This is a genomic window from Vibrio sp. Y51_MX_L26, from assembly GCF_024181935.1.
In the GTDB taxonomy this organism is placed as follows: Bacteria; Pseudomonadota; Gammaproteobacteria; order Enterobacterales; family Vibrionaceae; genus Vibrio; species Vibrio diabolicus.
In genome coordinates, this window is the sequence record NZ_JAMZAS010000001.1 from 1,341,826 (window position 1) to 1,399,496 (window position 57,671).

52 protein-coding genes, 1 tRNA gene and 1 pseudogene (2 of these 54 only partly in view) are annotated in these 57,671 nt (G+C 45.4%); 24 read left to right on the top strand and 30 right to left on the bottom strand.

Annotation, left to right across the window (positions count from 1 at the left end):
* On the bottom strand, positions 1–1,249 hold the 5' portion of the coding sequence (locus tag NL645_RS05875) for a diguanylate cyclase (RefSeq protein WP_006741266.1). Its footprint begins 107 nt before the window's first position; only the first 1,249 of its 1,356 coding nucleotides appear in the window; the start codon lies at positions 1,247–1,249; its stop codon lies beyond the left edge, outside the window.
* A 131-nt stretch (positions 1,250–1,380) separates the two neighbouring features.
* On the opposite strand from NL645_RS05875, the gene NL645_RS05880 reads away from it, so the two are divergent.
* Together NL645_RS05880 and NL645_RS05885 are read left to right on the top strand one after the other, a co-directional pair.
* A complete protein-coding gene (locus NL645_RS05880; protein WP_253651430.1) occupies positions 1,381–1,986 on the top strand; it encodes an alpha-ketoglutarate-dependent dioxygenase AlkB in 606 nt (201 codons plus the stop codon).
* Between the two features lie 69 nt (positions 1,987–2,055).
* On the top strand, positions 2,056–3,144 hold the full coding sequence (locus NL645_RS05885) for a DUF3541 domain-containing protein (RefSeq protein WP_253651387.1): 1,089 nt from the start codon (positions 2,056–2,058) through the stop codon (positions 3,142–3,144).
* Positions 3,145–3,198: 54 nt separating this feature from the next.
* Here the strand turns inward: NL645_RS05885 and NL645_RS05890 are convergent, their stop codons facing one another.
* The gene (locus tag NL645_RS05890; protein ID WP_005393641.1) at positions 3,199–4,407 is read right to left on the bottom strand and encodes a NupC/NupG family nucleoside CNT transporter; all 1,209 of its coding nucleotides are present in this window, start codon (positions 4,405–4,407) and stop codon (positions 3,199–3,201) included.
* Positions 4,408–4,819: 412 nt separating this feature from the next.
* Here NL645_RS05890 and NL645_RS05895 point away from each other — a divergent pair, with 412 nt between their 5' ends.
* From NL645_RS05895 to NL645_RS05905, 3 genes are all read left to right on the top strand, one after another.
* Positions 4,820–5,005: a hypothetical protein gene (locus NL645_RS05895; protein ID WP_203347698.1), complete on the top strand. Its 186-nt coding sequence runs from the start codon at positions 4,820–4,822 to the stop codon at positions 5,003–5,005.
* Positions 4,970–5,053: transfer RNA gene (locus NL645_RS05900), tRNA-Leu, on the top strand. Before NL645_RS05895 ends, NL645_RS05900 begins: the two co-directional genes overlap by 36 nt.
* Before the next feature lie 32 nt (positions 5,054–5,085).
* Entirely contained in the window at positions 5,086–5,697 is a 612-nt protein-coding gene (locus NL645_RS05905) for a DUF2913 family protein (RefSeq protein WP_005374167.1), read from the top strand.
* A gap of 74 nt (positions 5,698–5,771) precedes the next feature.
* On the opposite strand, the gene NL645_RS05910 is transcribed toward NL645_RS05905, so the two are convergent.
* Together NL645_RS05910 and NL645_RS05915 are read right to left on the bottom strand one after the other, a co-directional pair.
* Positions 5,772–7,172 (bottom strand): tryptophanase, encoded by a 1,401-nt coding sequence (locus NL645_RS05910; protein WP_253651388.1) that lies wholly within the window; start codon positions 7,170–7,172, stop codon positions 5,772–5,774.
* Between the two features lie 298 nt (positions 7,173–7,470).
* Positions 7,471–8,715: an NADH:ubiquinone reductase (Na(+)-transporting) subunit B gene (locus NL645_RS05915; protein ID WP_253651389.1), complete on the bottom strand. Its 1,245-nt coding sequence runs from the start codon at positions 8,713–8,715 to the stop codon at positions 7,471–7,473.
* 162 nt (positions 8,716–8,877) lie between these two features.
* Between NL645_RS05915 and NL645_RS05920 the strand changes: the two genes are divergently transcribed.
* From NL645_RS05920 to NL645_RS05930, 4 genes are all read left to right on the top strand, one after another.
* Positions 8,878–10,266, top strand: a complete 1,389-nt coding sequence (locus tag NL645_RS05920; RefSeq protein WP_253651390.1) for a cytochrome ubiquinol oxidase subunit I — start codon at positions 8,878–8,880, stop codon at positions 10,264–10,266.
* Positions 10,267–10,276: 10 nt separating this feature from the next.
* Positions 10,277–11,275, top strand: a complete 999-nt coding sequence (gene cydB, locus NL645_RS05925) for a cytochrome d ubiquinol oxidase subunit II (RefSeq protein WP_253651391.1) — start codon at positions 10,277–10,279, stop codon at positions 11,273–11,275.
* Positions 11,275–11,373, top strand: coding sequence for a DUF2474 family protein (locus tag NL645_RS23185; protein WP_074189740.1), 99 nt, complete (start codon positions 11,275–11,277; stop codon positions 11,371–11,373). Before cydB ends, NL645_RS23185 begins: the two co-directional genes overlap by 1 nt.
* A gap of 76 nt (positions 11,374–11,449) precedes the next feature.
* Positions 11,450–11,848 (top strand): hypothetical protein, encoded by a 399-nt coding sequence (locus NL645_RS05930; protein WP_046873883.1) that lies wholly within the window; start codon positions 11,450–11,452, stop codon positions 11,846–11,848.
* A gap of 40 nt (positions 11,849–11,888) precedes the next feature.
* Here the strand turns inward: NL645_RS05930 and NL645_RS05935 are convergent, their stop codons facing one another.
* The 5 genes from NL645_RS05935 to NL645_RS05955 form a co-directional block, all read right to left on the bottom strand.
* Positions 11,889–12,371, bottom strand: a complete 483-nt coding sequence (locus NL645_RS05935; protein ID WP_005393627.1) for a hypothetical protein — start codon at positions 12,369–12,371, stop codon at positions 11,889–11,891.
* The gene (locus NL645_RS05940) at positions 12,368–12,685 is read right to left on the bottom strand and encodes a GrpB family protein (RefSeq protein ID WP_253651392.1); all 318 of its coding nucleotides are present in this window, start codon (positions 12,683–12,685) and stop codon (positions 12,368–12,370) included. Before NL645_RS05940 ends, NL645_RS05935 begins: the two co-directional genes overlap by 4 nt.
* A gap of 144 nt (positions 12,686–12,829) precedes the next feature.
* Positions 12,830–14,062 (bottom strand): L-2-hydroxyglutarate oxidase, encoded by a 1,233-nt coding sequence (lhgO, locus tag NL645_RS05945; protein ID WP_253651393.1) that lies wholly within the window; start codon positions 14,060–14,062, stop codon positions 12,830–12,832.
* Positions 14,063–14,070: 8 nt separating this feature from the next.
* Positions 14,071–16,194 (bottom strand): TRAP transporter permease, encoded by a 2,124-nt coding sequence (locus tag NL645_RS05950; RefSeq protein WP_009705104.1) that lies wholly within the window; start codon positions 16,192–16,194, stop codon positions 14,071–14,073.
* Positions 16,195–16,282: 88 nt separating this feature from the next.
* The gene (locus tag NL645_RS05955; protein WP_005374185.1) at positions 16,283–17,293 is read right to left on the bottom strand and encodes a TAXI family TRAP transporter solute-binding subunit; all 1,011 of its coding nucleotides are present in this window, start codon (positions 17,291–17,293) and stop codon (positions 16,283–16,285) included.
* An 836-nt stretch (positions 17,294–18,129) separates the two neighbouring features.
* Between NL645_RS05955 and brnQ the strand changes: the two genes are divergently transcribed.
* Both brnQ and NL645_RS05965 read left to right on the top strand, forming a co-directional pair.
* A complete protein-coding gene (gene brnQ / locus NL645_RS05960) occupies positions 18,130–19,440 on the top strand; it encodes a branched-chain amino acid transport system II carrier protein (RefSeq protein ID WP_253651394.1) in 1,311 nt (436 codons plus the stop codon).
* Between the two features lie 103 nt (positions 19,441–19,543).
* A complete protein-coding gene (locus tag NL645_RS05965; protein WP_253651395.1) occupies positions 19,544–20,752 on the top strand; it encodes a diguanylate cyclase in 1,209 nt (402 codons plus the stop codon).
* A gap of 45 nt (positions 20,753–20,797) precedes the next feature.
* Here the strand turns inward: NL645_RS05965 and NL645_RS05970 are convergent, their stop codons facing one another.
* Complete coding sequence (locus tag NL645_RS05970) at positions 20,798–22,147, bottom strand: sigma-54 dependent transcriptional regulator (RefSeq protein ID WP_048624672.1); 1,350 nt, start codon at positions 22,145–22,147, stop codon at positions 20,798–20,800.
* A 169-nt stretch (positions 22,148–22,316) separates the two neighbouring features.
* Between NL645_RS05970 and NL645_RS05975 the strand changes: the two genes are divergently transcribed.
* From NL645_RS05975 to NL645_RS05985, 3 genes are all read left to right on the top strand, one after another.
* Positions 22,317–24,389, top strand: coding sequence for an ATP-binding protein (locus NL645_RS05975; protein ID WP_253651396.1), 2,073 nt, complete (start codon positions 22,317–22,319; stop codon positions 24,387–24,389).
* Positions 24,390–24,602: 213 nt separating this feature from the next.
* Positions 24,603–25,730 carry a conjugal transfer protein TraF gene (locus NL645_RS05980; protein WP_253651397.1) on the top strand — a complete coding sequence of 376 codons (1,128 nt, stop codon included), beginning with the start codon at positions 24,603–24,605 and terminating at the stop codon, positions 25,728–25,730.
* Between the two features lie 191 nt (positions 25,731–25,921).
* Positions 25,922–27,313 carry a glycoside hydrolase family 1 protein gene (locus NL645_RS05985; protein WP_253651398.1) on the top strand — a complete coding sequence of 464 codons (1,392 nt, stop codon included), beginning with the start codon at positions 25,922–25,924 and terminating at the stop codon, positions 27,311–27,313.
* 99 nt (positions 27,314–27,412) lie between these two features.
* Here the strand turns inward: NL645_RS05985 and NL645_RS05990 are convergent, their stop codons facing one another.
* Complete coding sequence (locus tag NL645_RS05990; protein WP_253651399.1) at positions 27,413–29,449, bottom strand: PhoX family phosphatase; 2,037 nt, start codon at positions 29,447–29,449, stop codon at positions 27,413–27,415.
* A gap of 266 nt (positions 29,450–29,715) precedes the next feature.
* On the opposite strand from NL645_RS05990, the gene NL645_RS05995 reads away from it, so the two are divergent.
* A complete protein-coding gene (locus NL645_RS05995) occupies positions 29,716–30,054 on the top strand; it encodes a YggL family protein (protein WP_005393599.1) in 339 nt (112 codons plus the stop codon).
* 631 nt (positions 30,055–30,685) lie between these two features.
* Here the strand turns inward: NL645_RS05995 and NL645_RS06000 are convergent.
* Entirely contained in the window at positions 30,686–31,552 is an 867-nt protein-coding gene (locus NL645_RS06000; RefSeq protein ID WP_253651400.1) for a helix-turn-helix domain-containing protein, read from the bottom strand.
* A 167-nt stretch (positions 31,553–31,719) separates the two neighbouring features.
* On the opposite strand from NL645_RS06000, the gene NL645_RS06005 reads away from it, so the two are divergent.
* The 4 genes from NL645_RS06005 to NL645_RS06020 all read left to right on the top strand — a co-directional run bounded on the left by NL645_RS06005 (position 31,720) and on the right by NL645_RS06020 (position 35,101).
* On the top strand, positions 31,720–31,965 hold the full coding sequence (locus NL645_RS06005; RefSeq protein WP_253651401.1) for a hypothetical protein: 246 nt from the start codon (positions 31,720–31,722) through the stop codon (positions 31,963–31,965).
* Positions 31,966–32,494: 529 nt separating this feature from the next.
* Entirely contained in the window at positions 32,495–33,403 is a 909-nt protein-coding gene (locus NL645_RS06010) for a LysR family transcriptional regulator (RefSeq protein ID WP_253651402.1), read from the top strand.
* 301 nt (positions 33,404–33,704) lie between these two features.
* Positions 33,705–34,610 carry a 30S ribosomal protein S6--L-glutamate ligase gene (gene rimK / locus NL645_RS06015; protein ID WP_005393586.1) on the top strand — a complete coding sequence of 302 codons (906 nt, stop codon included), beginning with the start codon at positions 33,705–33,707 and terminating at the stop codon, positions 34,608–34,610.
* 62 nt (positions 34,611–34,672) lie between these two features.
* A complete protein-coding gene (locus NL645_RS06020) occupies positions 34,673–35,101 on the top strand; it encodes a RimK/LysX family protein (protein WP_005393584.1) in 429 nt (142 codons plus the stop codon).
* 66 nt (positions 35,102–35,167) lie between these two features.
* Here the strand turns inward: NL645_RS06020 and NL645_RS06025 are convergent, their stop codons facing one another.
* Positions 35,168–35,893: an MBL fold metallo-hydrolase gene (locus NL645_RS06025; protein ID WP_046873896.1), complete on the bottom strand. Its 726-nt coding sequence runs from the start codon at positions 35,891–35,893 to the stop codon at positions 35,168–35,170.
* Between the two features lie 319 nt (positions 35,894–36,212).
* Here NL645_RS06025 and speA point away from each other — a divergent pair, with 319 nt between their 5' ends.
* The 4 genes from speA to NL645_RS06045 all read left to right on the top strand — a co-directional run bounded on the left by speA (position 36,213) and on the right by NL645_RS06045 (position 43,139).
* Positions 36,213–38,123 carry an arginine decarboxylase gene (gene speA / locus NL645_RS06030; protein ID WP_253651403.1) on the top strand — a complete coding sequence of 637 codons (1,911 nt, stop codon included), beginning with the start codon at positions 36,213–36,215 and terminating at the stop codon, positions 38,121–38,123.
* A 1-nt stretch (position 38,124) separates the two neighbouring features.
* A complete protein-coding gene (speB, locus tag NL645_RS06035) occupies positions 38,125–39,045 on the top strand; it encodes an agmatinase (RefSeq protein WP_005393578.1) in 921 nt (306 codons plus the stop codon).
* Positions 39,046–39,456: 411 nt separating this feature from the next.
* Entirely contained in the window at positions 39,457–40,662 is a 1,206-nt protein-coding gene (gene emrD / locus NL645_RS06040) for a multidrug efflux MFS transporter EmrD (protein WP_005393574.1), read from the top strand.
* Between the two features lie 311 nt (positions 40,663–40,973).
* Entirely contained in the window at positions 40,974–43,139 is a 2,166-nt protein-coding gene (locus tag NL645_RS06045; protein WP_253651404.1) for a S9 family peptidase, read from the top strand.
* Positions 43,140–43,354: 215 nt separating this feature from the next.
* Here the strand turns inward: NL645_RS06045 and NL645_RS06050 are convergent, their stop codons facing one another.
* The 9 genes and pseudogenes from NL645_RS06050 to NL645_RS06090 form a co-directional block, all read right to left on the bottom strand.
* Complete coding sequence (locus tag NL645_RS06050) at positions 43,355–44,251, bottom strand: porin (RefSeq protein ID WP_253651405.1); 897 nt, start codon at positions 44,249–44,251, stop codon at positions 43,355–43,357.
* Positions 44,241–44,426 (bottom strand): annotated as a pseudogene (locus NL645_RS06055) (metal ABC transporter permease); the annotation flags it as partial. The pseudogene NL645_RS06055 and the gene NL645_RS06050, both read right to left, overlap by 11 nt.
* Positions 44,426–45,154: a metal ABC transporter ATP-binding protein gene (locus NL645_RS06060; RefSeq protein ID WP_053807975.1), complete on the bottom strand. Its 729-nt coding sequence runs from the start codon at positions 45,152–45,154 to the stop codon at positions 44,426–44,428. The gene NL645_RS06060 and the pseudogene NL645_RS06055, both read right to left, overlap by 1 nt.
* Positions 45,154–46,080 (bottom strand): zinc ABC transporter substrate-binding protein, encoded by a 927-nt coding sequence (locus NL645_RS06065; RefSeq protein WP_006741228.1) that lies wholly within the window; start codon positions 46,078–46,080, stop codon positions 45,154–45,156. Before NL645_RS06065 ends, NL645_RS06060 begins: the two co-directional genes overlap by 1 nt.
* A gap of 22 nt (positions 46,081–46,102) precedes the next feature.
* The gene (locus NL645_RS06070; RefSeq protein ID WP_047007956.1) at positions 46,103–46,657 is read right to left on the bottom strand and encodes a DUF6162 family protein; all 555 of its coding nucleotides are present in this window, start codon (positions 46,655–46,657) and stop codon (positions 46,103–46,105) included.
* Entirely contained in the window at positions 46,654–46,974 is a 321-nt protein-coding gene (locus tag NL645_RS06075; protein ID WP_046873904.1) for a hypothetical protein, read from the bottom strand. The genes NL645_RS06070 and NL645_RS06075 overlap by 4 nt, the downstream gene beginning before the upstream one ends.
* 42 nt (positions 46,975–47,016) lie before the next feature.
* Positions 47,017–47,847, bottom strand: coding sequence for a DUF4198 domain-containing protein (locus NL645_RS06080; RefSeq protein ID WP_253651406.1), 831 nt, complete (start codon positions 47,845–47,847; stop codon positions 47,017–47,019).
* A 15-nt stretch (positions 47,848–47,862) separates the two neighbouring features.
* On the bottom strand, positions 47,863–48,402 hold the full coding sequence (locus NL645_RS06085; RefSeq protein ID WP_006741224.1) for a DUF2271 domain-containing protein: 540 nt from the start codon (positions 48,400–48,402) through the stop codon (positions 47,863–47,865).
* Positions 48,403–48,423: 21 nt separating this feature from the next.
* The gene (locus NL645_RS06090) at positions 48,424–49,053 is read right to left on the bottom strand and encodes a PepSY-associated TM helix domain-containing protein (RefSeq protein ID WP_046873933.1); all 630 of its coding nucleotides are present in this window, start codon (positions 49,051–49,053) and stop codon (positions 48,424–48,426) included.
* A 379-nt stretch (positions 49,054–49,432) separates the two neighbouring features.
* Between NL645_RS06090 and NL645_RS06095 the strand changes: the two genes are divergently transcribed.
* A complete protein-coding gene (locus NL645_RS06095) occupies positions 49,433–49,921 on the top strand; it encodes a hypothetical protein (RefSeq protein ID WP_065645578.1) in 489 nt (162 codons plus the stop codon).
* 66 nt (positions 49,922–49,987) lie between these two features.
* On the opposite strand, the gene NL645_RS06100 is transcribed toward NL645_RS06095, so the two are convergent.
* The 8 genes from NL645_RS06100 to NL645_RS06135 all read right to left on the bottom strand — a co-directional run.
* A complete protein-coding gene (locus tag NL645_RS06100; RefSeq protein WP_046873906.1) occupies positions 49,988–51,160 on the bottom strand; it encodes a hypothetical protein in 1,173 nt (390 codons plus the stop codon).
* Positions 51,157–51,777 (bottom strand): energy transducer TonB, encoded by a 621-nt coding sequence (locus NL645_RS06105; protein ID WP_253651407.1) that lies wholly within the window; start codon positions 51,775–51,777, stop codon positions 51,157–51,159. Before NL645_RS06105 ends, NL645_RS06100 begins: the two co-directional genes overlap by 4 nt.
* Positions 51,777–52,181: a biopolymer transporter ExbD gene (locus NL645_RS06110; protein WP_005374257.1), complete on the bottom strand. Its 405-nt coding sequence runs from the start codon at positions 52,179–52,181 to the stop codon at positions 51,777–51,779. The genes NL645_RS06105 and NL645_RS06110 overlap by 1 nt, the downstream gene beginning before the upstream one ends.
* Positions 52,178–52,732, bottom strand: coding sequence for a MotA/TolQ/ExbB proton channel family protein (locus NL645_RS06115; RefSeq protein WP_006741219.1), 555 nt, complete (start codon positions 52,730–52,732; stop codon positions 52,178–52,180). The genes NL645_RS06110 and NL645_RS06115 overlap by 4 nt, the downstream gene beginning before the upstream one ends.
* Complete coding sequence (locus tag NL645_RS06120) at positions 52,732–54,099, bottom strand: MotA/TolQ/ExbB proton channel family protein (protein ID WP_048624654.1); 1,368 nt, start codon at positions 54,097–54,099, stop codon at positions 52,732–52,734. The genes NL645_RS06115 and NL645_RS06120 overlap by 1 nt, the downstream gene beginning before the upstream one ends.
* The gene (locus NL645_RS06125) at positions 54,100–54,867 is read right to left on the bottom strand and encodes a DUF3450 domain-containing protein (RefSeq protein ID WP_053807981.1); all 768 of its coding nucleotides are present in this window, start codon (positions 54,865–54,867) and stop codon (positions 54,100–54,102) included.
* Between the two features lie 74 nt (positions 54,868–54,941).
* Positions 54,942–57,041 (bottom strand): TonB-dependent siderophore receptor, encoded by a 2,100-nt coding sequence (locus NL645_RS06130; protein WP_253651408.1) that lies wholly within the window; start codon positions 57,039–57,041, stop codon positions 54,942–54,944.
* Between the two features lie 207 nt (positions 57,042–57,248).
* Positions 57,249–57,671: the final stretch of a sensor histidine kinase gene (locus tag NL645_RS06135; RefSeq protein WP_253651409.1), read on the bottom strand. 951 nt of this gene lie beyond the right edge of the window; 423 of the gene's 1,374 nt are visible here — the last part of the coding sequence; its start codon lies off the right edge, out of view; the stop codon is at positions 57,249–57,251.

Genomic DNA, 57,671 nt, shown 5'->3' on the forward strand with positions numbered 1-57,671 from the left:
GGTAGATGAGCGCTTCATCGTAAATCACGGGCGTCGAACATAAAGCTAACCTGAGCTTTTGTAGCAGAGACTGAACATTTTCTTCCGTCCCAGGGTTATGAACGACAACTAAAAACTCATCCCCTCCCATTCGGGCCACAATATCTGATTTACGCAGAGAGCTTTTCACTCTTTCAGCCGTAGCGACTAAGACCTTGTCGCCTGCGTCATGACCATAGGTATCGTTAATATGTTTAAACCTATCCAGATCTATATTGATTAAGGCGAAGCTGTAACGCTTTTTGTAACGTTTCGCTATTTCAAACTGCTGCTTGTAAAACTTCATAAAATAGCGACGGTTTGGTAAGTGCGTCAGTTCATCATGCAGTGCTCTATCATCCGCAATGGTGTACAAGCGATAAATCGCAATAAGCGCGAGGCTCAGTGCAAAAACAATGGGATAACCGATAAGCCTTGCTAAATAAAGCTGATGCCAAGGAATTTGACGGTCGAGTTTGTCTCCGGAGAAAACCACCATACTCCATCCACCATAAGGAAAATGAACCATTTCTTTCGCGTATGGCTTTTTGGTTTCACTCAGTGCGCCAAAGAAAACGTCACCAAAAGCACCGCCACTGTCGTAACCACGAATCATCAAAGGATAGCGATAAGAGAAATCGATCACGCCAGTTTCTCGCATCAGAGCATCAAAATTAATCACCGCACTGATCACACCCCAATAATCTTGGTTCAACGGTGGATCAAGAAAAACCGGAACCCGCACGATCAAGCCTTTGCCGCCTTGAATCAAGTTGACAGGCCCTGCTATAAATATTTCTTGTATATCCTTAGCTTTTTGTACCTGTACCCACTGCTGTGGCACCGTTCGGTAATCGAGGCCGATTAAACGCTCATTACCTTGGCGGGGAAATATATGACTGATAACATCATTCTTCGCAATGCCAATGATCGTAATATGTTTGCTTTTGCTCAGAATGCGGTGAGCCGCAATGTTCAATTCGTCTTCTTGGTTTTTAGGCAGTAAAGTAATAAGTGTCGCCAAGGTACTGGCTTTATAGATATCCGCCATAAGTACCGCTTCCAAATTGGAACGGAGGGTGGAAAGTTGCTCTTTGGCCTCAACTTGAACTCGCTCTTGGTGAAGCTCTTGCTGATTTCGATGCAACAGCTCAATAACCCCAACGCATAAAGCGAAAAAACAGAGGAAGAACAATGCAAAATAGCATCGCTTTCTGGGTAAATAACGCATTTTCTCCCCACAACTCGTATATCGTTACGAGATTTTTATTTATTGTTAAAATTCTTATTATCACAAGAATAACCAATCCCAATCGGAAAGGTAACAGTGATTAAAATTTTTTATGTTTTAGGTATGAGATGATGCATCAACAAGGCGATTTATTTGGCGGTACTCAGTGGCAAGAAGTAGAAAGGGGTAAACTCTATTACGATCCTTACTTTCTTAGCAATCTAGAAGCGGATCACTACTTTGACCAACTTCTGGAAACACTGCCATGGCATCAAGAGCGCATTACCATGTTCGGCAAGTCAGTACTTCAACCTCGTTTACAAGCGTGGCACGGTGATGCAGCATATACTTACTCAGGCTTAACCATGCAGCCTCACCCTTGGACTCCTGAGTTAACTCAGCTCAAAGTGCGCTGCGAGTCGATTGCGGATGTAGCCTTCAACTCTGTACTTGCCAACCTATACCGACACGGCCAAGATTCGATGGGCTGGCACCAAGACAATGAACCAGAGCTAGGTAGAAATCCGGTTATCGCCTCTTTGAATTTAGGTGAAACACGTCGATTTTTGCTCAGAAATTTACATTGTAAAACTGAGATTGAATATGAGCTTTCTCACGGCTCCTTACTGGTTATGGCTGGCGAGCTCCAACATCACTGGAAACACTGTGTACCAAAAACCGCGAAAACCAAAGGTGAACGTATCAATCTGACTTTCGACAGATTTTTTAACTATTGACTCAGCTTTTACATTCTTAATTAATATTGATGATAGGTTTAGATTCAGGACTTCATAGGGAATGGATTTATGCGTATCAAACCTCTTAGCTTAGCGGTCTTACTCTCTTGCTCACTTACCTTTGCTGTTCAGGCATCACAGGAAGAGATACCGCTCCTAGATAATGCTCAATCAGCACAGTTGATTCGTAGTACCTACGAGCAGGAACTGTTCACTTTACCTGCGTTTAAAGAGGGGCACTTTGGCTTACGCATGTACCGCCAGACGTTAGATGAGAAATATCACGCTGCCGTTTGGACCGACATGGCACAAGTAGCTAGCCGATTAAACCGATTTGCTAATGAAGTCGTTGAACCTGAAGATATTATTCTTTATTCATCACAAAGATTGACTGCGTATCAAGAGAAAGAAAGTGAGCGAGGGCAACGACGCTATACCGTCACTAAACACCATCCTGAATATCTTTATCTTGGCGTGGATTTGCTTGGCGCAATGGCAAGAGCAAACGAATATGGTCTGAAACATAAGCAAGACAAAACGCTGAGAAAGATCCTGAGGCGCTACGATTTCTCGCGTTACGTTACGGACAAAGAGATGATAGAGGCATGGGCAGCTCAGCTCGCAAACCAAGTCTACTGGCTTCGCCAGCTTGGTGAGCAAGATGTGGTCGACGAATTCACTCAAACCTTCCGTAACACCTACCCTGACGATAAAGATAAGATGCTTTCAGCTCAGCAGTATTGGAATAAACTCTATGGTATGACGCACATCATCTTTGCCGACTCACAGTACTATCAAGAACAAGTAAGCGAAAAGAAACACCAATGGATTTATGATTACTTTCGCAACAACATCGACACTATCCTACTGCGCGCCAAAGAAGACGTAATTGCAGAAGTCGGCATTTCGTTTTTGTTAGCAGGCTTGGATCACGATCCGGTCGTAAAGAAAACCCGCCAAGCCATTCGTCACGCAATCAACGCTGAAAAAGGGATGATTCCATCGGTCGATGGGAGTTTTGATCTCAAGTACGGCGAGCACCGTAATGTCCTAGCCATCATGCTGCTCGATTGGAAAGGGGTACATAAAGCGCCAACTTATCAAGAGCACCCTGACGCTTTTAAATCAATACCCTACGGCTTAATACCTAAGCCTTAGAAATAATAAAACCCGCCATTTAGGCGGGTTTTTAGTGTGCATCTTCAATCTAAATTAGAGCGAGATGAAAATGCCCGCTAAACACGCACTCATCAGGTTAGCGAGTGTGCCAGCAGCAACCGCTTTTAGGCCTAAACTTGCTACATCTTTGCGGCGCTCAGGTGCCATCACGCCGATAGAACCCAGCTGAATCGCAATTGAACCAATGTTTGCAAAGCCACACAACGCAAAAGTGATGATGACTTGAGTATGCTCAGACAGCGTCGCTTTGTGCTGTACAAAATCGATGAACGCGACAAATTCGTTCATCACCACTTTCTGACCAATGTATGAACCCGCAGCAAGAATTTCGTGGCTTGGCACACCAATCAACCACGCTAGAGGTGCAAACAAGTAACCAAAAATCGCTTGTAGCGTCACACCAGAGAAACCAAGTATGTCACCTAAGTTTTCTAGTCCCGTATTCACCATCGCGATAACACTAACAAAAGCGATAAGCATGGTACCAACAGCAACGGCCACTTTCATACCGCCCATGGCACCGCTTGCTAGCGCATCAATAACGTTGCTTTCTTCTGATTTATCTAGCTCAATATCGTTGTAGTCGCTTGGCGTTTGGCGTTCAGGAACAATGATTTTTGCCATCATCAAACTACCTGGAGCTGCCATAAAGCTTGCCGCAATCAAGTATTTTAGGTCGACACCTAAACCGGCATAACCACCAAGCACACTGCCCGCCACTGAAGCCATACCACCAGCCATCACAGCAAACAGTTCAGAGCGAGTCATGTTCGAAAGAAATGGACGAATAAGAAGTGGGGACTCGCCTTGAGATAAGAAAATGTTACCTGTTGCAACCAGAGACTCTGCTTTGCTAGTGCCCAAGAACTTCTGGATAGCGCCGCCAATAAATTGAATCACTTTTTGCATGATGCCCAAGTAGTAAAGGGCGGAGATAAGAGCACTGAAGAAGATGATGATAGGAAGGACACGAATAGCGAAGATAAAGCCAGAAGAAGCGAGGTCACCAAAGAGGAATTTAATCCCCTCATCAGCAAAGCTGAGTAGCCCCGCGACACCATTACTTAAACTCGCCAGCGCCGCCTGACCTAACGGGAAATAAAGCACTAAGGCAGCAAATCCCATTTGTAGCATCAAGGCGCGAGATACGGTTTTCCAATTAATGGAAGAACGGCCCTCAGAAAGTAGGAAAGCACAACCTAGCAGTGCAACAATACCAAATAGACTAAATAGAACACTCATGAGCTGGACCTACTGAACGTTGAAAAAGAAAAAAGAGCCAAAGGAATTGGCAGAAGAAAGGGACAACGCAGCGAGTGATAACTCGCCTTCAGATCCAGAATGTAGACAGAACGAATAGTTCGACATCTTATTTTTACCTTATACAAGCAATTGAACGTAGCTGGTCCGGTCCGTGGGGTCATTCACTGCTGGCGAGCGTATTGCTTAGCCTGCTCCATGTGACGGCTTGTATGGGTAAGGGTCCTGAACAACTAAACCCTAATTCCCGCTTAAACGGGACGCAAGTATAGCCAACAAAAAGAGATATTCATCACATTTATTTACGCAAACGTTCAAGCGTTCAAAATTTAGGCAAAAACGTTCTTTTGTCGTCATACTGTTAATAAAAGTAAGGGCATAAGGACAGACTTTTATGGTAAAAAACGCAAAAGTGACCAATAAATACGCAATCAAACTCGAAAGTTCCAAAATTCGTCATTTTGCTCTCGCCAACAGATGGATTTTGGTTATACAATTCGCGGTGCTTCTTTTCGAGGCCTCTGAGTATTCAGAGCATCATGATGCCGAGATGGTGAAATTGGTAGACACGCTAGCATGAGGTGCTAGTGCCTTTGGTGTGAGGGTTCGAGTCCCTCTCTCGGCACCATTATCCTTCTTCCCTAATTTTGTTCGAGTGTAATGCAAAGTTCTAAGCAGGCAAGACAGTCTACAGATGCTAACCAACTTCTGAGTGAGCTTGCGGTTCACGCTTTATTGCACCTGCACTTTAAAATTCACGCGTCCTCGCATGGCCTCTCCCTTAAAGAACGTAATGACTTACTTCAGAAATGGCTGAAACCAAAACTGAAGAGTAATCGCTATAAGCTGATTAAAAAGCCGTTAAAGTCTTTGACTCAACAGGCAAAAGGCGAGAACGGAAATCTGGAAGCGTTACTCGAACGTTGCGTGGGTGCAGATAAACCAAGTAACCCTCAACCTGATCTAGATAGCTACTTGCTGTTGATTAACGAGATTGAGAAGAAGTTGGGGACTACCGTATTATTATCTCGACCGGAAGACGTCGACTTATCTCACGACCAACACGGCTGTTTGCTGTGTGTGCTTTCTGAGAACTTAAATCAGCATTTCGATGATAATAACGCCCTAATCGCTCCTATTTCGATGCTGTTCCGTGGACCAATGAGCCAACGTTCACTTTTCCTTGGCAGTATTTACGCCAGTGGCACCTTCAATTATGAAGTGCAGTACCAGGACGATCAGTTCGTTCGCATTACATTAGAGTTGGCGTAAGTGTAACGCTAAGAAACAAATCGAAAAAGGCCGCGAAACTCGCGGCCTTTTGCTTATCTAGATTTAAACTTGAGTTAATCGATCTCTTTAAACCGAGCAGTAAAGTGGCGCAGCACTGGTGGTTCATACTCAAAAGTGAGCCCTTTTAACTCATGTGCACGATTTTTCAGTTCTATAATCGCATCCGCAATGTAATCCATATGGTCGTTGGTATAGACGCGGCGTGGAATGGTCAAACGCATTAATTCTAACTCTGACGCTTTTTGTTTACCCGTATCAGGGTCACGACCAAGCAGTAGTGATCCTATCTCTACTGCGCGAATGCCCGCTTCCAAGTACAAAGCATTACACAATACCTGCGCTGGGAACTGATCCGCTGGAATGTGTGGCAAAATCTTAGCGGCATCCACAAACACCGCGTGACCTCCCGTTGGGTATTGAATCGGAATACCGCCTTCACGTAAGCGTTCACCTAAGTATTGAACTTGGCTAATTCGGTAGTGAAGAAAATCTTCATCTGCCGCTTCATACAAACCGCGAGCGAGCGCTTCCATATCACGCCCAGCCATGCCGCCGTATGTTACAAATCCTTCCATGGGTACGCAGCGCGTCTGCACCGCCTGGAACAACTCCTTATGGTCACGAATACAACACATGCCACCAATGTTTACCATCGGGTCTTTCTTAGCTGACATGGTGAGCATATCGCCGTATTGATACATCTCGCGAATGATTTCCAGAATCGATTTATCTTCGTACCCTTCTTCACGCTGCTTAATAAAGTAGGCGTTCTCACAGTAACGAGCCGAGTCAATCACCACCGGAATATCGTACTTGGTTGCGATTTCGTACACGCTGCGCATGTTTTCCATCGACACAGGCTGGCCACCGGAGCTATTACAAGTAATCGTGGTGATAATCGCACATATGTTATGTGAACCGTGCGCTTCAATTGTTGCCACCAGCTTATCGATATCAAAGTTGCCCTTCCAATCATAAGGCGTAGTGGTGTCGAATGCTTCTTCCGTTACCACGTTAATCGCTTTACCGCCATTGAGCTCGATGTGACCCGCGGTGGTATCAAAATGGTAGTTCGATATAAATACTGGCGTTTCACCACCACGAACCTGACGCATACGCTCAATCAAAGCTGGGAACAAAATTTGCTCGGCACCACGTCCTTGGTGCGCAGGCACGGTGAGCTTGTAACCAAAGAAGTGCTCTACTGCATCACACAGGTTGTAGTAATTTCGGCTACCCGCATAGGATTCATCCCCCATCATGATGCCAGCCCACTGATTATCGCTCATGGCACCAGTGCCAGAGTCAGTCAGCAAATCGATATAAACATCATCACTACGAAGAAGAAATGGGTTATAACCCGCTTCTTTTAACGCGACTTCACGGTCTGCCAAAGTGGTCATTTTGATTGGCTCAACCATTTTGATACGGAAAGGTTCTGGAATACGTTTCATTGTTAATTTCCTTATACGCATTGTCCTACGCGCTATCACGTAAGACTAAAAAACAAATAGATAAAATGCTTTTCAATGCGGTTGCATTGAGGAAATCAACGAGAAGAGATTTTACTAAGAAGAGACAAGCAGTAGTCTAGGTTGTACCAGAACGACAGCACCAAACGGCTATCGAGAATATCCTTTATTCTCATCGTCTTCGTCCTCCTGATAAAAATAAAAAGCCAGAAACCCCATGTTTCTGACCTTTTCAATATAGTGCAGTTTTCAATCAACTTTCAGTGAGGTCACCCTCATTTTAAGAAGGTCTCGCCCTTTTCATTCTGCGTTTGATATTACTTTCTTTGACTAAATAATCGAAAAGTGGCGCGAATAAGTTAGCAAATAGAATCGCTAACATGATGCCTTCTGGATACGCTGGGTTCAGCACTCGGATAAAAATCGTCATCACACCGATTAATAGTCCGTATGCCCATTTACCGCCATTGGTAAAAGCCGCCGAGACGGGATCTGTCGCCATAAAGAAGGAACCAAACGCGACCCCACCAATCACGAAGTGCCAGTAAAACGGCATGGAGAACATTGGGTTAGAGTCCGAACCGATCGCATTCAATAGTAATGAAGCCGCCACTAAACCAACCAACACGCCTGCAACGATTCGCCACGACGCAATCTTCATAAAGATAAGAACCAAGCCTGTTAGTGTAATCAACAACGTGGAGACTTCACCCATCGAGCCTGGCAAATTACCAACAAAAGCATCTCCCCATGAAATTGGTTGTCCCGTCATATTATTTATCAAGGCACTTTGCCCACCTTCATACCATTGGCTAAGTGGAGTAGCGCCAGAGTAACCATCAGCCGCGACCCACACGGCACCACCGGACATGTTGGCAGGATAAGCAAAGTATAAGAACGCGCGCCCTGCCAGAGCTGGGTTTAGGAAGTTTCGCCCCGTACCACCGAAAATCTCCTTAGCCACAACAATACCGAAAGTGATACCCAAAGCCGCTTGCCACAGTGGAATTGTCGGAGGAAGGATCAGCGCAAAGAGTATAGAGCTGACAAAAAAACCTTCATTTACCTCGTGCTTTCGCACAATAGCAAACAGAACTTCCCAGAAACCACCAACGACAAACACCGTCGCATAAACCGGGAGAAAGTAAGTAGCACCAAGCCACATTTTACTTGCCCACCCCGCCTGTGAAACCGCATCTAACGAGCCCCATACCCAACTCAGTCGCCACGAAGAAGCCAGCGCTTGCTGAGCTGAGGCTTGATCCATTCCATACAACAAAGCATCGCTGGACTGCTGACCTATGTTGTACATACCCCAGAACATGGCAGGGAAGACCGCCAGCCACACCATGATCATTATACGTTTTAAATCGATGCTATCTCGAACGTGAGTCATGCCCTGATTAACCTTACCAGGCGTGTAAAAAATGGTTTCGACAGCTTCGAACAGTGGATAGAACTTGTGATACTTCCCACCTGGGCCAAACTTAGGTGTCGCTTTCTCAAAGTAGTGTTTAAGGCTCATAACAACTCCTCCTTTATCTAAAAGATGGTACGCACTGCCGTAAAAAGCGATCGTTTTTTAATCTCTTAGCCTTCCTTCTTCGTATTCCATTTTGTTCGTCGCTCTTCCCTCCTCTTTTCTAATTCGGCGAACTGTTAATTCGAAACTTAAAAGGGAATGCCCATGGACACACTCGCCATCGATTTAGCCAGATTCCAATTTGCCTTTACTGTCTCTTTCCACATCATTTTTCCAGCGTTTACGATTGGTTTGGCAAGTTACCTCGCCGTGTTAGAAGGCTTGTACTTAAAAACGGGCAACAAACAGTACATGCAGATCTATAAATACTGGCTCAAAATCTTTGCCATCAGTTTTGGTATGGGTGTGGTAAGTGGCATCGTGTTGAGCTATCAATTCGGGACCAACTGGAGCGTGTTTGCCGACAAAACAGGCCCAATCCTAGGCCCGCTAATGGGTTATGAAGTTTTTACTGCGTTTTTCCTCGAAGCGGGATTTTTAGGCGTGATGCTTTTCGGTATGGATAAGGCGGGTAAGAAGCTTCACTTCGCCGCAACTTGTATTGTTGCATTCGGGACGTTTTTGTCTGCGTTTTGGATACTTTCGGTTAATAGTTGGATGCAAACACCAGCGGGCTATAGTATCAACGAAGCCGGACAGTTTATCCCAAAAGACTGGTGGGCGATTGTCTTCAACCCTTCTTTCCCTTACCGGCTCGTTCATATGTTGCTCGCCGCTTACCTTACTACTGCTTTTGTTGTAGCCGGCGTTGCCGCTTATCACTTGCTAAAAGCAAACCATAACCCTCTAGCCAGAATTATGTTCTCGATGGCAATGTGGATGGCTGCCATCGTGACACCAATTCAAATCGTTGCTGGAGACATGCATGGATTAAACACCCTTGAACATCAACCCGCCAAAGTCGCCGCGATGGAAGGGCACTATGAGTCTCACCAAGGCGCGCCATTGATCCTCTTCGGTATCCCTAACGATGAAGAAAAACGTATGGAATACGCACTGGAAATCCCCAAACTCGGTAGTTTGATCTTAACTCATGACCTCAACGGTGAAGTGAAGGGATTAGATGCTTTTCCAGAGGAGGAACACCCTCCTGTATCTATCGTTTTCTGGTCTTTCCGAGTAATGGTCGCGCTTGGTTTTGGCATGCTTGTTATTGGTTTGTGGAGCCTATGGCTAAGAAAACGTCGCAAACTTTTTGATTCAAGGGCACTTCAACGTATTTGTGTCCTGTTTACCCCAGCGGGGTTCATTGCAGTTTTAGCAGGCTGGATAACCACCGAAGTCGGTCGCCAGCCTTACACCGTATACGGTCTTTTAACCACAGCCAATTCGGCATCGCCTATTGATGCCGCCGCGGTGAGCGTCTCCCTGACGGCGTTCATCGTGGTTTACTTTGTGGTTTTTGGAGCTGGCTTCTTCTATCTCCTACGTTTGATGCGCAAGTCTCCAACTCGATATGAAGAAGGTCTAGATAGCCGACTTCCTGATGGCACGAAAACCGATGCCATCACACATTCTAACCATCTAACCTAGGAGCTAACTCATGGATTACGCATTAATTTGGTACGCTTTGATTGGGCTCGCCGTTCTGATTTATGTCGTGTTAGATGGCTTTGATCTCGGTATTGGTATCCTATTCCTTAGCGCTAATGACGATGAAGAGCGCGACATGATGATGAACAGCATCGCTCCTGTTTGGGATGGGAATGAAACTTGGCTAGTTCTTGGCGGTGGTGGGCTTTTTGCCGTGTTCCCCCTCGCCTACGCGGTCATTATGCCAGCACTCTATGCTCCCCTGATTTTAATGCTGCTCGGGTTAATTCTGCGCGGGGTTTCTTTTGAGTATCGCTTCCGAACACAACGCGGAAAGTTTTTATGGGATAGCGCTTTTTTCATTGGTTCACTCACCGCGGCATTGATGCAAGGCATTATGCTTGGAACCCTGCTCCAAGGTATAGGGGTTAGTGAACGAGCTTACGCAGGTGGATGGTTTGATTGGCTTTCGCCATTTAGCGTATTTTGTGGCTTGGCGCTTGTCTGTGCTTATATTCTGCTCGGTTCATGCTGGTTATTAATCAAGCTTCCAGAAGAGCTGATGGGGTGCTATTACGTGGTCGCGCGACGATGGGGACTAGCGATGGTAGCCTGTATATTCATCGCCAGTTTGTGGCTGCCATTGAGCCAAAATATCGTATTTGAACGTTGGTTCTCATTACCAAACTCGCTGCTGTTTTTCATTTTACCAATCATTGCAGCGGCACTCATTTGGCAGCTATTCAAAGCCTTACTCGACCACAAAGCTGTTCGTGCCTATGTACTTGCCATCGGCCTGTTTCTTGTTTCCGCGATGGGTTTCGGTGTCAGTACATTTCCTTACTTGGTTCCCTTCGCACTCACTTATCAAGACGTCGCCGCGCCAGATAAAAGTTTGGCATTTTTACTTGCCGGTGCGGTGGTATTACTTCCTCTGATCATAGCCTACACGGCTTATTCGTATTGGGTTTTCCGCGGTAAGATGAAACGTGGAGAGGGATATCACTAATGAAACTAAAACCCATTTTGTGGTTCATTGGTATTTGGCTGGCAAGCGTGGTCGCCTTGTTTATCATCAGTTCGTTGATACGAGCTGCGATATTGTAGGCCAAGAGTCTACTGCACCACATCTGAAGTCATTGAGGTCTATACTCAAGCAAGAGTAAAACAACGGAGTGTTTTTATGACCTTAAAGCAGATTCTGGCAACTTTGATTCCTTTGACAGGTCTACTGTTTTCACCAAATGCATTGTCCGTAGACAAGCAGATGTCATCCGCCATGAAAAGTAAAATGCGGTCTATTTGCTCCACAACAGACAAACAGGGCCATTGGCAAATTGCTGAAGCAACTCCTGACGCCAGACGCTCACTCAACATGGTGCTTTATCAAATGAATGCCGATGATAAATTGAAAGCAATTCATGAGGTGAGAACGAAAATGGTCGGCGGCACCCATTATGCATTTGAGTTCGAGTTGCAAGATGGCCAAGTCTGGAATGCGATTGTGTTGCACAGTGCCCGAGGCGATTACATGATAGAAAGACACGCCAAGAAAGGTGAGCTTTGCTCCAAAGAGCAATAAACACTACAGCTCTACAGTCAAAACAGTAAAGGCGACTGAGTCAGTCGCCTTTACTGTGGGTATGTTTAGGTATCGCTTCAAAAGCTTGGGAAAAGTAATAGCTTTTAACCTGAGGTCTAATCAAATCACAAGCTAACCCAAGGTCATCATGCTTTGTGAAAGGTAAATGTTCTGATAGAACCTCTTTTGACTTTTTATCAACCGTTTTAAAAGATTCAATAATTCTTAGAGGAACGTGAAACTGATGATCTCTCACGAGAAAGAAATAGTATTGGAGATGCTCGCCATATGTCGCAGCGTTATTAATCTCGCTACCAATTTTCACAGCTTCAACACGACTGCCTTCACAATCAAATTTAAACACATTGGTAATTTCTGCTTCCATAGAGCCTGGTACATAAACGATATAGCCAGCACTGAGCTCATGACCAATTAATACATAGCTCTCGTCGCGCTCATGCAGTTGATACGCAAAAGAATGAAATGCACTACAAAGTAAAATGAATCCAAGCCGTTTCTTCATTTTGTCTTCAACTCATTTATGACTTTACGTACGAAGTTTGCCTTAGCATCCGTATATTTTTCGATGGTAATTTCAGCTTGTTCCACCAAAGAAAGTTTTAGAGAAACATGAGGAAAGTGCGCAATACCTAGTACCATATCGATAATAGGTTTGGCAGGCATATCCAAAATGGCAGTACTGCCAATATGCTCGATTTGAGTTGACATCATCTCCGTCACTAACGCCAGTTCAGATCGGCTGCGTGCAAAATCCTGTCGCCATGCAGGATCATGCTGAACAACACCTACGTTGTAATTGGCTAAACCTAATTTCATCCATCCCTCTCCTAATAAACCCAAATATCATAAGAAGGAAATTATCCAATCACCAAAGTAAAAGCCAAACTTCCGGCACACCCGACACTAATTACTCAACAAATAGAGTCATCTCTGGTGTACTTTTGGTTTGGCTTTCTACTGTTAAACCGTCTCGGTTTTCGCCTCTATCTTCTCATTCACCTTATCGCAAATGTACTCCCCAATGGGCATTGCAGATGTCGCAGCAGGAGAGGGGGCGTTGCAAACGTGCAGGCTTCTGGCGCTCTCGGCAAACAAGAAGTCATGAACCAAGGTTCCATCAGATAACACAGCTTGCGCACGAATACCCGCAGGATATGGTTTGAGATCTTCTACCTTGATGCTAGGGCAATATTTGTTGACCAATTTCAGATAGCCCGGCTTCCACCACGAGTTCTTAAACTCACCCAGTCCGGTTTTTAGATGCTTTTGTGTCACCTTCCAGAAACCGGAGAAACTGAGCATTTGCATGGTATCTTGCAGGCTAAAATTAACCTTGTCGTACCCTTCTCGCTTCCAACCTTGCACCGCATTTGGACCAACAGTCACACTGCCATCAATCATGCGAGTTAGGTGGACACCTAAGAATGGCAAATCAGGGTCGGGAATTGGATAAATAAGATGATTCACCACTTGGTCGTGTTTGCTATCTAAGCGGTAGTATTCACCACGATAAGGGATGATCTGAAAATCGGTTGGAATACCCATCATCTTAGTCATACGATCCGCCATCAAGCCGCTGCAAGTAACCAAGAACTTGGTATTAAGCTGCATCGTTTGACCATCTGAAATGCAGGTCAGTTGGACTTCTTCGTCCTTCTCTTCGGCAGCCACCACTTTGGTTCTCAGGCTAATTTGCCCGCCGAGCTTTTGGAACTCTTCCGCCATCTGCTCAGTGACCAAACGATAATCGACAATACTGGTGGTTTTGACATAAATCGCGCCCAAGCCAGTGATGTTTGGCTCAGCCAGCTTGAGTTGAACTTCATCGAGTAGCTTTACGTCGATGCCGTTGACATGACAGCGCTCATAAAGCGCATTCATGCGTTCGACTTCTTGCTCGTTGGTCGCAACCAGTAACTTGCCACAGTTCTCCACCGGAATATCGTGCTCGGCGCAGAACGAAATGGTTCGCTCTACCCCTCGCTTACAAAAATCCGCCTTTAAGCTGCCCGGCGCGTAGTACACCCCGGCATGAATCACGCCGCTATTGTGTCCGGTTTGGTGCTTGGCAAAACCGGACTCTTTCTCAACCAATAAAATGGATTTGTCTGGGTGACGCTGCTGCAGTTGCCATGCCGTCGACACACCAACGATACCGCCACCAACAATGATGTAGTCATAGACTGATTTCATACGACCTCTTATAAAACCGATAGTTGAGATTGTTGCAATTTGAACTTGCGACCACTGTAAATGAACACCGCGACAAATACCGCGCAGCTTGCCACACGAACCAACATTGGTATGTCGTGCCAAACCAGCAATGTACCCACCACTACCAACAAGAGACGCGTAAGAATGTTTAGAGGGCCTTCTAAGTAACCTTCAATCGCACCAATCAATGCATAGGTACCGATGATGGCAAAAAAGCCCACGGTAATTACCGACGTTACATCCCAACTGACTAAGCCTGTGTAAGCAATAAGTAGCGGCACAAGATACAAACCTTTGGCGATTTTCCATGCCATCAAACCAGTACGCATTGGCGGTGTTTTCGCTATGGTTGCTGCTGCAAATGCGGTCAAACACACTGGAGGCGTTACGTTACTGTCTTGCGATAACCAGAAGATGATGAGGTGAGCAGCCAGCAATGCCAAACCTACCGCTTCCATACCCAAACTTTGCTCTAGTAGGGTTTCCATAAAGTCCGCAGGAACTAGCGCCACCATTTCTTTCGCGGTTTCCAACGCCATTGGTGCATTAAGCAGTTCCAGCTTTTCTGGCGCCGCCAACATAAAGATGGCTTTCGCTTGTTCAGGCAATTGACCCGACACCATCAATTCAAGCAATTGGTTTTCCGCAATCAACTTGTAAAGCGCAGGGGCAGACAGTGTGCCCAATACAATATACGCCGCTGTCACGGGTAAACCCATGCCCAAAACAAGAGAAGCGAGTGCAATCAGAACAATCATAATGAACAAGTCGCCATTCGCCCAACCGTCGATCATCAGTGAGAACGTGTTGCCGATACCCGTTGTGCTGATCACGTTGATCACCAAACCGATACCCACTAGCAATACGGCTGTTGTCGCCATGTTTTTCGCGCCTTGCGAAAGTGCTTCGATGATCGCTTTTGGTCCCATCTTATGATCTTTCGAAAACCAAGAAGCCACCACCACTGAAATGATCGACAAGCCCGCAGCGTAAGTCGGTGTAAAGCCTTGAACCAACAAAGTAACCAACACCGCCAGCGGGATAAGGTTGTGCCAACCGCTGATCAGCACTTTCAATAGAGATTCATCGCTGGTCGTGATTTTTTGAACGCCGCTGCGTTTGGCTTCGATACGCACAAAGAACGCAACAGATAAGAAATAGATAAGAGCAGGAATAAAAGACACCGCGATGATATCAACATACGGAATTTGCGTGTAAGACGCCATGATGAAAGCACCCGCGCCCATTACTGGTGGCATCAACTGACCACCTGTCGACGCTGCAGCTTCAACCCCCGCCGCAAAGCGTGAAGGGAAACCTGCTTTTTGCATCAAAGGAATACTGATAACACCGGTGGAAACCGTATTTGCCACACTTGAGCCAGATACTGAGCCCATCAAACCGGAGCCAATCACCGCAATAAAACCCGGACCGCCGATGATTTTGCCTGCCGCAGCTCGTGCCACATTGATGATGTAATCACCGACACCAGAACGCACAAGAAACGCACCAAACAGAATGAACATAAATACGAAAGTCCAGCTGATGCGCGAGATAGAGCCAAACATGCCCTCAGAAGAATAGAAACTGCGGTAGAGCAAGGTCTCCATGCTCAACCCCGGGAAGTGGAAAATGCCTGTCGCCCACTTACCCCAAAGCACAACGTAACTCAGACACACCACAATCAGCACAGGAATAAACCAGCCCATGGTGCGTCGAATCAATTCAATAACAATCAGAATTGCCATGATGGCGAAGACCCAATCGCTGGTCACGAACTTCACGCCACGTTCATACAGCGCATCTTCGGCATAGGGAATGTAGAGCAAACACGCGACCGCGCCCATGGCAATTAACACATCGATGCCGAGTGCAATCTTACTCTGCTTGAGAGAGATATGAGCCGGATACCAAAGCGCACAAATCACCGCAAAGCCAGCAAAGTGGGTCGCGGAAATCCATAACTCTGGTAACGTCGATAAGGTATTAAACCAAATGTGCAAAGCAGACAACACCACGCCAAACACTGTGATTGTGGTGGTTACCCACGGAAAATCAGTGCGCGTGGGCAGCTCAAACTTCTGCAATTCCTTTTCTATTGAGTCGCTCATCTCATACTCCAAGCTCTGGCGGCTTTTTCCATCTTAGAAATCGGTAGGGATAAAATGCCCCAAGCCAAAACTCGGGGCCAAGTTAGCGTTATTTCGCCATTAGATCTGATGGGATTTCGATGCCCATTTCTTTGTAGTAACGTGCCGCACCTGGGTGAAGAGGCACTGGCAAGCCAGCGATCGCTTTCTCAATCGCCATTGCTTTTGTTGCTTTGTGGATGCCTTGTAGGAAAGGCAGGTTCTCGTAGATCGCTTTCGTTAGCTGGTAAACGTCTTCTTCCGAGATATCTTCACGAACTGCCAAGAAGTTTGGCTGTGCAATGGTGGTGATCGGCTTGTCTAAACCCGGGTACGTGTTCGCAGGAATTTCGTACTTCGTCCATAGGTTGTAGTTGCCGTTCGCCTCTTTGATTTGTTCGTCAGTAAACGAAAGAATCGAAATGTCTTTACCCAACGCAGCAAATGCCTGAGTGACCGCACCAACAGGTACACCTGCAGGCGTGTTCATGCCGTCAATGGTGCCGTTTTGAAGTGCGCTCGCACTGCCGCCGTAGCCCATGTAAGCAAGATTGAATTTATCAGGGTCGACCTTCAGACCTTTCATGATTTGACGACCAGAGTTCTCAGTACCAGAGTTCTTCTTACCGATAGAGAACTTCTTGCCATCTAGGTTGTTCAGGTCAGTCACTGTGCCCGTTTTTGCTAGGTCAGAGCGAACAATAAAGTGCTCAACGTTTTGCCACAGCATAGAGACTGAGCGCAGTTGTTCTTGACGACCGCTCTTCTCATAAGGACCTTCACCAGACCAAGCCCATGCACCGTAAAGACCTTGTAGAATCGCGAACTGTGCTTCGTTTTCGTTCAGCAGTTTGACGTTTTCACCAGAGCCCGCAGAGCTGATTGCAGAAAGGGAGAAGTGGTGCTTTGGTGCCAATTTCACTTTGCTTAACGTCGCAAGCGCTACGCCCACAGGGTAGTAAGTACCACCTGTCGATGCCGTTGCAAGAATGTAGCTACGATCCTCTGCCGCAGCATTAGCAGCAATACCAAAAGAAGTCACAGCGACAGCCAAAGCTTTTACCAGCTTATTCATTTTCATTATTACTCTCCGTGTAGTCGTTTCACGATTGGGGATTTACATCATGTTAAATCTTTATTAACAATACATTCCCTAGAGCAATTGAAATGCCAACTTTTAACCCTTTGTATTTATTGAACTAAGTGCTGAAAGACATCAAAAATGAGCAAAATCATGCTGATTTGATAGCAAAGTAATGAGCAAGATCTTGCTCATTGAAGAGAAGGACGTTGCACGCCTAGAGCGCAAAAGGTTAATAAAATGTGATCAAGACAAAATAAATACACGATTGGCTGATAAGCAATATTTTGCCGATGCAATTTTGAATTGAACTGCAACCAATGAGCGTCTTAACAATAAGAAGAAAAAGCGCATCATTCTGAACTGCTCACTTTATAAGCGGAGGCTTATAGCCTAAACGACTACAAATAGCACAAAAATACAGCAAAACAAGCCATGTTACAGAAATGAAAAGTCATTTATTCTAACTTTGAATTTAAAAATCAGTTCGATCCACCAGTTCAGAAACAAACATTGACCGTATCAACTTATTTTCTACTTCGGGGTTGTGCCAATAGCCCTATGTTCGTTAGGGTAACAACACGCCAAGGCAAACGTATTCCTTGGTATTTTTTCGTCATTAAGGATCACTCATGTCAGCAAGTGCGCAATTACAATTCGCTTTAAAACGCCCATCTGGCGTTGCTGCTGCGATCCTCCTGCTCTCTCTGGAACTGATTCAGAGCTGACAGGCTATATCTAAACTTTCTGTCAGCTTGAGAAGAAGCTGACGGGAACACCACATACTCCTCCCATTCCTTTCAGTTTCTTCCAAGCGAAACATAAGAGGAATAACAATGTTAAGCGCACGCAATATCGCCGCTTTGGGCTTCATGACTTTCGCCATGTACTTAGGCGCGGGTAACCTGATCTTCCCTCCATTTTTGGGTTATCAAGCAGGTGAAAACTTTCTGAGCGGGATGTCTGGCTTCCTCTTAACAGGCGTAGGTCTGCCTGCAATGGCGCTGGTGATGGTCGCTATCGTAAACGGTTCAGACAAATTAACCGCCGCCCTACCTAAACCTTTGGCGACCAGTTTTTGGGTGATGGTATTTATCGTGATTGGTCCTGCTTTCGTAATACCACGTGCGATTACCGTGGCTTACCAATTTAGCTTTGCACCAATGTTTGGTGATGCCGCTTTGGTGCCTTTCACAATTGCTTTCTGTGTTATCACCATTTTGTTTGCGCTATACCCGGGCAAATTGGTCGACAACCTAGGCAAGATCTTAACCCCTGCATTGATGGCTATTTTAGTGATCATGTCTGTGACCGCTCTGATTTACCCAACCGGCGAGCTAACTGCCGCAACGGGACCATACGTATCTGGCGCATTTGCTGAAGGCTTGACCCAAGGCTACATGACCATGGATGCACTAGGCTCTATCGGTTTTGGTTGGATTATCTTCCGTGCGATTCGCAGCATGGGTGTGGATTGTCCGAAAGCCACTGCAAAATACACACTAATTGCTGCTTTGATGTATGCAGTTGCCATGGCATTTGTTTACATCTCATTGGCTTACATTGGCTCAACAAGCTCATACTTAGGTTCTGAATTCAGCAATGGTGGCGACATCTTAACGGCATTCACCTTCAGCCACTTCGGCGCATTTGGTTCACTATTACTTGGTGCCGTGATGGTATTGGCGTGTTTGACTACTGCTATCGGCGTAACCACCGCAGGCAGTGAGTTTTACGACAACACTTTCAGCAAAGTGAACTACAAAGGCTGCGTGATCACGACCATGGTGTTGGCAGGTTTGATCGCTAACGTAGGTCTGGAGCAACTATTGGCTATCACAATGCCAGCAGTTGTGGCGCTTCACCCAGTCGCGATTGCGTTGATGATCATGGCACCAGTGCGCAACAAGATGTCGCAAATCATGGTCGTCGCGACGGCGTTCACTGCTCTAGCGTTTGGTTGTGTTGATGCGCTGCACATCCTAGGTTACATGCCAGATTCCACCGATGAGTGGATGGGTAATTACATGCCTCTGTACAATGACTTTGCTAGCTGGATTATGCCTAGCGTATTTATGATGATTGTTGGTCTGCTGTTTACGACGAAAACCAACCAAACCGAACAATTCGAGCTGGTAAATGAATAACCGTTTAACATAAGACATCACTCAATAAGTAAGTTAATATGTAGTTCGCTTATTGATATCAGGCAAAGGAGTTGCCTGAACTATGGATTGATGTGGAGCGCTTATGGACAATCAGTATTTAGACATCAGAACGCTCAACTTTATCGTTATTCTGTTCTCTTGCATTTACTCAATCAGTCTACTTTGTTACCAATACACACAGAAAAAAATCAAAGGCTTAAAGACTTTTTCTCTCTCGCTGTTATTCATTGGCTTTGGGCCTTTTTTACTGGGATTTAGAGGCTCCGCACCAGATTGGCTTACCATCGTCATAGCTAATACGCTCATATTAATCGGCTTCTTGCTTACGCTTTACAGCGTGAGCATTTTTCGTCAATTCCCTCTAAAACTGGCCCACTCACTCGCTTTTTTAACGCCCATTTTCAGCAGTTCGTTTTATTATTTCACCTTCCATGACCATTCAATTAAAAGCCGTATCATTTACTTAAGTGTTTATATCTGCATCGTTACGTTTTTTAGTGGGATCGCCATGCTGAAAGGCACCAAGCAAGACCAAAAACTCCCAACCATAGTGATGGCGTGCTCCTTCTTTTGCTTCAGTATTTTTATGGGCTTCAGAGCACTTTGGAGCGCTTTCGCCAATGAAGTGCCAAATTTTATGACCGCAGGTTTTATCCACCAGATGACGTTTTTACTTAGCATCTGTCTGATTGTCGCTATGAGCTTTAGCATGTTGTGGCTAATTAACGGCCGCTTGGTACAGTCAATCAATGATCTCTCACATTTAGACGCCCTCACAGGGCTTCATAATCGTCGCGCGATGGAAGAAATTGTTCCAAATCTTGTTAATCAAGCGCATAAACAGAACCAATCAATAAGCATCATCATGACCGACATGGACGAGTTCAAAGCGATTAATGATCACTATGGCCATACGGTAGGCGATTCCGTCATGGCTACGATTGCCGCTATCTTTAAGAAACACCTCCCAGAGTCAGCGTGCACAGTACGATTTGGTGGTGATGAGTTCATGATTGTTTTACTTGAAAAAGCACACCGAGCCAAAATTGTTGCCGAGCAAATTCGTATAGCGGTGGAAACAGAAGCCTCATTGCAATCATTCGAAAATGAGATCACCATGAGCTTTGGAATCAGTGAGTTATCTGAGGGACAATCACTCCACGAGGTCGTTGCTGAAGCTGACGAAGCGCTGTATAGCTCTAAACATACGGGCAGAAACCAAGTCACCTTGTTTGGAGAAGGGAAAGGCCTAACTTATAAGTTTGTCCCGACTCCCTCGAAAAGCGCATAATCATATTTGTGACGCCCATAGCGGTAAGTCAGCTTAAAAATTGCGTTAAGTATAATCCGAGCGATTTAAACCAAACTTTTGCATCTTTTGATTCAAAGTTCGACGAGGTAAATCCAACTCCTGCATCACCTCGTTAATGCGTCCGTGGTGCCTGACCAATGAATCATGCAGCACCTTACGCTCAAAATTATGTAATTGAATAACCAGAGGAACACCCACTTGCGTCTCCTCCGTGGTTGACGAAGGACGGCTAGAGAGAATTTCCATCACAGATACCGTTTCATCCAAAGCAAAACGCATAGCCACGTTTCGCAGCTCTCGAACATTCCCAGGCCAAGCGTAGGAAAGCACAGCGTTTCTATCTGCATCACTCAATGGTCGGGTTTCAGGGTTAGTTTGCAAGGTGAAGTGCTCAAACAAAATCAGTGAATCTTCTTCTCTCTCCCTTAGTGGCGGCAAATAAATTTGCGCGACGTTGAGCCGATAGTATAAATCTTGCCGAAACTCTTCATGATCATTGAGATCTTCTTTCGCGGCGGCGATCACTCTCAAATCAACCGAGATCTGTTGATTGCCTCCAACGCGCTCAACTGTATGTTCCTGTAATGAACGCAGCACTTTCACCTGCATCGACAACGGCATGCTTTCTATCTCGTCAAAAAACAACGTGCCTTTATCGGCGTATTCCAACTTGCCGATGCGTCGTTTGTTTGCACCAGTGAACGCCCCAGCTTCGTGACCAAACAACTCACTCTCGAAAAGGTGTTCTGGAATCGCACCACAGTTTATCGGCACAAAGTGATGAGGTTTTCTTTGGCTTTCATTATGTAAACTGGTCGCCACCAGCTCTTTACCACAACCTGTTTCGCCGTAAATGATCACGTTAGTATCGATTTTCGCCAATTTCGCAACTTGCTCGCGTAATTGCTGCATCACTCGACTTTGACCAATGAGCACCTCTTCTAAACCACTCACGCTAGCTAGATACTCTTGGCGGTGAAGCGTCGATGTTTGCGCGCGATGGCTCTCGACCGCATCTGTCACACGTTGAGACAAACGCTCCGGCTGGAAAGGTTTTTCAATAAAATCAAACGCGCCGTTTTGTAGCGCATTCACCGCCATATCCACATCACCATGACCAGTAATTAGTATCATTGGTGTTGGAATGTGATTCGCAATAAGGCTCTCTAAAATCGAAATTCCATCAGTATCTGGCAAACGAACATCACTAACTATCGCATCAAACTCTTGGTTCAGAATGGCGGTTTTGCCTTCCTCCCCCGAGCTAAAAGCTATGACGTCAAACCCCGCCAATTGCAGCCATTGGCTTGTTGCTTGACGAACGATGTCATCATCTTCAATTAGGGCGATACGCGGAATGTCGTCAAAAGTCATGAGTTACTGCCTGATCGGTGATAGAAGTCTTTGCTAAAGTTAGCAAAAACCATGCTATAGAAAAGGAGCTAGATCCCACTTCTTAATCACAATTCTTTAACATCCAATCAGTTAAGCGCACTCTTTCACTACCAACTACGATAACTATATTCAGCCAAACGGAGTCCGAATGCAGCGCACTAAGAATGGGAAAATGTGGCTAACCGCCGTATTGATCAGTGCGCTGGTGATCTTTTTCTACGGTGCTAGCCGAGAGGTGGCCCATCAATGGCTGAGCGTCCAAACTCAACAAGAAGCACAACAGAAACTCCTCGACTACATTGGTGAAGTCCGCCGAGCATTAAAACGTTTCTATCACCTTCCCTATCTCGTCACGAATAACCCAGAAACAATTGCGTTTGTTAAAGGCAATTTAAACTACTACGAGCCACTTCAAGCACAACTGACACAGCTCGATAAAGCCGCGAATACAGAGGGTTGGTTGATACTTTCAACCTCGGGAGAAGTGTTGGTATCGAGTCTGATCGATGAACGGTTCAGTCGCTCTGACCGCCGTGCGATTGTCGAACAAATACAACGTCAGGGAGAAGGCGTCTCACTAGTGAATAAAACAAAAGGTTCTAGTCCACTTTACTACCTCTCTGCACCAATTTTTGATGGTTTGGAGATAGCGGGCATCGTTGTTGTTCAAATCAACCTGAGTTTGCTAACGGAGCAGACCATCACCAGCCAAGACATCATCACGCTACAAAATCGCCATCAACGCTTCTTCCTCTCCAGCAGTACAAACTATAACGCCGACTGGTTTAATGAACCGAATAACCAAGTCAAAGTCGAAACTCAAACACTGTATGACAATACGGTGATTCATTTCTGGACTCTCAATCAGCAGCGCTACTTTGCACACACAGTAAAGCTGGACGACTTAAACTGGTTTGTCAGTTACCTTATTCCGACCAAACCTGTTCAGCAAACGATTAGTGTCATTGGATGGAGCATCGCAGCGCTCCTCCTGCTCCTTATTCTATTGGTGATCATTGGTTTACAGCGTCGACAAAAACATCTCAATCAGCAGCGTATTCAAGCCTTACTAGAAGAATCGCAACGCCGACTTAAACAGATGATCAATAAAACACATGTTGGTTTGTTGTTGATTGATGAACAAGGTCTATTGTTCGACCTCAACCCAATGGCAAAACGCCTTTTTTGTCTTCCTGAAAGTGTGAATCGTCATACCTTCGCCTGGGAGTTATTTGATGCGGGTAATTCAAATTCGACCACACTCACTTTGCTTAGAGATCTGCCAAAGCATAAGGAACTAGCAGAGATTAGCGCTGTAGAAACCATGGCGCGACGCAGTGATGGCAGCGTATTTCCTGTACTATTTTCACTCACTAGCTTCCCATGGCACGGTGAGCAGTATTTCCTTGCTACCATAATCGACATTAGCAAACGTAAAAAAGCGGAACAATCGCTGCAGCTGATTAACCAAGAGCTCGCTCAAAGGGTGGAAGAGCGAACTCAAGCTTTAAAACAAGCCCAAGAGCAATTGATTGAATCAAGCAAAATGGCAGCATTGGGCAGAATGTCGAGCGCGATTACCCACGAGTTAAACCAACCATTGACTGGCCTGCGTACCCTTTTAACCACCAACGAGTTGCTAGCAGAACGTGGACAAACAGACATGATGAAAGCCAATAACAAGTTGATTCAAAAGTTGATTGACCGCATGGCAAGCATGACCAGTCAGCTAAAAACGTTTGCCTACAATAAACCAGAGACACTGCACGAGATATCGCTGACAAACGCTTTAGAAGAGACGCTACGCGTCTATCAATCTCAACTCGCGAAGGTAGATGTTCGGGTACGCATTCCCAACGACTTACCCAATATCATTGGCGAAGAGCAACGCCTACAACAAGTGCTCGGCAACCTAATTTCTAACGCATTAGATGCGATGAAAGAGACCCAAGATCCACAGTTAATGATTGCCGTTACACCCACTTCCGATAATGTCGAGGTCGTGGTAAGTGATAATGGGTGTGGGGTACCTTCGGACCAACTCGATACCATGTTCGAGCCTTTCCAAACCAGTAAAAAAATTGGTGAAGGACTGGGGTTAGGACTTTCCATCACCGCCAACAATATGCGAGATATGCAAGGGAAAGTCAGTGCGCAGCTCAACGCTGATAAAGGCATGTCCTTCACCTTAATGTTTGAGCTCGCTCCTCATCGTAGCTAACCCAATACCATCCACCTCTTCAGCTTTTCTCCACACAATTAAAGAGCAATAAATCTTGATCAACTTTATAAAGCGAGTTGCCTAACCTACGCTTAACTTGATGAATCGCCACATGCTATTCATCAGCACAATTTTTGGTGGTTGACACCAAGTTTTAGCTCCCACCATCTAATTTATTGATAAGTAATTATTTAAAGTAAGAATGGATGCGTTATGAGAAAACTAACTTTAGCAGCAACAGGGGCGCTTTTTATTTTATCACCTCACGCTTTTGCAGCACCTTACGCAGCAGACGCTCGAAGTCACGGAATGGGAAATACAGGCGTCGTTTCCGCTGACTATTTAACCGCTCCTCTACACAACCCAGCCCTAGGCGCTCTCTATCGAGAAAATGACGATATCGGCCTACTCATTCCCGCTCTCGGCGTCAATATTCGCGATGAGGATGAAGCTTTATCAGCCGTTGATGATGTTCAAGACCTTTACGATAGTATTCAGGGCATTCCCACACCTGCGAACGAAGCCGAACTTAATCGACTACTCGATCAATTAGATAAGAGTGCTCCAGTCGTCATTAACGGAGGTCTGAGCCTCGCGATTGCGATTCCGACACGCTACATGTCGGTAAACCTTTTTAGCGCTGGTTATGTGGAGATACTTGCGGCACCCGATATCTCAGATTCAACAAACACCGCAGATCGATACCTCAATTCTGCCGTCGACCTAGCGGCTTTCGGTAGTGCGGAATATGGCGTTGCCTTGGCTCGCGCTTACACGATAGGTGGGCAGCAATTCGCATTTGGTATTACGCCCAAATACCAACAGCTTAAAACCTATACGCAGCGTACAACACTAGATGACTTTGATATCGAGGATTACGACAAAAGTGAAGTATCAAAGAACACGTTCAATATGGATCTTGGGGTCGCTTGGTATCACAACGCATTTAGAGCTGGTCTCTCGTTAAAAGACGTCTTCGAACAAGATATAGAAACAAAACTAGGCAACTACACCTACGAACTCACGCCACAAGCGACCCTTGGTATCGGCTATGTCGGGGACTATGTAGCTCTGAGCCTAGACGCCGATCTCACCAAACAAAAGCGCTTTAAAGAGCTCGACGATGACACGCAGTTTATTCGCGTTGGTATCGAGGGGAATGCTTGGGGATGGGCTCAACTCCGCGCTGGTTATGAAGTTGACCTAGAAAATAACCTCGATAGCTCGGTGACAGGTGGCATTGGCATCAGTCCTTTTGATGTGATCAGTGTAGACCTAGCAGGGTCTTACGCTGGCGATAACCAGTTTGGCGCGGCGGCGAATTTAGCATTTACGTTTTGAATACGAATGCCAACCTAAATTCACTTAGGTTGGCATTGTTAACAACCATCCTATATCTCAATGTTTATCATTACTGACGTTTGGTGATGAACTGATAAAAACACGATCTCGCTACAAGTATCGAGATGTCTCCTACACTATTCTCAAGCAATAAATCCACAAACATTTCCTAAATATAAAGAGTGAGAAACATGATTAAGTTTCCAGATAATTTCCTTTGGGGTGGTGCCATTGCGGCAAACCAGGTAGAGGGGGCATACAACCTTGGGGGGAAAGGTTTATCAACATCAGATATGTTGCCAAACGGCATTCTGAGCCCGCATCAAACGCGTGAAGAACGAACGCCTGGTATCAAAGATCTTGCTATCGATTTCTACAATCGCTATCTAGAAGATATTGCCCTGTTTAAAGAGATGGGATTCACCTGCCTGCGCTTATCCATCGCTTGGAGCCGTATTTTTCCTAATGGCGATGAGCTTGCGCCAAATGAAGAAGGACTGGCGTTTTACGACAAAATTTTTGATGAGCTAGCCAAACACGACATTCAACCATTTGTGACGCTTTCTCATTACGAGATGCCTTACGCCTTGGTTGAGAATTATGGTGGTTGGGGCGATCGTCGAGTGATAGAGTTTTTCGAGCGTTACGCTCGCACCGTGCTGGAACGCTACAAAGACAAAGTGAAGCTATGGTTAACGTTCAACGAAATCAACATGTCACTGCATGCGCCATTTACGGGAGTGGGCTTGCAAGAAGACGCCAGTGAACAAGACATTTATCAAGCGATTCACCACCAGCTAGTCGCAAACGCGAAAGCGGTAAAATTGTGTCAGCAAATCGTACCAAACGGCAAGATTGGTAACATGCTGCTTGGCGCAATCAACTACCCATATACTTGTAACCCTGATGATGTGTTAGCCGCCATGCATGAAAACAACAAGTGGTTGTTCTTCGGTGATGTACAAACACGTGGTCAGTACCCTGGCTACATGAAGCGTTACTTCCGTGAAAATGGCATTGAAATTCAGATGGAAGAAGGCGACTTAGAAGAGATCGCATCGGCAAGTGTCGATTTCATCTCATTCAGCTACTACGCAAGTGGCTGTGCAAGTGCGGACCCGAAACAGAAGGAAGTGGGTAACATCGTCGATAGCGTACCAAACCCATATCTTGAGAAGAGCCAATGGGGCTGGTTGATCGATCCAAAAGGCCTGCGCGTTTTGCTTAACTTCCTTCACGATCGTTACCAAAAACCGCTATTTATCGTCGAGAATGGCTTAGGCGCTCGTGATGAATTCGATGAAAACGGGGAAATCCAAGACGATTATCGAATTTCATACCTTAATGATCATTTGGTTCAAGCACACGAAGCGATTCTTGATGGCGTTGAGTTGATGGGCTTCACCAGCTGGGGGCCTATCGACTTGGTGGCTAACTCAACAGCCGAAATGAGCAAGCGTTACGGTTATATTTATGTCGATCGTCATGATGATGGGCAAGGAACGCTAGAGCGTAAACGCAAGAAGAGCTTCTACTGGTATCAAGACGTGATTCGTACTTCAGGCGGTTCATTGAAAAGCTAAGCCTGTTGTCTGGATATAAAGTGCGACTAGGCATTCGCCTAAACCATCAAGCCCTGCATTTGCAGGGCTTGAATTTTAAGGTGTTAATGCATTTAGAGATTAAACTGCAATCTCTCCACCGTCTTCACGTCGAATGACAACCGTCGCCGCTCGTGGGCGCACAGAAACACCAGCAGGCGTTTCTTCGGCGGCATCTTCACTGTATGGCCAGTTGCCTGGGTGCTGAATATTCACAAACAATGATTTGTAATCAGGGCTGATAGTAAAGCCCGTCACTTCACAACCATTTGGTCCGACAAAGAAACGTTTAAGCTCTGCTTGGTTATCCGCACCAATCACTGCTTGGTCACCATTCTCATCTGTTAGCTTAGATGGCACAACGGCCAACATTTGATCATTAGTGTAAGACGTAACTTCATCTGCGCCGTTATCGGTCTGAATCCACAAAATACCACGGCCATCAAACGCTAATCCGTCAGGGCTAGCAAACTGGTTTAGCTCATTCAGGCCAGAACGGTTGGTATCTGCATCACCATTTGCTGGCGAACCAAAGACAAAAATATCCCAAGTAAAGTCTGTAGCTGAAGCCCCTTCATCCCAACGAATAACGTGACCAAACTTATTATTCAAACGTGGGTTCGCAGGATTGGTTTCATCTGTACGGCGCGTATTGTTCGTCAATGTTAAGTAAACCGAACCTGTGAATGGATCAACCGTACACCACTCTGGGCGATCCATTGGGGTTGCCCCAACGAGGTCAGCCGCGCCTGCCGTATTAATGATAATTTCAGCCAATGAGTTAAAGTGCTCCGCTAACGTACCACCAGATTTTGTTACGCTATCAAGCGTCAACGGCAACCAAGTACCTGTACTGTCTTCATTGAAACGCGCAACATACAGTGTGCCTTCGTCCATGTACTTATCGCCTGTCGCTAGGCGGTTTTCCGAGTTTGCATCTGCAGGATCCCACGCTGCCGCAGATTCAAATTTGTATAGGTACTCAAAGCGAGAGTCGTGACCAGAGTAGAATACCACTGGTTTGCCTTCTTCCAACTTACCGAAAGTACAGCCTTCGTGGCGGAAACGACCTAGTGCAGTGCGCTTCTTCGCACGCGAGTTTTGCGTGTAAGGGTCAATTTCGACGATGTAACCGTGACCATTGGCTTCATTACGGTAATCATCCATTGCACTTGCTCCTGTTGGAGCCACGTTAAAGCGAGAAAACTCATCGAGACGCTCTTCTGCATTTCCTGCAAGTGTTTCCCACAAGTAGCGTGTGCTTTGGTCATCAACACCAATGCGATCTTGTTCTTCTGTACGAGTCCCGGCGTTAACAAAGTAACCTGGCCAGTTCTCTTCACAAGTTAAGTAAGTGCCCCATGGCGTGTAGCCGTTGCCACAGTTGTTTAACGTACCACGTGCTTGGCTGCCATCTGGCGAGAAACGAGTGACGGTTAGTGACGTGTGCGCCACTGGGCCAGATAAGTCCATTGCTGTCGCACCAGTGTAACGGCGGTTTAGTGGATCAGTATCGACTAGCTTCCACATGTTATTTTCAAGCTGAATACGAACCACTGACACACCGTGCGCGTTAATCTCTTTACGCACTTCATCTACAATGGTACGTACGCCATTTTCAACCGTCGGACCGTTTGGATGCAGTGCTGATGTATCAATGTACTCGTGGTTAATACATAGTAAGCCATCTGTGGTGCTATCGTTCAATGGGAAAAAATGCATGCCGTCATGGTGCATGCCTAGCGCATTTAACTGATCGGTACTGGTGTTGGTACCATCATTTTGCCATGCGCTGCCTTGTGCATTAAGTGGTGTTCCCCAAGGTACCAATACTTGTGCGGTGTAGCCTTGTGGAATTGAAACGGCGTCAGTGAGTGAGCCAGGGATAGATTCAAAGTTAAGAACGGCTTTAGATACGCCCGAGCCACTGCTTACTGTACTTCCTGAGTCAGACGAATTACAACCAGCCAATCCGAAAGCACCAAACGCTGTCATCGCACTGATACCTAAACCACCTTTTAGAATGCTGCGTCGAGATAGGCTCGCTTCTAATACTTCTTCAAATGGTTTGTTTTCACTTTGGTTATAACGCGTCGCGTCAAAGGTTTCCTTGCTCATTTTTACTTTCCCGATCTTATAGTTTAATTAATAAATAAGTGATTAGTTGAACGGCAAGAAGTTTGGAGAAGAAAAATGACAAAAGTGCTTAAAACATATGAAACTTGTGTTTCAGCAGTGCAGCAAACTCAGCAGCGTTACCAATTGAGCAATTAAGTTTTGGTCACATAATCACCAACTGTATCGCTTCATTCTGATTTTACTTGGGCTAAAGTGTGATAGAAGGTATAAGGTGTACGAATTCAAATCATCTACGAGAGATAATCATGAAATTAGACAAGATCGATAACAAGAGCCGTCGTATCCGTAAAAAGCTGTTCTTAGGTGAGTTCGCAATCCTAGGTTTCGAGATCAGCTGTGAAACAGACATCAACGACTTCGACCGTTACGATGCATTCGTTGATGACTTTATCGACTACATTGATGGGCTTGGCCTTTGCTTCGGCGGCGGTGGTCTAGAACTGTTTGAAGGCTTCCTATGCTCTACTGACCGTTACGGCAGTGCTACTGAAGAGCAAAAAGCACAAGTTATTGCATGGTTAGAAGCACGTCCAGAAGTGAAAAGCGCAAAAGCTGGCGACTTGGTTGACGCAAACTACCTGTAAGTAACAGAGTCATACTGACAATAATAAAAAGCTGGTCTCCGGACTGGCTTTTTTACTTTTGGAAGTGTGTGATAGTAAAAGTAGAGTGCTTGGAGGTTGTGCGGAGTGAATGTGATTGTGGCGTTTTTGAGCTGGCAATCAGCGGGAAACGGCGTTCCACTGCCAGCTCGTGCCTTTAGGTATCATTAACTATGATTTTTTAGCTGGTGCGTCTTTCGTGTCTTTCCAGTATTGAATACGCACACGATGTAGCTGAGCTCTTCTAGTCTTTTTCATAGTAAAATCCCTCATCTTATATAAGTAACGCTCCTTATGGAGCTTATTGTCTAAGGTCGAATCCCCTTCAATCTATAAGGGAACCAATTATTTAACCGTGACCAATTTCACAACATAATGATAATTACCGATTTCTTGCAGTCATCTTTGGCTAGTAAACGGCGTATTATCTCTCTGACACGGTTAACTTACTCACCAGATATGACAGAAAAATGGCAATCAAGTTCCCTATATTATCTGTCACTGAATCTTAATAATGATTCCTGAAAAATTTTGCAAGTAAGATATCAATTGCCCATCACTTTCAGCCGAGTAACTCTTTTCGCGTTCGTGATCGCAGTTGTGTGCGACCCAATTAAGGCTGGATTCGCTGCTGATATTGCTGACGGTACTCGCGTGGCGTAAGCCCTTTATACGTTTTGAAGTGACGATTAAACAGGGCTTGGTTTCGATACCCTACTCTCTCAAACACAATTCCAATCGGCAAAGGCGTTGATTGCAGCAAATCTGCGGCATGATTGATCCACAATTTCATTAGGCGTTGGCTAAACGGCTCTTTAAAGTGCTTTTGAAACAATCTTGTGACCGCACTTTCACTCAGCGATAAGTAGTTCGCCAAGTCTGCGAGCGTCACTTTGCTAGCAAAGTGACGCTCGAGATACGCGTTGACACTTGCCACTCGTTCTCTTTCCTGTAATTCGTGTTCACTCATCGATAAATAAGAGTGAGTCATCAGTGTTTTCGCTCCTTCATCGTGAGCAATCAGAGACAAAACATGGAGAAATCTCGAGAGTTGCTCCATTGCAGGAAACGTCATGAGCTCATGCAGAAGATCCACAACGTGCTGAGCTGTCCGCTCAGAAAACACCACACCTTTGTTGGCTGCCTTTAAAAGCGGATCAAGCTTTCTAAGCTCTGCGCAATAGAACATCAAATTGGCAATCCACTCACGCTTAAACCAGATCACATGAGTCTCGCACTTGCTCTCGACCAATGTGGAATGAATAGAGTGAGGCACACCTGGAGCGATCAATAGCATTTGGTTGTGAGTCACTTCTAATTCGTGATGACCAATATGCAAACTGCCAGTGAAGTGGCGATGGATGACTAATTCAAACACATCATCGTGAAAATGGAGATCGTACTCTTTTTCTGGCTCATCAATGCGACGATAGCGCCAAGAAAAACCTGGTCTTTGTGGTACTTTTTCGATGTGTGCCATTGGCTACTCCACAAAATAGTATTGTTTCACGCTCAAATAATATCAGTATTGCCAGCTTAATCTTCATCACGCCGAAATAGTATTGATATTAAGCGGCATACTATCAACTTTGTGTCGTCACGCTCCTTATTGTTGCCTTGAAAGACAAGATAACTAAGGAGGCTTTCATGAGTCACTTCACTGTCAAGCTACGCCAAGTCCTGCACAAAACACGTGATGAATGGGCAACATTCGCCATCAAAGAAATGGAAATTCCACCTAATACTATCGCCAAATTTTATGGCTACAAATCGAGTTGTGATCTTGAGCAAATTCTTAAACAGGATGAAAACGACACCAATTCGGACATTTGCTCGACACCTTGTACGAGATCTCTTACAAGCAATGTAAGCAAAACGACCATCATTGACTAAGACAAAATCGAAAAATTAAAATAAGCCATTGAAAATTATCAGGTATATCATTTCAAACAATATTCGCTGCCAAAGTTTTTTTACCTAGCTAATTGAGAGTAATCAGCAAAACATCAATACTGATTGTGTCGACAGGATGTTGGCGGGAACAGGAAAAAAACCTAATGGACTAGGTATCTTCAGGATGAAGATTTGGTAGCTTAGGATGAGTTATCAGCAAGGATGTAGTTAAGCTCTAGGATAGAGTTCGCCCGTCAGGATGATAGGCAAGAATGGACACCGCTAGGAAGGCGATGAACAAGGAACTCGGTTAAAGGACTTAACCACAATCAAGGATAGATGCAGGGAGCACCTATAGTAGCCGGATTGCTGCGAAAAAGAATAAGCCCCGTCTGGGAAACCAGGCGGGGTTTTATTTTGTCTGGTATTTATTATTCACGAGGCACCCGATTCTCTTGCGTCGATTTATTTCGTGCCGTGCTATCATTTTCTCTACGTCTTTCAGCAAGCTCACAGCAAATCTCACATTATGCTTAATCCTGTTTGGTTACATACATTTAAGACATTGATTGAAGTCGGTCATTTCACACAAACGGCAGAAAAACTTTTTATGACCCAACCAGGTGTCAGCCAACACATCAAAAAGTTAGAGCAAAGTTGTCAGCATGCGCTGATCAAACGTGAAAACAAAAGCTTCGAATTAACAGAGCAAGGTCGGATTGTTTACGCCTACGCGCTGGAGTTAGAAGAAAGAGAGAAAGCGTTGCTCGAAGAACTGAGTTTTGATGATGCATTTTCAGGTCACTGTAAACTAGCCTGTTCTGGCGCAATGGCATTGATGCTGTATGGCCCTCTTTTAGAAAAGCAAAAACAGCACTCAGGCTTATCGCTGCATTTAGAAGCCGCACCCAATCACTCGATTCTCAATGCAATAACGGAAGGAAGCATTGATATTGGTATCGTAACTGATGTTCCTCACAAAGGTTTATTTCACAGTGAAAGAATTGGTAAGGAGCAGTTGTGCTTAGTCCTACCTAATCAATACCGCGAAAAGCAGATAACACCACAACTCTTGCACGACTGTGGTGTCATTGCCCATCCTGATGCCAAGCACTACATGACGCTGTTTTTTGACCAATGCGCGGAACAAGAGCTCCAAGAAATTAAGATGAGCGATTTACCATTATCCGGCTACGTGAATCAATTAAGCCAAATTTTACTGCCTGTGAGTAAAGGACTCGGCTTCACCGTGCTGCCTCAAAGTGCTGTCGACAACTTCCCACAAAAAGATACCTTGCACATCGCACAACTGAAAAACACCGTGTGTGAAGAGTTATTTTTAGTTCGCAAACGCAGTCGTGTTCTGCCACTGCGCTATCAAACAATTAAAGATGTGTTATTGGACGTCATCACAAACTCAAAACAAACTACAGAATAGCCTAGCGTTTTAAACTCGTCGTAATCCGTTTGCTTAAAAAAGTCCACAGACAACTTCCGGCTTACAACGCTGAGAATGCCCGATGATTCAACAAATTATTTTTGTCGTAACGACGAGTTTTTTTCGTTTTCTTCTCGCGAGAAAAAAACCTAAGGTGCGCACCTCTAACGAAGTGGTTGTCCAACCACACATCTAAATCGTTGAAGTCAGTAGGTAATATCACCTAAATATCACATACCTGCTGCATTCTATACTCTATACTTATATTTTTAATTTGGTACTGACTTACTAAGGAATTGCCATGCGTATTGCTATTCTCTCTCGTAATGAGAATTTATATTCAACCATGCGCCTAAAACAGGCAGGTGAAGAGCGTGGACATCAAGTAGACGTCATCGATACTCTGCACTGTTATATGGACATTACGAGCAACAACCCTAAGATCCGCTATAAGGGTGAAGAATTGCCACAATACGACGCTGTGATTCCTCGCATCGGTGCATCCATCACATTCTACGGTACCGCGGTTGTACGTCAGTTTGAAATGATGGGCACATTTTGTGTCAACGAATCGGTCGCGATCAGTCGCTCTCGTGACAAATTACGCTCGTTGCAACTGTTATCGCGTAAAGGCATCGGCTTGCCGCGCACTGGCTTTGCTCACCACCCTGATAACATTCAGGACGTGATCAAAAATGTTGGTGGCGCACCTCTAGTGATTAAATTACTAGAAGGAACTCAAGGCATCGGTGTTGTGCTTGCTGAAACCAACAAAGCAGCAGAAAGCGTGATCGAAGCATTCATGGGGTTGAAAGCAAACATCATGGTGCAAGAGTTCATCGAAGAAGCTAAAGGCGCTGACATACGTTGCTTTGTTGTCGGTAATAAAGTGATTGCAGCGATGAAGCGCCAAGCGAAAGAAGGCGAGTTCCGCTCTAACTTACATCGCGGCGGCTCTGCACAGTTAGTGCGACTAAGCAAAGAAGAACGCGCTACTGCGATTAACGCGGCAAAAGTCATGGGGTTAAACCTATGCGGTGTAGATATCCTTCAATCTAAAAACGGCCCAGTGGTAATGGAAGTGAATTCTTCACCAGGTCTTGAAGGTATCGAGCTCGCTACAGAAAAAGACGTTGCTGGTATGATTTTCGACTTTATCGAGAAAAACGCAAAACCACACGCAAACCGTACTCGTGGTAAAGGTTGATAATTGTTTGAGTGAGAGCCTGCTTAGTAGGCTCTCGTATTACTCATCGCTAGGATGACACTATGAATCAGAAAATGATCATTGGGAACGCCGAAGCTATTTGCTTACCTGAGTTAGGGATTACTCACCTTGAAGCGCGCATTGATACGGGCGCACAAACCTCTTCATTGCATGTAGATAACATTGATTGCTTTGAAAAAGATGGTCAGTCTTACGTTGCATTCGATCTACACCCGGATGTTTATCATTTAGAACAAGTGGTTCGCTGCACAGCGAAGCTAAAGGCAAACCGTAAAGTTAAATCTTCAAACGGTACCTTTGAGCATCGCTGCGTTATCACCACCATGCTGCGCATGGGTGACAAACAATGGCCAATCGACATTACGTTGACCAACCGTGAAAAAATGACTTACATGATGCTGTTAGGTCGTCAGGGCATGGCAGACAAAGTGCTGGTAGACCCTAGCCAATCTCATTTATTGGCATCTTAACCCCGTAGCTTCAGATGAGTGATCGAGCATCTTTGTTGAGCATCACTCGTCTGGCTTTATCTTCGTCTACTTCCTGCTAAATAGCGCAAACAACAAGCCCTTCGCTTTGACCTTTGTAACGCGCCAATGGGTCATCGGCTTAGTCGGCGCAGTATGCAGAATGTGCTGATACGCTTTCTCATCAAAAGTCACCTCTCCCCCATGCGCCAAAAGCAAACATTGCGGATTCATCTCAAACACACGCTTTAATGATTGGCGATATTGGTTTGGATGAAATATGGGAAACGGCGCAATCAGGTGTTTCTTAACCTGCACCATCAAATCCGCCACATACAATACATCTTGTTCAGAATGATAAACCGACAAATCTCTATCGGTATGTCCCTGCGTTTCTAGCACCTGCCAATCATCAAACCCCGGAATACACTCACCATCGATGAGTTCGATATCGGGCTTTAACTTGCGCGAATACCACAGGTTTTGCTTTGGTTTACGCATCCGGTTCGCCATCCAGCGCGCTAACATCAAATCGGTCAAATGCATTAGCCAACCGTCTACACCGCTATACCACTGGCTCTCTCGCTTTGCGGCCAATAGCTTACATCCAGTTAAATCACGCAGTTTGTGCGCGCCACCAGCGTGGTCTGGATGCATGTGAGTTACAACGACCAACTTTAGGTCAGAAAAAGGACGATGGAGTTGATGTTCAATAAAATCTTTAAGGTGAGGAATGTCTGCTCGACTTGCACCATCAAGCAACATTAATTTATCGGGATATTCGGCGAGATACATGGTCTGAATGTATCCCTGAATTCTGTGCAGCTGCAAAATATATCCTTATTTGAGTGAGATTTTTCATGACCGCTTCCTTGCTGGTCAGACCAACTATAACAGCAGAATCGACGCTCCGGTAAACAAATGTTCACACCCGACTACGACAACAAATCATAATCGAGATGATAGATTTTAATCATTAGACTCAGAGGCACTTTTATCCGTTAATGCGCGCACACGGAGTTCGTGTCAGGGTATGAGGTTAATACCTCATGATTTGCTTTTTTGTACTTTTCCTTCTAATTAAGGACTTAAGTACATTTTTGTGAGAATCGAGTTGGAAAAAGCAACTAAATTAGACCGCATCCGCGCGGACTACAACGTTCACTACTGGAGCCAAGGTTTCTACGGTATTGATGACCAAGGCGAGGTTTACGTATCACCTCGTAGTGATCGTGCACATCAAATCCCTTTCAGTGCCATTGTAAATGAGCTAGAAGCGCAGCAGTTAAATCTGCCTGTATTAGTGCGCTTCCCGCAAATCGTGCACCAACGTGTGCATGGAATTTGCCACGCTTTCAACCAAGCAATTGAAGAATACCAATATCCAAACAAATACCTGTTGGTGTACCCAATTAAAGTAAACCAACAACGTGAAGTGGTGGATGAAATTCTAGCGAGCCAAGCTCAACTAGAAACCAAACAGCTTGGTCTTGAAGCGGGTAGCAAGCCAGAATTGTTGGCAGTACTTGCATTGGCTCAACAAGGCAGCTCCGTGATCGTGTGTAACGGCTACAAAGACCGTGAGTATGTGCGTCTTGCACTGATCGGTGAAAAACTAGGCCACAAAGTATTCATCGTACTAGAGAAGCTTTCTGAGCTGGATCTGGTGCTAGAAGAAGCGAAAAGCTTGGGCGTAAAACCGCGCCTTGGTTTGCGCATTCGCCTCGCCTCTCAAGGTGCAGGGAAATGGCAAGCAAGTGGCGGCGAAAAATCGAAGTTTGGTTTGTCTGCATCGCAAGTGCTTAGCGTTATTGAACGTCTGAAACGCGAAGGCAGCCTAGATGCGATGCAACTGGTTCACTTCCACCTTGGCTCACAGATGGCAAACATCCGTGATGTACGTAATGGTGTGAATGAGTCTGCACGTTTCTACTGCGAACTGCGCGCACTGGGTGCAAACATCGAATACTTCGATGTGGGCGGCGGTTTGGCAGTCGACTACGACGGCACACGCAGCCAATCATCGAATTCGATGAACTACGGCCTTGCAGAGTACGCACGTAATATCGTCAACACAGTGGGCGACGTGTGTCAGCAATACGAACAACCGATGCCAGTGATCATTTCAGAATCCGGTCGTTCACTGACAGCGCACCACGCTGTGTTGATTTCTAACGTAATTGGTACAGAAACGTACCAACCGGAAGAAGTGTATGAACTTGGCGCAGATGCTCCACTTTTGCTACAAAACATGTGGCGAAACTGGGAAAACTTACAAGATGGTACAGACGCTCGTGCGTTAATTGAGATCTACAACGATACCCAAAGTGATTTGGCAGAGGTACACTCTCAATTCGCAACTGGTGTGCTTAACTTGGAGCAACGTGCGTGGGCAGAGCAACTGTCACTGCGCATTTACTTCGAACTAAGCCGCAAGATGAGCACTAAAAATCGCTTCCACCGTCCGATTCTGGACGAGTTGAGTGAACGTCTTGCAGATAAGTTCTTCGTGAACTTTTCTCTCTTCCAATCTCTACCAGATGCTTGGGGTATTGATCAGGTGTTCCCTGTTCTGCCACTTTCTGGTCTTGGCGATGCGGAAGAGCGTCGTGCGGTAATGTTGGACATCACATGTGACTCTGATGGCGCGATCGACCACTACGTTGATGGTCAAGGCATCGAGAGCACGCTACCTGTACCAGCTTGGAGCAAAGACAAACCGTACCTAATGGGCTTTTTCCTAGTAGGCGCATACCAAGAAATCCTTGGTGACATGCACAACCTATTTGGCGACACCCACAGTGCAGTAGTCAATGTTGATGAACACGGTCAATTTGAGATCAGTTACATCAATGAAGGTGATAGTGTAGAAGACATGATGCGCTACGTTCATATCGACGTGGATGCGATTCGTGACAATTACAAACAATTGGTTTCCCAACGAGTTGAAGCCAATGAACAAGCACAAATCCTAGCAGAACTAGAACAAGGTCTAGCGGGATACACCTATTTAGAGGACTTCTGATATGAATGATTTGTTTACTAAAACCGATTATTCGCTTTACTCCAACTCTATGTCGTTTTTACGTCTACCGTACATTCGTAATCCGGTATCGGCAGACGCAGACGTTGTGGTGCTAGGGGTTCCTCTGGACATGGCTACATCTGGTCGTCCAGGCGCACGCATGGGTCCAGATGCAATTCGCCGTGCCTCAGTCAACTTGGCATGGGAAGGTAAGAAGTTCCCTTGGGACTTCAACGTATTGGATAAACTGAAAGTGATCGACGCGGGCGACCTTGTGTTCGATTGCGGTGATGCGGAAGATTTCACTTACCGTCTAGAGGCGGCAACCAGTGAAATTCTAAAAAGCGGCAAGACCATGTTGGGATTGGGCGGTGACCACTTCATCACACTGCCTATCCTACGTGCTTACGCAAAGCATCATGGCCAAATGGCTTTGATTCACTTTGACGCTCATACGGATACCTACGCAAATGGCAGTTCATACGACCACGGTACAATGTTCTACCATGCGCCGAAAGAAGGTTTGATCTCAGCGAAGAACTCAGTACAAATCGGTATTCGTACTGAGTATAAACAGCAAGATCACGGCTTCAATGTGATTAATGCGATGCAAGCGAATGACATGTCGGTGAACGAGATCTTAGAAGAGATTCGTCGCACCGTCGCAGACAAGCCAGTGTATGTTACTTTTGACATCGACTGCTTGGATCCAGCCTTCGCACCGGGAACAGGCACACCAGTTTGTGGTGGCTTGAACTCAGACAAAGCGCTGAAAATTATTCGTGGCTTAGCCGGCATGAATATCGTGGGTATGGATGTTGTAGAAGTATCGCCTCCATACGACCACAGCGATGTTACTGCACTGGCGGGAGCAACCATTGCGCTAGAAATGCTTTACGCATACGCATCTGGCCGCGAATAAACATAATCATTTCTAAGGGAGCTTCGGCTCCCTTTTTATTCATGGTGCCTTCTCCAGTCTTTTCTTCGTTCGAACCATGTCTTGCTCTGGCTAACCAAAACAATTCTTCTCCCCTCGATTTTAACCATAAAAACCAATGACCTATAAGTAGGTTTACATTCACAACAAATAAGAGATTTAACGTAATTCAACAAAGAAAAGCAGCCTATTTCCGAATGCAAATTAAGATTAGTTTTTCTAATGCATATTATAGATTTTTATCTTGCTCAACTTCACACTTTTCGATTGCTAATTGTACACGCAAAGACTAATATCTCGCGCAAATAGCCCCGTAACACCAAAAGTCTGTTGGCACTCTGCATTAGAGCGCTAAGGGTTTTTACGTCTTAAATTTTTTGGAGAGATACGCAAATGTCTGCTTCGTTTCCATTAGCGAAACTTACCTTTTTAATCGCAATATTGACTGCCGTGGGTCAAATGACCCAAACAATGTACGTGCCTTCAATCGGTCATATGGCGGGTGAGTTTTTGGTGTCTGCGTCATCACTTCAAGCTGTGATGGCTTGTTACCTAATCCCATATGGCTTATCGCAATTCGTGTACGGTACGTTATCGGACCGCTTAGGTCGCAAGCCAATCATCATAGCAGGCCTACTTATCTACATCGTAGGTACATTGGTGGCGCTCTTTGCACACCAATTTGAATGGTTCTTGATTGGTAGTTTCATCCAAGGTTTAGGTATTGGCTGCGGTGGTGCGATGTCACGCACTCTGACTCGCGACTGTTTTGAAGGTTCTGAGCTACACAGAGCAAATAGCTTAATCAGCATGTGTGTGATTTTCTCACCATTGTTGGCTCCCGTGCTTGGCGGATACTTAACCGAAGCGTTTGGCTGGCGCTCTAGCTACCTATTCTTAGCGCTGTTTGGCATTGCAGTGGTGATTACCATGATGACCAGCATGATGGAGACTCTACCAAAAGAGAAACGCAAGTTCGAACCAGTAGCCAAAAGCTACAAACACGTTTTATCAGATCGCCGCTTCCAAGGCTTTTTGATCTGCCTAGTTGCGACGTTTGCTGGCGTAGGTGTGTTCGAGGCAGCAGCTGGGGTATTGCTAGGTGGTGTATTGGCATTACCAGCGACCACAGTAAGTTTGCTGTTTATCTTGCCGATCCCGGGTTACTTGGTGGGTGCGGGCTTATCTAGCTACATCGCGCAGCGTCGCTCTGAGCGTCGTGCTTTAAATGTGGGCTTGGTATCGATTTTTGTTGGCTCTGCTATTGTGCTCATCCCTGGCTTGTTTGGTTTAACCACGGCGTTAACGCTGGTTGGTGGCGCAACCGTGTACTTTTTGGGTGCGGGTATCCTATTCCCAGCAGCAACAACCGGAGCAATTGCGCCATTCCCATATCATGCAGGAACAGCTGGCGCGACTCTGGGTGGCATGCAGAACTTGGGCGCCGGTATTGCAACCTTGCTTGCATCGCTATTCCCAGCGCATAACCAAATGCCGCTTGGTGTTTTGATGATGGCAATGTCGGTAATTGCAATGCTTGGGCTCATGTGGGTAAATAGAGCGCACAACCACTCAAACGAAGTGCCGCAAGTCATCTGATCATTATCGACTAACGTTCAAAATCCAAAAGGGACACACTAAACTAGTGTGTCCCTTTTTTCATATCACACTATATCGTTTTACCGATGAGAATGATTTAACTTTCGAATTGATATTTGTTAAAAATAACAGCTGCTTACACAATGTGTTTTCAGCTCCCTTCAAATTGAGTAGCCAACTCGGAAATATTGAGAATTCTCACTTTTTCGGCACACCCCATAACAAAGAATGGACAACTGAAAACCACTAACGAAATGAAAGCCCAGCCCTCAGGATGAGGCCACTTGGGTGTACAATAAGGATAAAAACAGATGCGTTTCACTTTAACTACGTTGGCCGTCTCGGTCGCGCTTGTCGCCGGATGCAGCAATCAAGGAACTCCCAGCATGACTCAATACTCCCAATCACAGATCGTTGCTCAACAAACTCAAGCTCCGGTTGCGAAGAAAGTCCCTCACGCGATGACTACTCATGGTGATACTCGCGTTGATAACTACTACTGGATGCGTGACGACGAGCGTAAAGATCCGGAAATTTTGCAGCACCTAGAGCAAGAAAATCAGTATGCGGAAACCGTTCTCAAGCACACTGAAGCTCTTCAAAATGAGCTATTTGAAGAAATTAAAGGTCGTATAGCAAAAGACGACAACTCCGTTCCTGTGCGTAAAGGCAACTACTTCTACTCAAGTGAAGTGACCGGAGATAACGAATACGAAGTTCATCTTCGAGCGAAAGACTTTGCAGGCAAAGACAAGCAAGTCATTTTAGATGTCAATGAACTTGCAAAAGAACATGAGTTCTTCAGCATTGGCGGCTTGTACGTTAGTCCGAATGAAAACTTACTAGCGTATGGCGAAGATACATTAAGCCGCCGCGTTTACACTCTTAAGATCAAAGACCTGAAGACAGGCAATTACCTACAAGATGAAATCGAAGGCGCCTCAAGCGCGATTGCATGGCAGAACGATAACAACGCCTTTTACTACATCAAAAAAGATCCACAGACCTTGCTGGGCTACCAAGTGTATCGTCATGTTTTAGGCACGCCACAAAGCAGCGATGAGTTGATTTTTGAAGAAACCGACAGCGCCTATTACACCTCACTAAGCAAAAGCAAAGATGGCGAAGATATTTATATCTGGCATTCCAGTACAGAAACCAGCGGCGTCTCCATCATCGATGCGAACAACCCTAAAGCAAAGGCGAAGCCTTTTTATCCTCGTGAAAATGGCATTGAATACAGCATTTCTAGGCTAGGCGATTGGTATTACATTTATACCAACTATCAAGCCGTGAACTTCCGTTTGATGAAAGTTAAGCAAGAAGAGATGCACGATCGCTCTAAGTGGCAAGACGTGATCGCCGCAGACGACAACACTCAACTTGTCGACTTCGAGCTATTCGATGATCACCTCGTCTATGAGCAGCGCTCTAACGGCTTAGCAAGCGTCACTGTACGTCAACTCTCAACAGGAAAAGAATTCCCCCTCACATTTAATGACGATGCGTTTGCTGCCTATTTGACAGGCAACCTAGAGCTGGATAACGAGAAAGTTCGTATTTATTACAGCAGTTTAACCACTCCAGGAACCTACTACGATTTCGATCTAAAAACGGGCGAGTCAGAAATCATGAAGCAAACACCTGTACTTGGTGATTTTAATCCTGACAATTACCAATCAGAACGCATTATGATCACAGCCCGTGACGGTAAAGAAGTACCCGTTTCTTTGGTGTATCGTAAAGACTTATTTAAGAAGGATGGTACGAATCCAGTCTACCAATATGGTTATGGCTCTTATGGAGCAACCATTGAGCCAACTTTCCGCTCGGCACGTTTAAGTCTATTGGATCGCGGCTTTGTTTACGCCATCGCTCATATCCGTGGATCTGAAATGCTTGGCCGTCCTTGGTATGAAGATGGTAAAAAACTCACCAAGCAAAACACATTCAACGACTTTATTGATGTGACTAAAGGTTTGGTTGAACAAGGCTATGGCGCGAAAGATAAAGTCTTCGCTGTTGGTGGCTCTGCAGGTGGTCTCTTAATGGGGGCTGTCATCAACCAAGCACCAGAACTGTATCGCGGTATCGGCGCTCATGTTCCGTTTGTGGACGTGGTAACCACTATGCTCGATGAATCAATTCCATTGACCACCAATGAATATGATGAATGGGGTAACCCAAATAACAAAACATACTATGACTATATGTTGAGTTACTCGCCTTACGACAACATCAAGGCACAAAACTACCCGAACATGTTGGTAACGACTGGCTTGCACGACTCTCAAGTGCAGTACTTTGAACCAATGAAGTGGGTCGCCAAACTTCGTGAAATGAAGACTGACGATAACGTTTTGTTGTTCAAAACCGATATGGAAGCCGGACACGGCGGCGCATCTGGTCGATTTAAACGCTTAAAAGAAGATGCGCTAGAGTATGCGTTCTTTCTCGATTTACTCGATAAAAAATAATCGTTTCAATTGAACTGTATCTCTAACAACAAAAATGCCCGCAACTTGCGGGCATTTTTTATAGACGCGCTATCTAAACAGAGACTTGGGTTACCTAAGCACATCATTACCAGTGTCTCTTATAGCCAAAGGATAGCAGAAAGAAAAACGCCTACTCACAACGAGTAGGCGTTAACACAATAAATGTGTTTAGGCAGTAGAAACTGGCCTATTTATTAGAAGTAGTAACGAGCACCTAGAGTCCAGTAGTCGTTCTCTTCGCTAGTGTAATCGTTACCTAGGTCAAACTGGTAAGCAGCAAACGTTACGAAAGCAGGAGTTACTGCGTACTCTGCTTGTAGCGCAGTTTCGCTTGAAACTGTCTTGTTGTCTTCTTCGTCTTCTACGCCTTCGTAGTTAACGCTGAATGTCCAATCGTTTACGCCGTATGCCAAAAGAGCTTCAAGTTGAGAAGTGTCTTTACGCATTTGGTAGAAGTACTCGTTCATACCGTATACTACCGCTGCGTAAAGGCCTGAACCGTATTGACCGTAGTTTACAGAGAATAAGTGTGATTCAGCTGTCTTAGTACCTATAGAAGAGTTCTCAACATCACCGCCGCTGTATACGTAGCCAAGACCGAAGCCCGCAACAGAACCGCTTAGTGCGATTTGACCACGATCTTCAAATACTGTTTCAGGCTTAAGTTGGTCTGTTACTTTGTATTCGCTAGTTTGCTTACCCTGCCAACCTAGACCAAGGTTGAAAGCAAAACCTTCACCAAATTCAAAACCTTTACGGTAGCTAAGCATTTTATCAGCACGAGCTGAACCTAGGCTACCGTGGTTGCTGTACAAGAAATCGTTCGCAAACGCGATTGGTAGATCCGCAACGCCAGCTACATCGTAGTACGGTGACCATTGAGTACCCGCAACAAGGCGACCGTACTGCTCATGAGTTGCACCGATGTAACCTAGACGCGTAGAAAATGACTGATCACCACCGTCAAGGTAGTTAAGTGCCCATTCGCCTTTAGCGTCGATAGTGATACCATTGCCAATGTCTTTCTTACCCGCAACGTTAATACGTGGAGATACTTGGTGAACTTTTACTTCTTCTTCGAGCGTGCCCAACCGCTTCGGAGAAAAAAGCCAGTCGCTTGGCGATGACTAATGTACCAAGGCCACCAAGTAATGGTCCTAATATCAGCGCTGCCACAATTGCGTTCACCATGAAGGCATAAGAAAAGCTATCGCTTAACCATCCAGCTTCAACGCCGCTAACCGCTAACTCTCGTAACCAATTCATTATGCAGCCTCCACTTTTGCTGTGTAGTGCTTGAATAATGTTTCTATACGATCGGGACTTAATACATCTGAATGGTGCCCTGACGCCACAATTTGACGATTTACGACATGGACCTGCGCATCTAAACGGCGCACTGCGGTCACGTCATGGTGTACTGCCAGTACCGTTTTGCCTTCTCCAACGACTTCATGAATCAAACCTTCAAGGTACCGAACACCTTGCTCGTCCATCCCAGTTGTAGGTTCATCTAAAACCAATAAATTGGGCTCATCCAGTAAAGCTTGCGCAAACAAAACACGCTGTTGCTCTCCGCCAGAGAGTTGCCCCATACGACGATCGCAACGCGTTGCCATGCCCACACGATCAAGCTGGGCCAGAGCATGTTGAGTTTGCTTTGTTTTACGTCGCCAAAATAGAGGAATACGGGTTTGATTAAGCAGCACAAAATCCATCACGGTTAACGGGAGGCTTGCTTCAAACATCGCTTTTTGTGGCACATACCCTATCTTCCCCGAGGCAGCTGATTGCTCTGGCCAATTGAGTGCAATGTTTCCCGAAAATGGTGTTAGCCCAAGTATCGAACGAAGCAAAGAGGTTTTCCCACCACCATTCGGCCCCATGATAACGTGGCATTTCGCGCTCTCGAATTCAGCGCTGATGTTCTGCAAAATAATATTGTCGGCGTATTTTAGGCCCACGTTACTTAAGGAAACGGAAGGTCCAGTCATTACGCCTTTTCCCCTGCTCGCTTGCTCGCAACAAACTTCATTGCCTCAATGAGCGTTTCCACGTTATCTCGCATCTCAACCTCGACTTTATCAGCCTCATACTCACCGTGAGTCATGTGAGAAAAGCGATAAAGCTGCACCCCAGTAGCCTCTTCGATGGTATCAACAAAACGGTTCGGCATATTGAGCTCATAAAACAGCACATCAATACCCGATTCACGAATTTTCTCAATCGTTTCCTGCAACTGACTGGCACTTGGTTCAACACCATGAGCAGGCTCAATGACAGCGGCAACGTCAACACCAAACTCCTGAAGGATATAGCCGTAAGCATTGTGGGTTGTCGCCACCTTCATACCAGCCGTGTCCAACTCACCAAGAGACAACATTGCATCACGCTTCATCAGGCGGAAAGTTTTCGCATATTTACGAGCATTTTGGCGATAAAAAGTAGCGTTGTCTGGGTCCAGTTTACTTAGCTCACTCGCGATGGTGTAAACCTTTTGAATAGTGGTCGATAGACCAACAAAGGTGTGAGGGTTCACTGCACCTTGACCAACTGACTGCCCCATCGCCGGTAACAGAGGCACTTCTTTGTTCGCTTCGATAACCACGAGATCATCACGCTGAGAGGCTTTGATCACTTTCAGTGCAAAATCGTCATGACCAATACCATTGATCACTATCGCATCCATTTCATTCAAACGCTTAAGATCATTGGGTTGCGGCAAATAGTTATGAGGGTTAAAACCAGCATCGACCAGAGGAATGATGTTCGCCTTGTCATCAACAACAGCTTTGACATAGCTGTAATAAGGTTGAAGCGTAATACCAATACTGAGTTTATCGGCAGCAAAGCCAGTAGAAGACACCGTCAATAACACGGTGGCTGTAAGAATACGACGTAAAAGAGAGCGTTTGATCATAGTACTTATCAATTATGTTGTCTTAATGAGCGTGAGAATGGGAAGAAGAGGAATCTGACAGAACGATTTGTTGCCAGCCATGCTGGCGGCGTTTTGCTAGATCGCTTAGTACCTCCGCATTTAACGATCGGCTAGAATCACTAAACCAAATATCAGCTTGAGAGCCACGGCTATCCAGAAGCATAGAGGCAGAACCTTGGGCATTTTTCTTCATGCCAATGTAGACTCCGTCATCGATTCGTTTCCACTGATGAGACCCTTTGCGCTTCCAATTTTGGTCTTTTACGAATGGAGCAATCCAAAGCGCCTCCATGTCAGAGACCTCAGGCCAAGTTCCAGTTTCTAGCTGCAAATCACGAATCTCTTCATGAGCAAGCTTAAGTTCAGCGATCAAACCCAACTCGTTTTGATGTAAGTCCGTGATTAAAACTTGATGAGCCTGTATGTCTGACTTTTCAGTCGCAACCTGATGATGGGGCATAAGTATGGCTGCAAAACCGAGAATCGCTGCGATAGTCAGTGCGACCCACTTTCCTTCTCGGTTACCATCATCGGGACGAACTTTCTGTACACTCATTTCTCTTTCAGCTCAACGATATCCACTTCCACCGGGCTTTCATGTCCGGCATCAAATACCAAATAGAAATCTGTTTCAGGGTGAGTAAATTCTGCGATGGAACGCTTATCTGTTTTTTCTTTGGCGATCAGATTGTCGTCGTAATCGTACATTTCGACATCGTAGTCGACCGCTGTCGATCCATCCGAGTAGCCCGCTTCACAAATCACTTTATCTTGCGCCAAGTGACAACTCATCAGAGGGAAGTGTGCAGCAGCGTGAAAAGAAGCAAATCCAGAAAAAAGCAAAGCAGCTTTTAGAAGAGAAGTGTTATTCATGATGATTCCAAAATGGCCCAGCGATTGCTGAGCCTAATTCGATTAGTTAAGTTGAGTTTCAAACGTAAGGTGAACATTGGCACTCGCTTTATCCGCCAATGGATTATCTTTTAATTCACCTTTGTAGTTCGCTTTCATTAAGTAGCGCCCTGCGACCTCTGGCGTGAAGATCACTTTGCCATCTTTATCACTCACCACATCGATTTGTTCTTGATGATTTCGGTACATGGTGCCTTCTCGTGTAATCTCCGCTGTGACGCCCTCTTGTGGCTCACCATTGAAGAAAAACTGGAAAGTGACTGGTTCACCTTCAATGATGTCCGATGGATGCGTGACCGGCTTCATCTCCAGCATTTTGCCTTCAATCTCCAACGCTTTGTCCGTTGGCATACCAACCGTAATGTAGCTTTCTGCTCGGGTGTAGCTTAGTTGAGTAACCACATCACGCGCCTGTTCTGGAAGAACATCATGACGCTCAGCTTTGTTTGCTCGCGCCCATTTCACCGTATCACGACGACCCGCTTTGTATTGGGTGTAGTAGCTCGGCTGATTATTGATCGCGACTTTGTGCGTGCCTTCTCCCGTAAAAAAGAAATCAAACATAGAACGACGTTTACCACGAACAACAAAGTTAGGACGCTCAGAACGGCCATCCGGCATCACCACGAACGCTTGGTCACTACCCGCAGGCTTATCAAAAACAAACGTCCCGTGAGAAGCAGTAACATCAAATGTCAGCCAGTCACCTCCTTCTTTTGAAACCGTAAAGTGAGAAGGCAGAACCCAACGTGGATGCGCTTGTGCGGTGGTTGTTGCAGCCAATCCCATTGCCATTACACTCGCCAATGCCACTGCTTTCATTTTGGTTTTCATTGTTGTGTCCTTTAATCACTTAACTTGATAATTGACGGTGATGACACCCGTCTCTTGAGTTGGTTTAAGCTCATAGCGCACTTCACTGTCCGCTAGCGTTATTTTTTGACGTAAGTAGTTTCGCCCACCATGTTCACGAACAACTTCGACGTACAACGTGTAATTTCCTTGCTCCAAACGCTTTCCTGCATCATTGGTTCCGTCCCAGACAAAACGGTACTGTCCAGCAGGGCGCGTTGCAGACGTCACCGCATCAACAAGTTCACGATCATAACGACCCGCTTTTCTCCACCAGCTGCGCAGGTCTTTTAGCCATTCGTCTTTTCCTACCCATAGCTGAATGGTTTTAACCGGTTTACGCTGGTCGTTTTCAACCCAAACCGCCACATAAGGGCGTGCGTACATTGAAGTGTCTATCTTTGGAAGTTCGAATTCGAAATCGATCTTCGCGTTATCTGGTAGAGGAGCCGCAGAAAGAGAGAAAGGAGCAAAAGCCGCGATCAAAGCGGCTTTACAAAAGTGATTACGGCGGAAAAATCTTCCTGTGTTCAACATAAGTGTTCTCTAAAAAAGCTGTTATGGAACAGCAACAAAATAAATCACGAGCGACAGTAACGTACCAAAGCTCATCCATTGCATTGACGTTCTAAGCGTCTTCTTCTTAGGCAGTAATAAGCACACACCTGTTAGAACAAAAAACACCATCAAAAGCGCAGTGACGTCGATAAACCACTTCCAAATCCCACCACTGTTGCGTCCTTTATGTAGATCGTTCAGCAGCGCAACAATACCGTAGTGCGTCGTTTCAACCTCTGCCGCACCGGTGGTCATATCAATAAAGACCGTAGCGTTATAACCTGGGCCTTTAAAATCCATAGACAGCTCTCCGAGTAACAACTCACCTTGCTCAACTTCGGTATACACATCTAGTGCGGAGGGAGTGCCGCGAAGCTCGGTTTCTTTAGTCAAGAAAGCCACCAGCCCTTCACGATTAGGTTGAAAGGTATCTGAATGTGAGAATAGAACTGAGTGTGGAACCGTAAGAGTATGTTGTTGAATGATAGGTTCACTGCGTTCAAATAATTCGGGGCGATTGAGGGTAATTCCAGTTATTGCAAAAAACAGCGTAACTAAGAGAAGAGCCATCGAAATATAGATATGTAGGCGGCGAGCCCAAGTTTGAACACCTTTGCTTTTAAGCAACATAGAAACAATCATCACCAATAAATGTGGGGCATAATTTAGGTGATAATCATTCGTATTGGCATTTAATTTACATTGTTTACCTTTTCAATTCAGCTTGGCTGGCGCATGTTGTAACTATTTGAGCCAATGTGAGTTACCGATTGCTTACCCTCTAGATAATAACCCTATCAATTTTAATGACTCTAAATTTAATGATATTTCCAATACTAAAAAGTGGGATAGACTCCACCAAAATGCGCCTTTATGTATATTTAATGAAAAACTTAAAAGCTATCGATAAGCTAGATTAAAAAGGTAAGCTAAGAAGTTAGTGTTGGGTTAGATAGAGAAGATTTTCTGATGCTAGCCAAACGTTATGGTGCAGTTCAGAAGGAAAAATATGAACAAGAATGTTGTAATAATACTCTTATCACTTTTCTCAAGTGCCACTTTAGCAAGTGAAAAATTTGAAGCCAGTTTGTTTAAAAACGTAAGCCAATCTATTGATAATTATGGTGCTAAGATAAAGCTGTGCGAATCTATGGCAGACCAGAATACACCTGACAAACAAACCCTAGAGTATTCAAAGAAGCATATAGAAGCATTAACTCCTGTTCTGCCGTTTTTAAGCGAGAAAGCTTTTGAGGCTTGTGTATTAAAAGAGAAGCAAGAGCTAGCATATTATCTATTAATAGCAAAAAATAACGCTTCAAGAACCTCAACATTAAAGCTTGTAGAATCGACTGAAAGCCTTACTTTTCATATCGAACCTACATCGAGAGAAAAGTTTGAAACACTGAGCAAGGTACATCAAGAATATATAGAGAAAAGCCCTTTTTTCTCCCGACCATTTGATGCATTAGCTTTTTATGAAAAGCTCATACAGTAAATAGCCTTTATGACTTTAGACAAAAAATACCCGAGACTGAGCTCGGGTATTTAATAAAAATGTTCGCTATGAGTTTTGCGTCGATTCTACTTTGCGTAGCTGAGATAGATACTTAACCCAACTTTTTGCCTGATTCGACGGTTTTATCTCATCCGCTCTTTTGGCATTAGCAAGTGCATCGTCAAACCGCTTAAGCTTGTAGTAAGCGCGAGTTTTGATAAGTGCGACATCCGCTTTACGACCGCTGACCTTATCGAGCGCGGCAAGGGCATCTTTATAGTGGCCTTCTTGCACCAATAATTGAGAGTAGTTCCAGTAATACTGTCGGTCTAACTGAGCAGCAACACGCCAACTATCGATAGACTCTTCCCACTCTTTTGCCATTTGCCAATACGTCGCTTGCTGAGCTTTCAGTTTACTATTCGAGTTTACATCCTCTAGCTCGTTCATCACCAACGCAGCTCTCTCAGGAATACCTCGTTTCGCGTACAATTGTGCCAGAAGCTTTAAGTCATCTTGGCTAAGTTGTAACCCTTTCAGTTTTGCCAAGGCCAAAGAGTCCAGAGCACGTTTGTTGTCATCAACACGCAGGTAAAGAGCAACAAGCTGACGCCACCATTCAATTCGCTCAGGTTCAATCGCGATCAAGCGTTTGATGGTCGAGATTGCCGGCTTCCACTTTTTCAGTTCTAGCTCAGCAGAAAGCTTTATCGACAATGCGCCAAGCTTGTCTGGCTGACCAAACTTCTCATAACGAGCCATTGCTGAAAGCACTTTCTGCCACTGACTCAGTTGATAATGAGATTGGGAAATACGCAGCCATAGCTCATGCGCTTTTTGACCTTTAGGAATGTTTTTGCTCAAGGCATAGTAATGAGGTAACGCCTTAGAAAAGCGTTGCTCGTTCAGCAGTATATCTGCCAACATTTTTCGGGTTTGCCATGCTTGCTCATCTTGTAGCAAACCACTATTGACTGCCAACTCAAGTTGCTTAATTGCTGCTTGAGTTTGTTCATTCTGCCAGTAAAAAATACCCAACATTCGAGCGACATAAGCTTGGTCATATCCACGAGAAAGCTCCATAGCTTCAAGAGATGAAATCGCTTCTTTTAGTTTCTCCTCTTGAGCCAAGTTGTGTGCTCGTTGAACTCTCGCGGCAGTGTATTGGCTTAACTCACTGGCAATGGTTGAAAGTGCACTCAGGCTTAATACCGTACCGATTAAGAATTTTTTCATCATTTGGCTAACTTGAACTCCACTTTAGCGGTTTGTCCATACTGCTCAATTGACACACCATCCTCAACTTTTGGCTGATACTTCCATTTTTTAAGCGCACGGATTGCTTCCCTCTCGAACATACGCTGTGGCTCAGCCTCGATCACTTCAATATCTTTTGGTCGTCCTGTTGCATCGATCGTGAAACGCATAATGACATAGCCTTCAACTCTACGTTTCAGCGCCTTACTAGGATAGCGAGGATCAACACGATACAACGGCAGTGCTTGTTGGTTGCCCATTGTTCCCTTCAAGTTTGGCGCACTGATCGCGATACCTTCAAGGGCAGTGTTCAAACCTAAAGCACTGACTGGCGTCATCTGGCTCATTGGCTCCATTTGGTTGTCAGCTTGAGACAGATCCATTGGCTCCGGCGCTTGGGGTGGTTCTGGTTGCTCCGGCACTGAACGTTGACGACGCTGCACGTCTGCTTCATTCTCTACCATCACCATATCAAAACGAACCGCTTCCGAAGCTTCTGGCGCACGCTGGTTGCCTTTATCAACCATCCACGCCATAAAGCTAAACAGGCTCACAGAAATTAACAATGATGCTGGTAGTGCAAGTAACAGCCTGCCCATTAAGGTTTCTCCGCCGCCAATGCGATGTTTTTCACGCCCGCCGCTTTTGCAGCGTCCATCACTTTCACGACAGTGCCATTGTAAGCATGCTCGTCAGCTTGGATAACTAACGAAGCATCAGGCTGATCAAGTAACAAGTGCTCAATAGAGGCCTCAACACGCTCAATATCAACCACTCGTTTGTCGATGTACACGTCATTTGCTGCCGTTACCGCGATAAAAATGCCCGCATCTTTTTGGCTTACCACATTAGAAGCCTGAGGGCGGTTCACTTCTACACCGGATTCACGTACAAACGAACTGGTCACAATGAAGAAGATCAACATGATGAAGACGATATCAAGCATCGACGTTAAATCGACTTGAGCTTCATCTTGTTGGTTAGGTCTGCGTCCGAGTCTCACTTTTGACTCCTTAAAGATTGTTCTAACTGGATAGCTTTTCGTTCACACACTTTGCTAAGGCGAGCATGAATAAACATGCCCGCCAGCGCTGCTACCATACCCGCCATGGTTGGCAGCGTAGCAAGTGAGATACCAGAAGCCATCAATTTCGGATTGCTGCTGCCTTGCGATGCCATTACGTCAAACACCGTAATCATGCCCGTCACCGTCCCTAACAACCCTAACATTGGGCAAACCGCCACAAGTAGTTTAATAGTCGATAGGTTTTGGCGCAGTTCGATTTGCGCTTTTGCAATCCATCCTTCACGGATTTGATGCGCGTACCAAGAGTGGTGCTCTGATCTTGCTTGCCACTGCTCACAAAGCTGTTTCTTTACCCCAGGGAAAACCGTTGTGAGATAAATAACTCGCTCCATAACCAACAGCCAACACACCGCCACGACGGCAGCCAGCCACCATAGGATTTGACCACCTTGCTGCATAAAGCTCATCAAGGTTGTGGCCCAATCCTCACTGATCAAACCCAATGTGTTGAGTAGGATCTGCTCCATTACGCTGCGTTCTCCGCTAAGGTGTTAGAGTGACTTTTGTTGCTCGGCATATCACGCTCAGCTTGTTCTGCAACTAAACCGATACCTTGCTTTTCTAAGATACTGCGAATATTTTCTGCTTGAGAGCTCAATACATTGTGCGCCAATAACAATGGCATGGCTGAAACAAGGCCAAGTACAGTAGTTACAAGCGCCATCGAAATACCACCCGCCATTACTTTCGGATCACCATTACCAAATTGAGTGATGACTTGGAAGGTTTCGATCATACCCGTTACCGTGCCCAGTAGACCAAGCATAGGGGCCAGCGCAGCAAGAAGCTTCAGCATCGACAACCCTTTTTCTAGGTGGGTTTGCTCATCAACAACGGCTTCCAAAAGACGTAGCTCTAACGCTTCTACGCTGCGATGCTTATCTTTCTGATACACCGCAAGCACACGACCCAAAGGGTTGTCTCCTGGCTGTGCTGGAGTTTTCAGTTGCTTCATGATTTTCTGGCGCGAAATCATCAGAGATGCACCACGAACGAGAGCAATCAATAGGCCGATAGCTAATAAACCAAGGATGATTTTACCGACAACGCCGCCTGCATTTAGGCGATCAGCCAAAGTCGGTGAGTTTGCGAGCTGCTCAAGAAGAATGCCGCGTGACGGGTCAATGACAAGCGCATCAATGTCACCAGAGGAAATAGTATTCGCTGTTGGACCGCTTTCAGGCTGACGAAGATAGTTTACCGCATCTCCGCGTTGACCATTCCACTTAACGTAGCCAGTGTCATCCAGCAGCGCCATAGAACCAAGACGAACACCATTAACCGTTTGTTCACGACCTTCGCCATTTAGCAGTGTGAAAGAGACGTTTGCCATCTCACCACTTGCTTTGATTTGTTCTTCCATGCTGCGCCACATCGCCTGAAGTTGGGTCAACGTTGGCAGTGATTTAGCTGCAACAATTGCATCGATATCTTTCTGATATGAGTTTGCATCAACACCCGTTACTGAGCTCTTGAGCTCTGACTCTAGCTCTTTTGCGTTCTGGCGAACGACGCCAAATAGCTCACCTAAGCTCCCGGTTTCTAGACGTAGCTTTTCTTCTAGCTGCGCCAGTTCCGCTTCGTTTTCACCGAAAGTAACACTTAATGAGTCCGCTTCTTCTTGAAGAGCCGCTCGCTCTGCGGCCAATTTATTCTTTATAGCCTGTAGCTCTTGCTCTGTTTTCTTAAAACCTGATTCGCGCGCGACATTGTGCGATTGCTGTTGACGATTTTCTTGCTGCGCCTTTTGTAACAACGCATCACTAGCAAAAGTTGTATGAGGCATTAATGCGGCTGTCGAGATTAATGCAACCGATAACCATTTTTTCATCATTTATTTGCCCTCCGCAGCGGTTAACGACACTGGCAGAGTTAACATACTCGGCGCGATCTGTTTATTCGCCATAGCGAACGCTTTATCTAGCTCTGATTTTTGCTCAGAACCCACTTGTTGCCATGCTTGTTGTTGCTGTGACCAGCTCCAGAATGTCTCACCAGATAAGCTACGTGCTACCAAAGACAAACGCCCTAAATAGAGAATGTCCGCCTCCACAGCTTCATTGTCACCCAGGTTAATCTTGCCTTGGTAAACGCCAAGCTTGGTGCCGTAATCCATTTCAATTTGGTACGCTTCTAAAATACGACGAAACTTCTCTGCATCCGCAACGTCTGCACGCGTCATCATGGAATCCAGCTTTGCAATTCGCTCCTCACGTTGCGCTTTGCGTATAGGCTTGTCGTTAGCGACGAGCACTTTTAAGCCCTCAAGCATGTGATACATCAAAGGCACGACACCTTGACGAGTTTGAGCAATCTGCTCAATTTGCTCGTTCAAGCTATCAACTTCTTGATTTTGGCTCTCAACAAGGCTTGCAAGATGATCGCGATAAATCTTCAAGTTACCGACTTCCTCTTGCAGCTGCTCAATTTCAGCTTCTAGAGTAAGTGATTTTTCTGCGCTTGCATCAATACGTTTTTGGCTTACCGCCGACGACTGGTTTGTTTTACTCTGCACAGCTTGTGCATCGTTTAAGTTCGCCGCGTGAGCGGGAATCAAAACCGATGATATCAACAGAGCGATACTTGATTTCATTAGATTCATACGAGTTATATTTCTGTGTTCCAAAAACGACCAAAGGGGAAGACTACCCTTCCCCTTTAATAATCAAATTGTTATCAGTACTTGAACTGGATTGTTGCCATGTAGTTGCGGTTTTCTCCAACCACAACCCCACTCGCACCTTTTTGCTCGCTATTCGTGCTACCGCCACCTGCGAAGTAGTCGGTATCGAATAAGTTCTCGACATTGAATCGAGCAATGATATCCAAGTTTTCATCGTACTTATGTTTGTATGACACGCCCATATCAACGCGAGCGTAGCCATCTTTCTTGAAGGTGTTCTTTGCATCACCGTAGCGATCACCTTCATAAATCAAACCGAGGTTTAGGTTCGTATTGTCCTGAACCTTGTAGCTAGACCATAGACTTGCCGAGAACTCTGGCACATCTACAGGGCGGTTACCCTCGAATTTTTTATCCGCTTTCGTCAACTCTGCATCCAAATACATTGCAGAAGCGGTTAGCGACAACTCTGGGGTCACAAAACCTTGAGCCATTAACTCAGCACCTTTGTGAACTTGCTCACCACCTTGCGTTTTCTTGTGTAGGAGATTACCGCCCGCGTCTTTGCCGCTTTCAACATCCAGCGAGATGTTCTCTAATGTGATATCAAACACTGCACCGGATACAAATAAGCGCTGATCAAACAGTTCCCACTTAGTTCCGATCTCGTAAGAAATACCACGCTCTGCGTCTAGCTTCTCGCCATCGTTCACGTAAGTTTTGCCACGACCACTGCTGACTTCACCTTGCGGCATAAAGCTTTCAGAGTACTGAACGTAAACCGAGCCATTTGTCGCTGGGTGGAAAATCACACCAAACTTAGGAGAAACTTGATTCTCTGTCAGGTCATCATCACGCTTTTCATCATAACGAACCCCTGCAAGTACTTGCCAAGACTCGTTAATGGTCATCATGTTTTGCGCGTAGATACCCCAAGTATCGTACTCAGTTGTTGGTGATTTCTTCGAACTACGATAGCCAGGCTTAGGCACCGTTTCTCCTGGCGCAATACTCGCCTCATTATGAAATGCCATAAAGCGATCATAACTGTAATCTAAGTAGTTAGCGCCCACTAACAACGTGTTTTCTGTACCGAACAAAGTAAAGTCCGTCGTCACATCTATATATGCAGTATCAAATACCCAATTATCGGAGCGATCATTCCCTTTGTGTCGAATCACACCGTCTTTGTCATAATTGTCAAACTTAGGGTAAGACTCCACATCAAAACGCTTAAAGTCTTGGCGGTTGTAACCCGCTTTTACGTTTACATTGTCAGTCACTTGAGCATTAATATCGATACCGTAGTTTTCTACTTCGTTGTCAATCTTTGACCACTGGGCATCCCAGATGTGCTTGTCACCGCGAACCGCTTTACCATCCACAATGTAAGCACCAGAATCCACGCTACCATCGTCTTTCGTGCGATCGTAATGCGCTGACACCATAAAGTTGTCGGTGATGTCGTACTCAACCACTAGGCCCGCAACCGTACGATCCGTTTCTGGCTCGGTACCATCGCCGTAGCTGCGCCAAGAGCCGTAGCTTTCTTTGGCAAAAATTGCGCGCGCGCGCAGTGTCTCTGCATCATTTAGCGCGCCACTCACATCAAGCACAGTACGTGAGTGATCATTCGAACCTAGATCTTGACTCAAACTAGCTTGTGTTTGAGTTGTTGGTTTTTTCGAAACCATGTTTACTAAGCCACCCGGCTCAGATTTACCGTATAGCAGGCCTGATGGACCTTTAAGCACTTCAACACGCTCTAAAAGCTCAATTGGCTGACGGTAGTGTGACCAGTGTTGACGGCCATCACGAAGAAAACCGTCTGAACTGCTAAGCTCAAAACCACGTAGAGAGAAACGTTCGCGGTTACGGCTTGTACCACCCGCGCTAACACTTGCATCGTTACGTAGCACTTCACCAAGTGTACTTGCACGCTGCTCATCAATTACCGTTTCATCGATAACCGCTACTTGTCCTGGCGTTTCCAGCTGCGTCATTTCCATGCGCATTGCTGTACTGTTTGTATCCGCCTTGTAGCCGAACTCTCGACCTTCTACAACTACATGTTCGTCTGTTTGAACGTCCGCCACTGCAGGTGTTGCTAACACCGCACCGATCACTAGCGCCAAATGGCTCTTAGTAAACATATCCTTTCACTCCGATTATTATTTTTCGGGTCACATGCTTGTTGAATGCGATTCCCTCTTAATTATTTCGCGGGTGAATATAAGTGATAAGTATTACCATTTGCATTAAATTTACATTCTTTGCATTTGCAAACTTTTGTAAAGTACTCTCTGATGACGAGCCACAATAACGTGATCAACATCACGGTTAATAAGACTTAACCATACTTACTGCTTGAACACCAAAGTAACACTCAGACCTCCTTGTTCACGATTTTTCGCCGTAACGGATCCACCCATAATGCGCATGGATTCTTTGACAATCGCGAGACCTAAGCCGTAGCCGCCAAGCTTCTTATCTCTTGATGCATCTAAGCGAGTAAATGGGTCAAAAATATCGACCAACTTGTTCTCTGGAATACCAGGCCCATCGTCGGATACAGACATGGAAATCAATTGCTGCCCATCTTTGACATGATTAGCCAGAGAAACTTCTATCTGAGATGCTTGCCCTGAATATTTGATGGCATTTCCAACAAGGTTATTCAAACAACGAATGATGAGCGTTTCTTCGCAAAAAGCTTTGGCGCATGTTGCTTCTGAACGGAATGACAATGTTTGTTCTGGTTTTAAATCGATTTTGCACCGCTC

Bases quoted from the DNA above. Each gene is read 5' to 3' on its own strand.
- speB (WP_005393578.1), top strand. From the start codon at position 38,125: ATGAATGATTTGTTTACTAAAACCGATTATTCGCTTTACTCCAACTCT.
- NL645_RS05955 (WP_005374185.1), bottom strand. From the start codon at position 17,293: ATGAAAATGAATAAGCTGGTAAAAGCTTTGGCTGTCGCTGTGACTTCT.
- NL645_RS05905 (WP_005374167.1), top strand. From the start codon at position 5,086: ATGCAAAGTTCTAAGCAGGCAAGACAGTCTACAGATGCTAACCAACTT.
- NL645_RS05890 (WP_005393641.1), bottom strand. From the start codon at position 4,407: ATGAGTGTTCTATTTAGTCTATTTGGTATTGTTGCACTGCTAGGTTGT.
- NL645_RS05970 (WP_048624672.1), bottom strand. From the start codon at position 22,147: ATGACTTTTGACGACATTCCGCGTATCGCCCTAATTGAAGATGATGAC.
- NL645_RS06105 (WP_253651407.1), bottom strand. From the start codon at position 51,777: ATGGGCAGGCTGTTACTTGCACTACCAGCATCATTGTTAATTTCTGTG.
- NL645_RS06025 (WP_046873896.1), bottom strand. From the start codon at position 35,893: ATGTATCTCGCCGAATATCCCGATAAATTAATGTTGCTTGATGGTGCA.
- NL645_RS06020 (WP_005393584.1), top strand. From the start codon at position 34,673: ATGAATCAGAAAATGATCATTGGGAACGCCGAAGCTATTTGCTTACCT.
- NL645_RS05885 (WP_253651387.1), top strand. From the start codon at position 2,056: ATGCGTATCAAACCTCTTAGCTTAGCGGTCTTACTCTCTTGCTCACTT.
- NL645_RS05990 (WP_253651399.1), bottom strand. From the start codon at position 29,449: ATGAGCAAGGAAACCTTTGACGCGACGCGTTATAACCAAAGTGAAAAC.
- NL645_RS05930 (WP_046873883.1), top strand. From the start codon at position 11,450: ATGACCTTAAAGCAGATTCTGGCAACTTTGATTCCTTTGACAGGTCTA.
- NL645_RS05895 (WP_203347698.1), top strand. From the start codon at position 4,820: ATGGTAAAAAACGCAAAAGTGACCAATAAATACGCAATCAAACTCGAA.
- NL645_RS05910 (WP_253651388.1), bottom strand. From the start codon at position 7,172: ATGAAACGTATTCCAGAACCTTTCCGTATCAAAATGGTTGAGCCAATC.
- NL645_RS05965 (WP_253651395.1), top strand. From the start codon at position 19,544: ATGGACAATCAGTATTTAGACATCAGAACGCTCAACTTTATCGTTATT.
- NL645_RS06070 (WP_047007956.1), bottom strand. From the start codon at position 46,657: ATGAGTGTACAGAAAGTTCGTCCCGATGATGGTAACCGAGAAGGAAAG.
- NL645_RS05935 (WP_005393627.1), bottom strand. From the start codon at position 12,371: ATGAAGAAACGGCTTGGATTCATTTTACTTTGTAGTGCATTTCATTCT.
- brnQ (WP_253651394.1), top strand. From the start codon at position 18,130: ATGTTAAGCGCACGCAATATCGCCGCTTTGGGCTTCATGACTTTCGCC.
- rimK (WP_005393586.1), top strand. From the start codon at position 33,705: ATGCGTATTGCTATTCTCTCTCGTAATGAGAATTTATATTCAACCATG.
- emrD (WP_005393574.1), top strand. From the start codon at position 39,457: ATGTCTGCTTCGTTTCCATTAGCGAAACTTACCTTTTTAATCGCAATA.
- NL645_RS05980 (WP_253651397.1), top strand. From the start codon at position 24,603: ATGAGAAAACTAACTTTAGCAGCAACAGGGGCGCTTTTTATTTTATCA.
- NL645_RS06045 (WP_253651404.1), top strand. From the start codon at position 40,974: ATGCGTTTCACTTTAACTACGTTGGCCGTCTCGGTCGCGCTTGTCGCC.
- NL645_RS05920 (WP_253651390.1), top strand. From the start codon at position 8,878: ATGGACACACTCGCCATCGATTTAGCCAGATTCCAATTTGCCTTTACT.
- NL645_RS06095 (WP_065645578.1), top strand. From the start codon at position 49,433: ATGAACAAGAATGTTGTAATAATACTCTTATCACTTTTCTCAAGTGCC.
- NL645_RS06010 (WP_253651402.1), top strand. From the start codon at position 32,495: ATGCTTAATCCTGTTTGGTTACATACATTTAAGACATTGATTGAAGTC.
- NL645_RS06065 (WP_006741228.1), bottom strand. From the start codon at position 46,080: ATGATCAAACGCTCTCTTTTACGTCGTATTCTTACAGCCACCGTGTTA.
- NL645_RS06005 (WP_253651401.1), top strand. From the start codon at position 31,720: ATGAGTCACTTCACTGTCAAGCTACGCCAAGTCCTGCACAAAACACGT.
- NL645_RS06085 (WP_006741224.1), bottom strand. From the start codon at position 48,402: ATGTTGAACACAGGAAGATTTTTCCGCCGTAATCACTTTTGTAAAGCC.
- NL645_RS06120 (WP_048624654.1), bottom strand. From the start codon at position 54,099: ATGATGAAAAAATGGTTATCGGTTGCATTAATCTCGACAGCCGCATTA.
- NL645_RS06090 (WP_046873933.1), bottom strand. From the start codon at position 49,053: ATGTTGCTTAAAAGCAAAGGTGTTCAAACTTGGGCTCGCCGCCTACAT.
- NL645_RS05915 (WP_253651389.1), bottom strand. From the start codon at position 8,715: ATGAGCCTTAAACACTACTTTGAGAAAGCGACACCTAAGTTTGGCCCA.
- NL645_RS06100 (WP_046873906.1), bottom strand. From the start codon at position 51,160: ATGATGAAAAAATTCTTAATCGGTACGGTATTAAGCCTGAGTGCACTT.
- NL645_RS06000 (WP_253651400.1), bottom strand. From the start codon at position 31,552: ATGGCACACATCGAAAAAGTACCACAAAGACCAGGTTTTTCTTGGCGC.
- NL645_RS05995 (WP_005393599.1), top strand. From the start codon at position 29,716: ATGAAATTAGACAAGATCGATAACAAGAGCCGTCGTATCCGTAAAAAG.
- NL645_RS06115 (WP_006741219.1), bottom strand. From the start codon at position 52,732: ATGGAGCAGATCCTACTCAACACATTGGGTTTGATCAGTGAGGATTGG.
- NL645_RS06125 (WP_053807981.1), bottom strand. From the start codon at position 54,867: ATGAATCTAATGAAATCAAGTATCGCTCTGTTGATATCATCGGTTTTG.
- NL645_RS06080 (WP_253651406.1), bottom strand. From the start codon at position 47,847: ATGAAAACCAAAATGAAAGCAGTGGCATTGGCGAGTGTAATGGCAATG.
- NL645_RS05985 (WP_253651398.1), top strand. From the start codon at position 25,922: ATGATTAAGTTTCCAGATAATTTCCTTTGGGGTGGTGCCATTGCGGCA.
- NL645_RS05950 (WP_009705104.1), bottom strand. From the start codon at position 16,194: ATGAGCGACTCAATAGAAAAGGAATTGCAGAAGTTTGAGCTGCCCACG.
- NL645_RS06060 (WP_053807975.1), bottom strand. From the start codon at position 45,154: ATGACTGGACCTTCCGTTTCCTTAAGTAACGTGGGCCTAAAATACGCC.
- cydB (WP_253651391.1), top strand. From the start codon at position 10,277: ATGGATTACGCATTAATTTGGTACGCTTTGATTGGGCTCGCCGTTCTG.
- NL645_RS06075 (WP_046873904.1), bottom strand. From the start codon at position 46,974: ATGAATAACACTTCTCTTCTAAAAGCTGCTTTGCTTTTTTCTGGATTT.
- NL645_RS06130 (WP_253651408.1), bottom strand. From the start codon at position 57,041: ATGTTTACTAAGAGCCATTTGGCGCTAGTGATCGGTGCGGTGTTAGCA.
- NL645_RS05880 (WP_253651430.1), top strand. From the start codon at position 1,381: ATGCATCAACAAGGCGATTTATTTGGCGGTACTCAGTGGCAAGAAGTA.
- NL645_RS23185 (WP_074189740.1), top strand. From the start codon at position 11,275: ATGAAACTAAAACCCATTTTGTGGTTCATTGGTATTTGGCTGGCAAGC.
- NL645_RS05940 (WP_253651392.1), bottom strand. From the start codon at position 12,685: ATGAAATTAGGTTTAGCCAATTACAACGTAGGTGTTGTTCAGCATGAT.
- NL645_RS05975 (WP_253651396.1), top strand. From the start codon at position 22,317: ATGCAGCGCACTAAGAATGGGAAAATGTGGCTAACCGCCGTATTGATC.
- lhgO (WP_253651393.1), bottom strand. From the start codon at position 14,062: ATGAAATCAGTCTATGACTACATCATTGTTGGTGGCGGTATCGTTGGT.